The organism is Lactobacillus sp. A27, from assembly GCF_016742815.1.
Taxonomy (GTDB): Bacteria; Bacillota; Bacilli; order Lactobacillales; family Lactobacillaceae; genus Lactobacillus; species Lactobacillus gallinarum.
The window spans coordinates 1-53,853 of the sequence record NZ_JAEHNT010000035.1 but is presented as its reverse complement, the minus strand read 5'-3'; the positions used below and the strand labels follow the sequence as shown (position 1 = coordinate 53,853).

Here is a 53,853-nt window from a genome sequence, read left to right as displayed (position 1 = left end):
GAAAAAAACGATCAAAACCTCAAATTTGAGAATTTTGATCGTTCTTTTTATGGCCTAGGATTTAGTTTTTTCCCAGACACTTTTAGTTAATCTAAATTTTCTAAATACTTTTCTATTGCATCTGGACTATTCTCTAATCTGCTTGAAACTACTAATTCTCTAATTTGATTAAGAGTATGTCCTAATTGAGCACCAGGACGCATCCCATGCTTAATCAAAAAGCGTCCATCTATTGCAAGCTCAGCTGGCTTTTTAATCGGCAAAGCCATATAACGATCAACCAACGCTTCCGAAGCAACAGGCTGTCCCAAAATATGAGCCACATCGATAGTATTAATTATTGTCCTTTCACCTGCTTGGAATAATTCATAATCATTCGGAGTATAATCAGAAATAAGGTCAAAGAATTTAATAATACGTCCTACCTGTTCAGTCATAGCATTAGAATTTTTCCAATCTCGCATAAATCGACTGATTTCTTCATTAGGAAGCTTAAGTAGAATAATAATCAATGACCACAAACTTGTTTCAAGAGTTGGACTAAACTGCAAACGTGGATAAATTTGCAGTAATTCTTTTTTTCCTGCAAAGTCAGGAACATCTTCACTTAATTGCGTATCAAGGAAAATCTGAAAAGCTTGTCTTGAATGAGGACCCAATCCCATCTTTACAAATTCATCCCGAATTCGTTCTACCGAAATTTTCTTTAAAAGTTCATGATTATCCTTAATTGCTTGTCCAGTCTTTTCTTCCAAATTAAATTTTAATTGACTGGTAAAACGAACTGCCCGCATCATTCTTAATGCATCTTCATGAAATCTCTTTTCAGGATCACCAACCGCACGAATAATATGATTTTTTAAATCTTCTATACCATTAAACAGGTCAACAATTTGCCCATGAAGATCCATTGCTAGTGCGTTAATTGTAAAATCTCTGCGCTTTAAATCTTCATCAAGGTTTTGTACAAATGTAACATGATCTGGTCTTCTAAAATCTTGATAACCAGATTCAGTTCTAAAAGTGGTAATTTCATAGCTTTCACCGCCATACAAAACGGTTACCGTACCATGCCTAATTCCTGTATCAATCGACTTTTCAAAAAGCTCTTTAACTTCTTCAGGATAGGCACTAGTAGTAATATCTACATCATGAACATGTCTATCAAGTAAAAGGTCTCTCACTGAACCACCGACAAAATATGCTTCAAAGCCGGCATCTTCTAAAATCTGTAAAACCGGCATTGCTTTAATAAATACTTCTGGTAATTTATCTACTTTAATCATTAGCAAAATCTCAATTCTTAATTTCTTTATTTATAACTTTTCACTTTTAGTTTGTTAGAATGAAGGGAAAGATATAAAGGAGGTAATCATTATGCTTAAAATCAATAAATCTACCGCAATTGATATCTTTATGATTGCATTAGGATGTGCCATCTATGGACTAAGCTTGGAAATCATTTCAGTTCCCAATGAATTAGCCGACGGTGGAATAAGTGGTATTTCACTTATCTTACGCCATTTTTGGAATATTAATATGGGACTTTCCACCCTAGTACTTAATATTCCATTAATCATATTAGGTTATCGTTTTATGGGCAAACGCTTATTAACCTATACAATCTGGGGAACGCTCTGCCTTTCCTTTTTTCTTTGGTTTTGGCGTTCAGTACCTATTATAAAACAATTAGATTTAGAACACGACCTCTTCCTTTCTGCAATTTCAGCAGGTGTACTCTCAGGTATAGGTTTAGGGCTGGTTTTCAGATATAACGGTACCTCTGGCGGGACTGATATAATTGCTCGAATTTGTCAAATCAAATTTGGCATTTCATCTGGCAAAATGCTGCTATTCTGTGATGCTGTAGTTTTATTTGCATCCTTGTCCTATCTAGATCTCAAGCATATGATGTATACTTTGCTTGCTTCTTTTGTCTTATCACGCGTAATGGATACTGTACAACAAGGTGCTTATAGTGCACGTGGTTTATTAATTATTTCTAATAAGTATGAACAAATTGGTAAAATGATTGATTTAAAACTTGATCGTGGTTTTACTTACTTTAAAGCTCTAGGTGGTTATAAACAAGATGATAAACGAGTAATCTACGTAGTCGTGTCTCCTAGAGAAATAGCGACTATTAAACAACTAATTAGGCAGGAAGATCCTAATGCATTTGTGTCAATTATTGAAGTTCACGAAGCGTTAGGTGAAGGATTTACATATAAGCAAAAACGGCATCACTTATTAATCCGTAAATAAAAAGCGTCCGAGAAAAGCAATTTTCTCAGACGTTTATTTTTTACAAATTATTGTACAAATCTTGCATTTCCATATCTTCGGGTACTAATTCAAGATATTTTTGCAATAACTGTTTAGTAATATCAGGATTGTTTTGAACACTAAAGAACATAATCATTTGATGCAAGAAATCTGGATTCTCTTTAAAATCCGGATAAGCCAATAAAAATTCACTTTGTGCTTTTTCTGTATCATCTAGACGTTCATATGACAAAGCCATATTCCAGTGAGCTTGAGCATCAATGTTCTCATTATCAAAGTCTTTGAATAAGGCAATATTTTGCTTATTCTGGTGTCGATGCAAATATAGGTTAGATAGTTGCATCCGTAATTCACTGTTGTCAGGCGCCTGTTTAAGCCCCTTCTCGAGCAAATCTGCCGCAGTGTCCAACTGATTCAAATTTGCGGCTGCACGCGCTCCCATTGAATAAAGAGTTTCATCTAATTCATTATAGGCTAATCCTGCTTGTACGCTGCGCAATACTTGCTCGTTATCATGCTTATGTTCATAAGCTTGAGCAAGTAAAGGATAAGCATTGACATAATCAGGACTTTGATCTATTACTTCGTCTAATAGCTTAATAGCCTGATCATCATCACCAACAGCTAGCATTACTAGCCCAGCTTCATACTTGCTATCAATATCTAGCAGGCTACTGCTGTGCTCTCTAATAATTTTTGCGGCTGCTTCGTAATTGCCTAATTTTGCGTTAGTAGCAATTAATCTTTGATTTAGGTTAACTTCACCAAAAGTTTTCTGGCGCTGAATTAAATCTTGGTATAAAGATAAGGCTTGTTCATAGTTTCCACTTAAATAGTCAAGTTCAGCTAATCCAAATTTAATTGCATCCTCTTCTGGAGCAAGTTTAAGAGCTTGAAGCAATTTATCTTTAGCTGTCTCAATTAAGCCGCTTGTTTGGTAGTAATCTGCTTGTACAAGTAAACTATCCAGATAGGCTGAAGACTCTTTAGAAACGCCATACAGAAGCGAGAGGCCATCATCTTCATCTCCATCATTAAGCATAATTTCTGCCAAATAGACTTTAAATAAGTCTTCCTGAGGAAATTTTGCAATTAAAGCGCGATAAACTTCTTTAGCTAAATCTGTAAATCCTAAATCGGTCAGATTTTCCGCTAAAGAAGATAAAATTTCAGGGTCATCTTTATCTAATGCTTCTTTTAAAAGATGTTTGCTTTGCGAAAAATCATGGTTTTGAATTGAATCAAGTAATTGTTCTGAATAACTCATTATTTTGCCTCCAGTCAGACTTTAATTGTACTAAAAAAAGACGCTGGAACAAAGTCCAACGTCTTTTTAAACTAAGGTTAAGTATCTTACTTAACAGCTTCTTTAAGAGCCTTACCTGGCTTAAATGCAGGTACTTCACTAGCTGGGATTTCGATTTCATCACCAGTTTGTGGGTTACGACCCTTACGTGCTGCACGGTGACGTACTTCAAAAGTACCAAAACCGATTAATTGTACCTTTTCACCCTTAGCAAGGTTGTCTTGAATTGAGCCAAAGATAGCATCAACAGCAGCAGCAACTTCCTTCTTGGTTAACTTAGTCTTTGAAGCAACTTCAGAAACTAATTCAGCTTTATTTGCCATAAATATTTCACCTCCTGAATTTGAACCCGAAGTTCAAAGTTTTTTCTTTGTTTTGAAAAAACAAGGAATAATGATCTAGATCTAGACTAATCATTGTTTCCTAGAAACCAAAATATCACAAAACCCCTGTTACAACAAGAATTTTTACAAAATATTGGTGTTTTTTTCATTATTTTCTCTTACGTGGAAGAATTTTGATCGGAGTTCCAGCAAAATCAAAGTTTTGTCGCAATTGATTAATCAAAAATCGTTCGTAAGAAAAGTGCATTAATTCTGGATCATTGACAAAAACAACAAAAGTTGGTGGATTGGTACTTACCTGTGTCATATAGTAAACGCGCAATCTCTTTCCCTTAACCATTGGTGTTGGAACTAACTTACTTGCTTCAAGCAATAAATCATTCAACACGCTTGATTGAATACGTTGATTTTGATTGTCATAAACTTCTTTAACCATTGATGGAATTTGATCAAGACGTTGACCAGTTTTAGCTGAAACAAACAAAATTGGAGCATAATCCAAATATTGAAATTCAGCTCTAATCTCGCGTTCAAATTCTTTAGCACTAGTACTATTTTTCTTTGGTAAATCCCACTTGTTTACAACAATGATAATTCCGCGCCCTGCTTCATGGGCATATCCGGCCACGTGCTTGTCTTGTTCTCTAATGCCTGTACTTGCATCAAGAACAAGTAAAACCACGTCTGAGCGTTCAATAGCAGCCATAGCTCGCAAGACAGAGTACTTCTCGGTTTTTTCGTAGACTTTTCCACGTCTTCTAATACCAGCAGTATCTACAACTTTAAATTTAATTCCGTCTTTAGTAAATGGCGTATCAACTGCATCACGAGTAGTACCTTCTTCATTTGCAACAATTACTCGATCTTCACCCAATAATTTATTAACAATTGAAGATTTACCTACATTTGGTCGTCCAATTACGCTAAATGAAATGACGTCATCAGCTTCGCTATCTTTTTCTGCTGGAAAATCATTAACTATTTCATCTAGCAAATCACCGATTCCCGTACCATGACTACTAGAGACAGGAATTGGATCACCTAATCCTAAACTATAAAAATCATAAATATCATTTCTTTGCTCAGGATTATCTGCCTTATTAACCGCTAAAATTACCGGTTTTTTAGTGCGATAAAGAAGATGTGCAATTCTTTCATCAAGATCAGTCACATGATTTACTACATTAGTTAACATCACGATGACATCTGCTTCTTCAATTGCAATCTCAGCCTGTGCACGGATCTCTTCTTCGATTTTTCCGCCTTTCCAGGTAATACCACCTGTATCGATCAAATCAAATTTATGGCCCATCCATTCAGCTTGAGCATAATTACGATCACGAGTAACACCGGGTTTATCTTCTACGATTGCTAAGCGTTGATTGATTATTCTATTAAAAAGTGTAGATTTACCTACATTTGGTTGTCCAACGATTGCAACAACTGGTAAAGCCATATGCCCCTCCTTTAAAAATATAAAAATAAAAAAGCCGACACAGAGTCGGCTTTTTTAACAGAAATGACTACTTACGGTCCTTTAATTGGTCACCAATGATGTCACCTAATGCAAAGCCGTTATCGTTGTCACCCATGTACTTCTTGTTAACTGAGTTTTCGTTACGTGAACGATGTGGACGAGAACTGTGGTTATCTGATGAAGAAGCGTTTGAGTCAGCAGCCTTGATTGAAAGTGAAATTCTTCTGTCACTTGGGTCAATGTTCAAAACCTTAACCTTAACAGTTTGACCAACCTTCAAAACATCGCTTGGCTTGTCAACGTGCTTGTTTGAAATTTCTGAAACGTGTACTAAACCTTGAATACCGTCAGTAACTTCAACAAATGCACCAAAGTTAGTTAATGACTTAACTTCGCCTTCAAAAATATCGCCTTCGTTTAAGTCAGCTGTAGCTTGTTCAAATGGTGAAGGTTCAGTTTGCTTAATAGACAGGGAAATACGATGTCTGTCATTGTCAATACCAATGACCTTAACCTTAACATCTTGACCAGCCTTCAAAACATCACTTGGCTTATCAACATGCTTGTAAGAAATTTCTGAAATGTGAACTAAACCGTCAACACCACCGACATCGATAAATGCACCGAAGTTAGTTAAGCGTGAAACCTTACCTTCGATAACGTCACCAACAACTAATTGTGATGCAACCTTATCAAATGCTTCTTCACGTTCTTCTTCAACTAAATCCTTGTGTGAAAGAATCAAACGGTTCTTGTTAGGATCAATTTCAGTAATCTTAAGCTTCATAGTCTTACCAATGTATGGCTTAAGATCTGAAACGTAACGGTTTGAAATTAATGAAGCTGGCAAGAAACCACGTGTACCAACATCTACAAGTAAACCACCACGAACTGATGAAGTTACAGTACCTTCGATAGCATTTCCTTCTTCGAAGTCCTTTTGTAACTTGTCGTAAGCTTCTCTTTCCTTCAAGCGGGTAACTGAGAAGAAGAATTCACCATTTTCCTTATCGCCACCGGCTCTTCTTAATACCAAGGCCTTGAACTTGTCGCCAGGCTTAACTAAATCATGTAAGTCTGCGTTACGATCTGAAGTGTATTCACGACGAGTAATAACGCCTTCAACACCAGCGTTTACAACGCCAACATCGATTTGGCCGTCTTCAACGTCTAATACTTCGACATCGACAATATCTCCGACCTCAACTCCTTGCATTTGCTTTAATGCGTCTAAAAATTGATTACTGTTTTCTGACATATGTACCTCCCAATATCATGTCCCATTTTAAAGGAAAGTTTGATATTTTTCTACTATTTTGTGCTGTTTTTTTAAAAATTTTTTTGACTTTTTTCGATTTCGGCTAAAATTGCGTCTACAACCTGCTCAATTGACATATTTGTAGTATCAATTTCAATTGCATCATCTGCCTTTTTTAATGGTGAAATCTTGCGGTGTGAGTCTTTATAGTCCCTTGCTGCAATATCTTGTTCGATTTCATCCACTGTCTGATTAGATTCAATGCCGCGCTCTTTAAAATCTAAAAGTCGACGCTCAGCACGAGATCTAGCAGAAGCCACTAAGAAGATCTTTACTTCCGCATCTGGTAAAACGGTCGTACCAATATCACGACCATCCATGATTACATCAGTTTTACCTGCCATTTGACGTTGTAAACTAACCATTTTTTCTCGTACTTTAGGCAAGGCAGAAACTTGTGACACATTAGCAGAAATTTCTGGTGTTCTAATTTCTTTAGAAACATCTTTTCCTGCTACATACACCTTTTGCTCACCATGTTCAGATTTCAATTCAATTCCATCTTCATCAATAGCTTGCAAAATTCCTGCTTCATCCCCGTAATCTAGCTTATGATTACGAGCAATAACTGTACATGCACGATACATTGCACCAGTGTCTATATAAACGTAAGACAGCTTTTTAGCAATGATTTTAGCAACCGTGCTTTTACCTGCTGATGCAGGTCCATCTACTGCTACTTGCATTTTAATAAAAAAGAGATCTTACTGCTCGACCTCTTTTACCCTTTCTGAAAGATTATCTCAATTTAAGTGTTTGGCCAACATTGACGTTTGAAGAATCTTTAAGATTATTTAATCTGGCTAATTGATCAACAGTCATGCCATATTTTTCTGCAATATTAGTTAAAGTATCACCATCTTTAACTAAATAAGTCTTAGGTTCAGTCTTTTGAGATGAACTTGAACTAGTCTCAACAGAATTCTTCTTAGCTGAAGATGAAGTCTTTTTAGCTTTACTTGATGATTTAATTGCCTTAGATGACTTTTTAGAAGAAACCTTCTTAACTGTTTGAACTTCTTCAGCTTTTTCAGAATGGCCTGATGACAAACGATGAACAACTGGGATTAATGCAATTAATATAACAATTAAAATCACAATAACTGCAATCCATCTAGCAGATCCACTGGGCTGCTTATCCTGTGAACTTCGCTTTTCAGTTGGCCGTTCATAGTGTTGATATGGCCCTGTTGATTTTTTATCCATCTGTAAATTCCTCCATTCACTTAACGGATTAATTCTAGCATACTTTAATAGTCTTTGAATATGAAAAATCCCATCAACTTAAAAAGTTAATGGGATTTTACTTTAATTCAAATTAAATCTTTTTCGTACAAATGGCTTAATCGTCTTAATAGTTGCCTCAAAAAGCAAATATACAACGACACTGTTAATTACACCTTTTAATAAATTAAATGGCACTATAATCGTAAAAATATAAGCTTGCATAGATGGTAAATGTAATAACTGACCTAGATATACCTTTTCAGTGAAGTGATACAAAGCACCATAACTATTAATCGCAGGTAAATTAGGAACCGCAGTTACTGCATATACTGGAGTCAAAATAAATGCGTTAGTTAAAGACATCACACAGGTCATTGCCAGAATACCAATAATTAATCCACACATTGGTTTAACTATTCCCATCTTAGTTTTTCTATTCTCAACCGTTACATTCTTACTAAAGAAATAAAATGGCAAAGAGAAAGACATCGAAGCAAGAAAAGCTGCAATTTCACCTACTACACTTGGTAAAGCAAAACCAGCAAAAATCAAGCTTAACACCATTCTAATTAATGCAATAATTACACCTGGAACAGCTCCAAAAATAAACATTCCAACTGTAATAATTACATCTGAAAAATCAAACTTTAAAAAGCCTACGCCAGGGATAATTGGAAACTCAAATTTCATTACCACAAAGGCAATACACCCAATTAACGCATACGCAATAATATTAGCTAATCCTGTAGCATTTGCTCTAGATTTACTCATGACTTACTTTCCTTCCTACAAAAAAGGTCTATTGCTCCAGCAACAGACCTTTATAAAGTAAAGTAAGATTTACTTTATTGATCTGTCTTCTTCCATCTAGACTTTAACTATCGGTATCAAAAGATTCAGCCACTTGCGTGGGTCGCGGACTCTAACCGCCGGTCGGGATTTTCACCCTGCCCTGAAGACAATAACCTATATATTTAATTTCTAAGTATAAGTTAATCTAATCTCATTAATTTGTCAACTTCGCGCTTTGACAATTCGCGATATTGTCCAGAAGTAAGAGAATCTAAGGTTAAAAATGCATATTTTTCACGGGATAATTTTTCAACTAAATGTCCTACAGCCTTAAACATACGCTTAACTTGATGATAATGTCCCTCGTGGATAGTCAATTGAACAATTTGAGTATCTTTACGCTTATCTGTTTTAAGAATCTTTACCTTTGCTGGAGCAGCCTTAAAACGATCCAATTTAACCCCTGTAGTTAATGTTTTAATCTCATCAGGAGTTAAAATCCCCTTGATTTTAGCAACATAAACTTTAGATACTTCATTTCTAGGGTGCATTAATAAATTAGCTAACTTACCATCGTTAGTCATTAAAAGCAAACCTGAAGTATCATAATCAAGACGGCCAACTGGATATAAACGATATGGCACATCTTCAAAATAATCAACAACCGTTTTTCTACCCTTATCATCATCTGCAGTAGAAACAACACCACGTGGCTTATAGAAAAGATATGTATGCAAGCTTTCTCTTTCAATTGGTTCATCATCAACCGTAATATTACTGAAAGTTTCAACCTTGGTTCCTAGCTTAGTAACTACCTTACCATCCACTTTCACGCGGCCAGCTACAATCATTTTTTCTGCTTTTCTTCTGGAAGCAATTCCTGCTTCTGCTATTACTTTTTGCAGTCTCTCTACCATTATCTTTCCTCTTTCTGCATTTGCTTATCTGCGGTTCCTTTTGCCTCAAACAAATCTATTTCACCATTACTATCATTATCCGCAAAATCTTCTATTAAAGGCAAATCTGCTAAACTATGATAATTAAAATACTGTAAGAAATAATCCGTAGTTACATACAATTTAGGATGTCCAGGAGCATCTTTTTTGCCATCGGCTTTAATCAAACCGCGCCAAACTAATGTCTGCAATGCTCCAGATGAATTAACCCCACGAATATCATCAATTTCTACCCTAGTAATAGGCTGACGATATGCAACAATTGCCAAAATTTCTAGAGCTGATTGACTTAAGTTTTTTGTTAAATCTTTTTGAAAATATTTTTCAATAATCTTGGCTGTTTGCGGACTAGTAGTCAACTTGTATGTATGAGCAATATGAATTAATTGCAAGCCAGAATCTGAATTCTTCGTTAGCTTTCGTTGCAAATTCTCGGCAACCTTATCTAAAGTTTCACCATCAATCTCTAGCATTTCAATTAAATTTTGCTCTTCTAATCCATTATCACCAGCCGCATATAAAAGTGCTTCTAAATTTGCCTCTTTACTTGCCATTTACATCAATTCTTTCTAAATTTAAATCACCAAATTCTCTTGCTTGTAAAATTCGAATTTCGTGTTTTTTGCTCAATTCAAGCATTGCTAAAAACAAACCAATCACATCAGAAATACTATGCATTTGATCAGTACAACTAAAAAAGCTGACTTGTCGTTTTTTTGCCAAACGCTGATGCAAATAATCAATCATTTCGTTAATTGGAGTCTCAGCCACTTTAATTGAAGCAGTATCCGGTTGACGCATCTTTAATCTGCGGAGAACCATGGAAAAAGTTGTTGCCAGTTCATTTGAAGTAATTTGTCCTTTAGGCAATGGTTGAACCTTAACAGAAGTTGAAACACTTGCTTCCTTTGACACAACAATTGGTACTTCTTCATTTCTTTCTTTAAAATATGCAGAAATCTTTTTAAAAATTGAATATTGTACTAATTGCTGTACTAATTCATCCCGAGGATCATCTTCAGCTTCCACTTCATCTACAAAATCATTTTGTGGCAATAAATATTGTGACTTTATTCTAAGCAAAGTTGAAGACATCACAAAATATTCCCCAGCAATTTGTAAATTCAGACTTTGCATTTGCCTCAAGTACTCTAAATATTGACTAGTAATTTGAGCAATGGGAATATCATAAATATCTATTTTTTGCGATTGAATTAAATGGAGCAATAAATCTAATGGCCCCTCAAAATTAGGTAACTCTAACGTTAAATTACTTTTATTCATTATCTTCTTCGACAGTTTTTAATAAATTGGTATATTCAGGTACAGCGGTAACTCTTTTATCAGGGTATTCATTTTTTAACTCACTGACAATTTCTTTTTCATAACTAATTTCACGAAAACCGGGAGCTAAAGAAAGATATCTGATCACAACAAACTGCTTAGTTACTTGTGTACCCAACACTCCTACAATATTATTCTGTTTATTACGGTACAAATAAAGCAGAAAATCATTATCTTCTTGATTAAGTCCTACTTCTTCTTTTAGATTTTCAATATTTTTAAAATCAGGCAAATATGAGAGTAATCCCATTGCCGTTTTTTCATAGTCTTTTTTATATTGTATTAGCATTATTAATCACCTAAAGACGAGGATGTGTCTTTTGATATACTTGTAAAATATGTTTTTGAGATAGATTAGTGTAAATTTGGGTAGTACTAATATCTGAGTGTCCCAAAATCTCTTGCACTACCCGTAAATCTGCCCCATTTTCAAGTAAGTGCGTTGCAAACGTATGGCGCAATGTATGGGGAGTAACATCTTTAGTAATTCCAGCAGATTGACAATATTTTTTTATCATTTGCCAAATTGCCTGCCGTGTAAGTTGCTTGCCTCGACTATTCAAGAAAATATGCTCATCATTTTGACCAGCTTTTAAAATTAATGGATCTCGCACATCTTGTTGATATTGCTTTATCCAATGCAAAGCAACTGAACTAATCGGTATCAAGCGCTCCTTAGAGCCTTTACCCAATACTCTAACTAAACCCAAATCTTCATGTAAGTCTTGTAATTCCAAATTAATCAATTCACTTACACGCATACCAGTCGCATATAAAGTTTCCAATATTGCTCGATCTCTTAAACCCAATTTTCTTTTAATATCAGGTTGTGCAAGCAAATCATTAATTTCTTTCTGATTTAGAGCTACAGGAAGACGTCGCTCTTTTTTAGGTAAATCAATTTCAAGCATTGGATTTAACTTCTGAATGTTTTGACGCGCAAGCCATTGATAAAATTTACGCATACTAGAAATGAGCCGACTAATTGAACTAGTAGCTTTATTTAAATCGTATTGTCTTGCTAAAAAGGCATCTACATCGCTAGCCTCTGTTGGCCAAGAATTCATACCCTCTTTTTTTACAAAAGCCAGGTACTCTTCCAAATCTTGACGGTAAGCAGTAATCGTATTATTGCTTAGGCCACGTTCAATTTGACTATAGCGTAAATAATCATCAATCTGGTCTTGTAGTTTATTCTTCTCCATCAGTATTCTCTTCTGGATCTTTAATTAAAGTGATAGCACCGGCAGTTTTATCTTCTTCGATTAAGCCTGCTTTGAGCAAATGACCTAATGCGCGCTTAAATGCGGATTTAGAAATACCGAAGTAACGCTTTATATCTTGCGCATCAGATTTATCGTAAAATGGTAAAGTTTTAGTCTCTCTTCGGCGCAAACTCATCAAAATCATCTGAGCATCATCGTCAATTTCTTCAAAAGCACGTGGCAAAGTACTTAAATTTAATCGACCATATTGACTGATACCAATAACTCTGCCCTTAAACTGTTCACCTAAGCGCATTGGACGAGGCATTTGTGATTCGTGTACAAAACCTAAATAATAATCATTAGTTAAAATAAAGGCACCAATTTCACGACTAGCATAAACAGTTCCGAAAACATTTTCATTATTCATTCCATTCGGAAAGTTTGCTGCTAACTGATCAAAAATATTTTCATCTGCTAACTTAGCCCAAATTCGATCCTTATAGTCGGTTTCTAATCGCACCAAAAGACGATCATCACGACGAGGCCATCTTTCCTTTTCTCGTGGTAAGTCATCCATAGATACTACCACATCTTTATCGGGTAATCCGACATCAACAAATACACCTAAACCCGGTCGAACTTCTGTTACCTTGCCCCAGCCATATTGATCAGGCTGAGCAAAAGGTAAAAACTGGGTCATTTCTCGATCATGAGACTTATTATCATAAATAAAGCCTTCTATTTCATCACCGATCTTAGGAATTTCGTCTTGGGTAAGCTCTTGCTTTTTTAGTTCATAAGTAGTGCCATCAATTTGTACATAATAGGCATTATCATTTTCATCAATTATTTTTCCTTTTGCAACAGTTCCAAGCATGTTTATAATCTCCTACTTTACATATTCTTTCATATACAAGTATAAAAGATATTTGCGCAAAATAAAATAGCCAGCTCGAAAGCTGACTATTTTTTTGATTAGCTAATCTATTTTTATTTTATCTTTTAATTAAAGGTTTGAGATTTCGCCTTGGTAGATAGCACCACGACGAGCATCAACAGTAATAGTTGAACCATCAGAAATCTTTTCAGTAGCGTTAGTTGCACCAACAACAACTGGGATACCTAATGATAAACCGATAACTGCTGCGTGTGAAGTCAAACCTGAAGCTTCAACAACTAAACCTGAAGCCTTCTTGATAGCTGGGTTGTAGTCTGGGTTAGTAGTCTTAGCAACTAAGATGTCGCCTTCCTTAACCTTGCTGTTAGCTTCTTCAGCTGAGTTTGCTACAACAGTCTTGCCGATAACTGAACCGTTACCAACACCTAAACCTTGAACAAGCTTGTTACCGATGATTTGTAACTTCATCAAGTTAGTTGTACCTGAGTCACCAACTGGAACACCAGCAACGATGATTACAAGGTCGCCATCCTTAACAAAGCCCTTTTCCTTAGCTACCTTAGCAGCTACTTCAAACATATCATCAGTTGACTTAGGCTTTTCAGTCAATAATGGTTGTACACCCCAAACGATACCCAATGAGTGTTGGATCTTTTCATCGAAAGTCAAAGCAATGATGTCTGCGTTTGGACGGTACTTAGAAATCATACGTGCAGTGTAACCTGAGTTAGTTGCAGTAATGATAGTCTTAACACCTAATTCTTGAGCAGTACGTACAACTGATTCACCGATAGCTTCAGTTACATTTGAACCCTTGTAAGCTTCGAATCTTTGAAGTGCTAAAGTGTTACGCTTAAGCATTTGCTTTTCAGTACGTTCGTCAATTTCAGCCATTGCCTTAACAGCCTTAACTGGGTAAAGACCGTTTGCTGATTCACCTGAAAGCATAGTTGCGTCAGTACCATCAAGAACAGCGTTAGCAACGTCAGAAACTTCGGCACGAGTTGGACGTGGGTTTTCTTGCATTGAGTCAAGCATTTGAGTAGCAGTAATAACTGGCTTACCAAGTGCGTTAGCCTTGCGGATTAAGCTCTTTTGTACAAATGGAACTTCCATGAATGGAATTTCAACACCCATGTCACCACGAGCAACCATCAAACCATCTGAAACTTGTAAGATTTCGTCAGCGTTGTCAATACCTTCTTGTGATTCAATCTTAGGGAAGATCTTAACGTAATCTGCACCAGCTTCTTCACAAAGCTTACGGATGTCTAAGATGTCTTGAGCCTTACGTGCAAATGAAGCAGTAATGAAGTTAATACCGTATTGTAAACCGAACTTAATGTCGTCAGTATCCTTTTCAGTGATACCTGGAAGGCGAATTTCAACACCAGGAGCGTTAACACCCTTCTTTGAGCCGATAACACCAGTGTTTTGAGCTTCACAGACTAATTCTCTCTTTGAGTCGTCCTTTTCCTTGATCAAAAGGTCAACCAAACCATCATCGATTAATACGTGACCACCAACGTGAGTATCATCGTACAAACCTTCGTAGGTAACGTGGATCATGTCCTTGTTACCCTTCTTAGTGTCGTCCATTGATACACGGATCATGTCACCGGTATTAATAGTAAACTTACCACCTTCTTGTTCAGTGGTTCTGATTTCAGCACCCTTAGTGTCAAGGTCGATACCAAGAAGCAAACCAGTATCCTTTTCCACTTGACGAACCATCTTCATACGAGCAAGGTGTTCTGGGTGGTCACCGTGTGAGAAGTTGAAACGGAATACGTTTGCACCAGCTTTAGCTAAAGCAGTAATAGTTTCAATATCGTTTGAAGCTGGTCCTAAAGTACTAACAATCTTAGTTTTCTTCATTATTAAAAAAATCCTCTCCAAAAATCAACTAAATTAATATTTAGTCATTTCTTCATTTACATCCAACAACGCATAATCGCCATGGTGCTTTCCGTCAAACAGATCAAGAATGTCGTGGGTACCAAGTTGACCATTCTCCATGCCGACAGCTAAACCGCCCTTCCCATCGAGAAGCAACTTAACAGCATAGTTACCCATCTTAGTAGCATTTACTCTATCTGTGACAGTTGGTGAGCCACCACGTTGCATATGCGCAAGGACATTAGCACGAGCATCAAAATCGCCGTATTTAAGTAATTCATCCTTAAACTTATCAGCGGTCATGACACCTTCTGCTAAAACAATGATACCATGATCTTTGCCATCTGCAAAACCACGAGTGATAGTTTCTGCAATTTCTTTTACGTCGTATGGACGTTCAGGAATAACAATTGCATCTGCACCACTAGCTACACCAACACGCATAGCGATGTCACCACATTCACGTCCCATTACGTTAACAACGAAGACGCGGTGGTGACTACTTGCTGTGTCGCGAATCTTATCGATTGCGTCCATAGCAGTACGACAAGCAGAATCAAAGCCAATCGTGTAGTCAGTATAAGGAATATCATTATCGATAGTTCCTGGTAAACCAACTGAGTTTACGCCGTGGCGAGTCAAGGCTAAAGCACCATGGTATGATCCATCACCGCCAATAACGATAACTGCATCAATACCATGCTTCTTTAATTGCTCAACACCCTTTTGTTGCACTTCTTCTTGTGCAAATTCAGGGAAGCGGGCACTGTACAAGAATGTACCGCCTTCACTTATCTTGTGGTCAACATTTTCCGTAGTAAGCGGAACAAAGTCACCTGCAACCAAACCAGCGAAACCATAACGAATTCCAAAGACTTCAAGTCCATGATGGATAGCAGTCTTGGTGACAGCTCTAATTGCTGCATTCATACCAGGGGCGTCTCCACCACTAGTTAAAATACCAATCCGTTTCATGAATTCACCTCATCATGATTATTTTGTGTAATTTCTCACATCAAATAAATATTAACATTTTTTCACCCAAAAATCTCACAAAAATTGGGCTAAATTACGGTTTATTTTTATTTAAAAAATGTTAGCACTTACATGTATGGCAAGAAATAAATTCCTCTTGTCTAAAATTATTCTTTAAAATTTACTTTTCGCAAATTGGTAAGTAAATATTGCTTTTTATTTTGATCAAAACGGTCTCCTTGTACACGTAATCCCAATAAATAAATATCTCCTACCTTTAACTCTGTGCCAAATTTTTCATAAATGCGGGGAAAAATCACAACCTCTTGCTCTCCAGAAGTATCAGCAAAGCTAGCAAAAGCCATATTCTTACCGTTTTTAGTTCTAATTTGTTTAAATCGGATCAATTTACCAACTCCAACTCCCGATTCATTTAATTGGAATTGATTGAGCGGCCTACTATTGAATTTTTGAGCAAATTTTTGAACAGCAATTAATGGTGACGTAGTTGTGGCAAAACCTAAAACTTTTTCTTCCATTTCAACTTTTTCTGCACTCGTTGGCTCTTCTGCTGGCTTAAGCGGAGCATCCCCCAATATCTCAGATAAAGAAATATTTTGGCCTGTCAATTGCACATTAGCAATTATTTCATCGCAATTAATCAGCAATTCGTTACGATTCCTTTCAAGCTGATCAAAGGCTCCGGCCATGATCAAGGCTTTAATAGCATCAACCTGCAAAAACTTAGGATCTATTCGGCGAAGAAAATCATTTAATGATTTATACGGCGTGGTGTTATCGGCAATCTCTTTAGCAAAATCAACCCGCAAGCCTTTAATAGCCTTTAACCCTACTAAAATCTTTTTGTCTTTCAAGGTATATTCAAGGCTGCTGTAATTAATGTCAGGGGGCAGAATTTTAATATTAGCTTCCTGTGCCTGCATAATATAATCCTGAGCTTTAGCTCCAGCTGCTGAATTTAGCATTGCCGTATAAAACGCAGCAGGATAATGGACTTTTAAGTAAGCTAGCCAGTAAGCAATCTTAGTATAAGCAACAGCATGTGAACGATTAAAACCATAATTGGCAAATTGCTCTATATATTGATATACCCGTTCAGCTACGGCCTTGGTATGACCTTGTTTAATTGTTCCAGCAATAAACTTACCTTTTTCCTGTTCAATTACATCTTGCTTTTTCTTAGACATGGCCCGCCGCAAAATATCAGCCTCGCCTAAAGAAAAGCCAGCTAAAATTTGCGCTGTTTGCATTACCTGTTCTTGATAAACCAAGATGCCATATGTTGGCTGCAATATTTTTTTTAAACTAGGATCAGGATATCTAACTGCTTCTTGCCCATTTTTTCTTCTGACAAAGGCATCAATATTTTGCATAGGACCCGGACGATATAAAGCATTCACCGCTACTAAGTCTTCAAAATTATCGGGATGCAATTTGCGCAAAACCTGGCGAATTCCTCCAGATTCAAATTGAAAGACTGCATCCGTTTTTCCTTGTTGAAATAGCTGCAAAGTTTGCGCATCATTTAAAGGAATTTGATTAGGATCGATCTTTATTCCTTGCTGGCGAATCAAATTCAAAATATTGCCTAGCACAGTTAGATTACGCAACCCTAAGAAATCGATCTTAAGGAGACCCAAAGATTCAACGTATTTTTTAGTCTGTTGCGTAACCGGTATCCCTAACGGACCCGCTTGCAATCCTGAAATTCCTGCGATTGAATTATCGCTAATCACTAATCCTGCAGCATGAATAGAGTAATGGCGCGGCAATCCTTCTAGACCTAAAGCTGTTTTAAAGAGCAATTTGTTTTCGGGTGTAGCATCGACTAATAAACGCAACTCCCTTGACTGTTGATATGCATCTTTTAACGTAATCTTGCCCTTTGAATATGGAATCGCATCTGCCCATTTCTTAATTTCGACCATTGTTAAGCCAAATGCTCGGCCTACATCACGCAATGCTTGCTTTGCTGCTAGCGTACCAAATGTCAAAATCTGTGCCGCATGATCCATGCCATATTTTTGATACATATACTTAATTACAGTATCTCTTTGAACATCAGGAATATCCAAATCAATATCCGGCATTTCATGACGAGCTGGATTCAAAAAACGTTCAAACAGCAAGTTGTATTCAATTGGATCAACTTCGGTAATTCGTAATGAATAAGAAACTAACGAACCACATGCTGAACCCCGTCCTGGTCCAGTCGTAATTTGAACACGATGACAATAATTAATCACGTCCCATACAATCAAAAAGTAGTCATCAAACCCCATTTGATTAATGACGCGCAGTTCATAATTCAACCGTTTTTGATATTCTGCTGGAATTTTATTTTGACCAAAGCGTTGCTGTAAGCCAGTTTGAGCCAAGTAATGCAAATATTCTTCTGAAGTTGCAAACCTTTTTTGGTGATATTTGGGTAAAACAGGCTTCTGAAAAACAACTTCTGCATTGCATTTTTCAGCAACTTGCCATGTATTATTCACTGCATCATCCAGATCAAATTCATGGTATCGCTGAAGCAATTGCTCTGCTTCAACTAAGTAATGTGATCCTTCTTGCTTAGCTAAAGGCAGCACATCCTGAATTTTATTTCCTGTAGCAATAGCATGCAAAGTTTTTTGTAAAAATTGATCATGTGGATTTAAGTATTCGCTATCTTCAGTTGCAAGTAAGGGTAAATCAAATTGCTTGCTTAAACTGCGCACATAATCAATATAATTCTGCATACTTTGATTAGCATACACGCCTAAATAAAGATCAGGCGTTAATTCTTTCAAATCTCGAATTAAATCACTACCTAATTGCTTATTTGTCTCAAATAAGTACAATAATTCGCTTTTAGTATTTGCAGGCACAACGAGCAATAAATCAGTCAAATACTTGCTTAAATCTCTTAGAGTTAAGACATTATTATTTTGTCCATTTTCAGTTAGTAGATTAATCGCACTCGATAAACGCAATAAGTTATGGTACCCCGCATTTGTTTTAGCAAACGCAAGCAAGTCATATTTCTGCGTACTATCAACTAAACCATTTAAACGCAGCTGCATCCCTAAAAGTGGCTTAATTCCCGCTTTTTTAGCCAATTCATAAAAATTGACCAAGCCATATGTTACGTTTACATCAGCTAATCCTACTGCCTGATAGCCTCGTTTCTTGGCCATTTCGATTAAATCTGGAACTTTTGTAGGACTATCTAGCAAAGTAAACGAACTTAGGTTTTGAAGTGTTGCTACTTGCATAAAATAACCACCTTTCACTGCAGAAATTTATCAAATTAAGTATAACAAATTGCATTAATCTCGTTTGAAATTGCGCCTTATTTTTGATAAAATTCTATCCGAAAGAAGGAATCAATATGGGTCGATATCTAGTCACAATTGTATGGAGCATAATCTACATGTTTGTTGTAGGCTTTATTGCTGGTCCTTTAACTCAAAGTGCCTCATTCAACGCTAACGATGTCAAAACTTGCTTGGTCGTTGGCCTTATCTTCGGCATTCTTTTCTCAGCAATTATTGCAACTATTACTGCTCATTCACACAAAGACAACAGTAAATACAGTAAGTTAAAATAATTATTTTAAAATTAAAACACGTGAGAATTTCAAAGTTCTCACGTGTTTTTTGTCTTCTTAATAGAATTTATAGTTTTTCTTGGTGTCTACTTGTACATCGCCATGAGTTAAGTATTCGCTAAACATTTGAACATAATCTTTATCAAGTGTCATTTCGATTTTGTCCATACTGTATTCAGGATAGAATCCACCACCCATTGCACGATAATTATTGACAGCTAAATGATAAATCTTATCGTCTTCAATTGGCTTGTCATGCAAAGTAAGCTTAGTCAGACGTTCACCCTCTGGCTTAGATAAATCAGCTTCATATTCAACTGGATAAAAGACATCAAAATGATAAAGCATTGGCTTAGGTTTAATCCAGCGATCGATGAAGCCAATCTTGCCATCTTTGTCTTTCTTCAAAAAGCCAGCGCTATGTTCAATAATATGACGCAATTCTTTACCAGTCAGTTTAACGCGACAAAGTTGGTTAGCATATGGATAGTTTAACAAAACATCACGCATAGTAACTGTCTCATTAAAACCTTTAGCATTTTCACTCATAACAGCAGTGGCAGAGACATCGGCTTTTGTAAACCATAATTGCATTTGTTGAATCAAGTTGATGAATGGTGCCCCCTCAATGCGGCCTTTCATGGCATTTTCAATCCGTGCAGGCTTATTTAAGTGAGCTATAGGCTTGTCTAACCATTCTTGAGTTCTCTTGTCTAAATCGGCACTTTTCTCGACTACAGCAGGATCTGGATCATAGTCCTTAGTATCAATCAACTTAGTAGTCATATTGGTAATTTTCTTAGTGTTATCATCAACATCTACAATTACTTCCGCAACTGCTTCTCCGCGATAACCTGGTTGAACAATTGCAGTATTTTTAGTAACTACATTCAAACGACGGTGTTGGTGACCAGTTAAAAAGACATCTACTTCAGGAATTTCAGTTAAAATCTTATAGCCTTCATTTTCACCACGATGTGGCTCAGTAGCTTCGCCAGTTTCTGGATCACTTTCAAATCCACCGTGGTACATTACAGCTAAAATATCTACTTGTGGCCGTAAAATTTTGGCATAATGCTTAATCTTTTCATATGCGGATGCAAATTCTAGACCAGCCACATTTTCTTTAGGTTCCCAATGAGGAATATATTGAGTGGTAATACCTAAAATACCAATCTTTAAGCCGTTTCTCTTAATGATGATATATTCACGACCAAAAAACGGCACCTTAGTTTCAGCATCTAAAACATTGTCATTAATAATTGGAGCCTTATTATTATCAACGTAATAGCTTAAATAATCTAATCCAAAATTAAAATCATGATTACCCAAACAACGTGCATCATACCCTACTGCATTATATGCTTCAGTAAATTTGCGTAAATCACTATAATCACCAGTAGAATGAGCATATGAAGCAAGTGGAGAACCTTGAAGGCAATCACCAGCATCAGTGACAACAACATTATTATCACCATACTTTTTCTTTTCAGCTTTAATCACTGAACTAACTCTGCTTAAACTAAAAGGTGCATTATAATCAGTTTTATTTTGATAATCTGTTGGCAGTAAAAAGCCATGAGTATCACTAGAGTGTAAAAATACTAATTTCATCTTTCTGTTTCCTTTTCTTAGGCATAAAAAAAGACACCATCATTCCAGGTGCCTTTTAATTAGTTATTGCCGTTATCGTTGTTATTTACAACTTGACGACCCTTGTAATAACCCTTTGGTGAAACACGGTGGCTTAAGCGGTATTCACCAGTAGTTGCATCATAGTGCATTGCTGGAACACTCAACTTAATATGACCACGACGTGAACGTTTCTTTTGTTTAGAAGTATGTCTTGCAGGAACTGCCATTTAATTGATCTCCTTTATTGTAGTCTTAAGCTTCAGGATTAATTAACCCTGAATTACTCACGTGATTCAATCATACTATTCAATTAAGAATAAATCAAGATCTATTCTTGGTTCTTCTTGTTTTTATTTAAAATTGAACCGAAATATTGCTTATCTTTCTCTTTTTTATCACGGCCGAAAAACCAAGCAATAATCATCCCAATAATTACCATCACTACCAAAATAACGATTAATGGCAATCTAACTTTAAAAAAGCCAAAATTAATTGCTACTGGTGCGGTATTTAGAACGACGAAAATTACCGCAATTAAAGCGATAATTGAGCCTATAATTAGATTCTTCTCTTTTTCCATTTCCAATTACTTTCTAGAAGCAAATTTTAAAGAAAGCTTATCACCAAGTGCTGGGAATAAGTTGTAAAGTTTTGCCAATACAGCCAAGCTTAATGGCAAATTAAGTTCACGCTTATCGCTGCCAAAGAAATGGACAACTTGCCAAGCTACATCATCTGGATCAAGCATAAACTCTTGTACATTTTCCACATAGTTGCCTGTCTTATCAGCAATGTTAAAGAAGTTAGTGTAAACAGGACCTGGGTTAACTGTCATCACTTTAACACCGAATGGCTTAAGTTCTAGACGCAGTACATTTGAGAATTGAATAACTGCAGCCTTAGAAGCGCTGTAAGCAGCTGACTTAGTAGTTGGAACTTTACCAGTAATTGAACCGAAGTTAATGATTTGACCGGTCTCTTGTTCCATCATGACGCGACCGACCAATCTAGTGAAGTACATCAAACCTAAAACATTTACTTGGAATATGTTGGTTACATCTTGCATCTTTTGTTCCATAAATTCTTCGAACTTACCAAAGCCTGCACAGTTAACTAAGAAATCAATATGCTTAACTTGCTTGGTGATTTCATCAAAAGCCTTTTCAATATCATCAGGCTTGCCCATATCTGTCGGGAAAACGTAAGCTTCTGCACCAGATAATTCTCTAGCTTCTGCCGCAATTTCGTCCAGACGTTCTTTTCTTCTAGCAATCAAAATGACGGTAGCACCGCGGCCAGCACTTTCAAGAACAATTGAACGACCAATACCGCTTGAAGCACCAGTAACAATAACAACTTTATTTCTTAATGAATCTTTCATTCTTCTGAACCTTTCATTGGAATATTAACTTGATCAAAATCATTAACTAATATTGTATTCGGGAAAACCTTCTTAGCTTGACTCTCAAGTTTTTTGGCCTTGCTACCCATATAACGAGCAGAAATATGACTCAAGCATAGCTTCTTAACATTTTCCTCTTTAGCAATTTTAGCTGCTTGAACAGAAGTTGAATGGTAATAACTATGAGCCAGCTTAGCTTCATTCCCGGCAAAAGTTGACTCATGAATTAAAACATCAGCATCCTTTGCCAAACGAGCAATACTTGGTGTAGACCGAGTATCGTAAATAATGGTGACAATTCTACCTGGCTTTTCAGCACCTAAAAAGTCCTTGCCATTTAGCACCGTTCCATCAGCTAAAGTAACTTGCTCACCTCGTTTTAATTTACCCAGAAGTGGGCCGTTAGGAATATTATACTTTGCTAGTTTATCAATTAAAAGTTCACCAGGGTGAGAATCTTCCACTACTCTAAATCCAAAACTAGGTATTCTGTGATCTAATCGATCAGTATAAACACGAAATCCCTTATCCTGACAAATTAAACCTGGTTTAGATAATTCCACAAATTTAATTGGATACGATACTTTAGTTCTTGATACTTTCAATGAAATTTTAACAAATTGTTCAATACCAGCAGGACCATAAATAGTTAATGGACCTACATCCCCTTGAAACGATCGAGTTGAAAGAAGTCCTGGTAAGCCAAAAATATGATCACCATGATTATGCGAAATAAAAATTTTCGTAACTTTTCTTAATCTAATATTTGTTCTCAAAATTTGATGTTGAGTAGCCTCTCCAACATCAAATAGCCAAATTTCATTTAATTCATCTAATAACTTAAGCGCGACACTTGAAACATTACGCTGTTTAGACGGCTGTCCTGCTCCAGTGCCCAAAAATTGTAATTCCATGAAAATCCTATTCTAAACTTAAAACTTTGAATGCTTAATAATTGTCTTAGTGATAAAGGTACTGTAATATTTAGAACCCTTAATATTCGGATGAGTATGGTCATCATAAAACCATTTAGGATGATTCTTTGAATATGAATACCAGTCAATGACTATAAGATTATGATATCGTTTTGCACCTTGCTTTAGCAAATCATTTACTGGTCTTTGCCAATCACGAGTTGGTACATGAACATTGATCCAAAATACTTTTCGTTTAGGTCCAACTTCTTGCATAATCCTATTTAAATCATCCATTGAAAATGGGCCATTCGTACCTAAGCCAATCAGCACGTTGTCGGCTAAGACACCCTGTCTCTTATAACTATCTAACAAACCAAAGGCCACATTTAATTGACGAGATACTGCGGCGTCAATCAAAGCTTTAGGCATTAGCTGCTTAAGATCATTGCTTGATCCTGCCATGACGGAATCCCCGATCGCAGTTACCTGAATTTTTTGTGCTAATTCCAAATCAAGTTGAGAAATACCATATTTAACATATGATTGATTAACTGGATTACTTTTTGCTTTCTCAGCCGCTTCTTTTATAATTTTTGATTCATTTTCTTTTTGTTTTTTCTGCTTTTTCTGCTTTTTTAACTTTTCAATTAATTTAGCATTATCTGACTTTTGTTTTTTAGCGTTACGATTTATTCTTTGCGCTAACTGACTTTTATTAAAATCTTCTGCTTTAACATGAAGAGAAATCGCAATAGCAATGCTGCCAAATATTATCACAAATGCGGCTAATACGGCTTGACCTTTCTTCACATAATTTCTAGCTTGCATATCGAAAACATGAGCAAAATATTGTTTGGTCTTCTTCCAAGTAATCTTACTCATTGGCCGCTCGATTAAACGGTATGTTATTTCACTAATAGTTAAAATTAAAATCAATTCAATGATTCGATACATGACGGGATGATCGCCCAGGTTATTAATTTTAGATTCAAAGAAAATCATTACTGGGAATTGATAAAGATAAATGCCATAACTTCTTGAACCGATCCAATCAAAAAGCTTATTAGTCATAATTTGATTCCAATGACTGCTTGGATGTGCAATTACTCCAGCAAAAATGCACACAATCAATGAAAATAGCAGCATCCCACCACAATATGCAAATGCTTGTTGTGGATTCATCGCCTTAGCAAAATACATTACCAAAAGCAAAATAAAGGAAACAAGACCTACTAAGTCTAATATGATTCTATCTTGCTTTGGCACTTCTGGATTTAACACCTCTACCGGCCAAATAACAGCTAAAGCGGCTCCCAATCCTAATGAGAAAAATCGAGTATCTGTTCCGTAATAAATTCGATTAATGTCAGTTTTAGTTAAATATAATATTGCCATTTCTAATGCTGACAAAAAAGATAGCGCTAATAAGAAGTAAAAAATTCGTTTCTTCTTTTTAACTAATTTGACTAACAAAAAGATGACTAACGGCCATATTATATAAAATTGTCCTTCGATGGACATCGTCCACAAGTTCGTAAACGGCGATTCATTATTGGCAAAACGTTCAAAATAGCTTTGACCATTATTTATTTGCCAAAAATTAAAGACATTTAGCAAATTAGCAAAAACAATTTGATTTAGTTTAGCTAATAAATTCCTTTGAAAAAGAAAAATATATGTTGCGCTTATCCATAATACTGCAATTAATTGCGGATAAAGTCTCTTAATTCTATTCAAATAAAAATGGCGATTGTTATAAGAACCAGTTTGATCATATGAATTAAGCATATGATCGGTCACTAAATAGCCTGACAAAACGAAAAAAATCGGCACTCCTAGATACCCGCCGATAAAAGAATTAGGATCAAAGTGATAAAGTATTACTCCTATAACTGCTAATGTTCTAAGTCCAGAATATCCTGTAATAAACCGATTTCTTCTCATATTCATTTCTACCCTTATTGTACGAATTCAAAGACAAATTTGCCGATGGCGACATCGTCACCATTAACTGCTCCCTTTTCACGCAATGCATCATCAACGCCTAATCTCTTAAGACGTCTTGCTAAGCGCATAATTCCGTCTTGGTGATCCAAGTTAGTCATTTGAACTAATCTTTCTAACTGTTCGCCCTTAACAACAAATTCGTGTTCTCCAACTTTTTCAATAGTAAATTCATTCTTTTGTGGTGCCTGATACTTGTATTCCTTGGTCTTTTGTACAACCTTAGGCTCTTCTTCTGCACGCTCTTTTTCTACTTCTTCAACAAGCGTTGCAGTATCATTCATAAGCTTATTGACACCTTTATGAGTTACACTGGAAATTTCATAAACAGGTTCATTGTTTTCCTCTTCTTTTAACGCCTTCTTAAATGCGGCAAGCTTTTCTTCCGCACCAGGAATATCCATTTGAGAGGCAACAATTAGTTCTCGTTTTTTGGATAAATCTGTTTCGTAATTTTTCAGCTCGTTTTTGATGGTGTGATAGTCTTCAATTGCTTCACGACCATTATTAGGGTCCATTGACACTAAGTGCAAAATTACCTTAGTTCTTTCAACGTGACGCAAAAATTGAATACCAAGTCCTACGCCTTGGCTAGCTCCTTCAATTAAACCTGGCAAATCGGCCATTGAAAAGTCACGACCATCTGGTAGAATTACCATTCCCAAGTTAGGAGTTAAAGTAGTAAATTGGTAGGCTGCAATCTTTGGCTTAGCCTTAGTGGTTACTGACAATAAAGTAGATTTACCCACTGATGGGAATCCTACTAAACCAACATCAGCCAAGAGCTTTAACTCAAGACGTAAAACTCTGTCTTCACCAGGTTCACCATTTTCTGCAATTTCAGGAGCGGTATTTACACTCGTAGCAAAGTGAATATTACCACGGCCACCGCGGCCGCCTTTTGCTACTACTAACTCTTGGCCCTTTTCAACTAGGTCGCCAATTAATTCACCAGTATTAAAATCATAAACGGTTGTCCCCACAGGTACCTTCAAGTAGAGGTCCTTAGCTGCACGACCATATTGGGATTTTATTCGACCATTTTCACCACTATCGGCTTTAAACTTGCGTCGGTAACGGAAATCCATTAAAGTACGCAAACCACTATCTGCAACAAAAATAATGCTGCCGCCGCGGCCGCCATCACCGCCTGCTGGTCCGCCATTTGGAACATATTTTTCATGGCGGAAAGCCACCATGCCATCGCCGCCTTTTCCGGCTTGGACTTCAATTTTAGTCTGATCAACAAATGTAGGCATGTTTATCTCTTCCTTCCGTCTCAATCTAACTTTTATACTATACCACACAAATACGCTCAACAGCGCGAATTCTGGGTTTTACAACATTAATTTTACAGTTTGTGCTTGGGGTAATGTCAACCCTGCTGCACGCAAATCATCCACTGATGCTTCTTTAATTTTCTTCAAGGAACCAAACTTGCGCAATAACTTATTCCGGCTCTTGGGTCCAATTCCCTTAATTGAATCTAACCGGCTAGATAAAGCATTTTTAGCATGTCTTCTACGGTGAAAAGTGATGGCAAAACGGTGAACTTCATCCTGAATTCGAGTCATTAAATAAAAGCCTTCAGATTTTGGATTCAACGGTATTAGTTTTAATGGCACGCCGTTAATCGGATCACCAAACAGCAAATGGTTAGTCCGATGTTTGTCATCCTTTACCATACCCGCTACCGGAATATTTAAATTAAGCTCATTACGCAAAACATCCTCACAAGCATCAACCTGAATTTGACCACCGTCCATCAAAATCAAATCTGGCATCTTCTTATGTTCGCGCAATAAACGACCATATCGACGGCGAACAACTTCACGGGTATTGCGAACTTCATCGCCTCCGTTTTGATGTTCAACTTCGCCTTTTAACTTATATTTACGGTAAGCCGTTTTATCAGGTTCTCCATCTTTGAATACTACTAAAGCAGAAACTGGATCTGCTCCTTGAATGTGCGAGTGGTCAAAACTTTCAATAATGTGGCCATATGGCAAGCCTAGTGCATCGAAGATTTCTTTTTGGGCACCTTTGGTCTTACGGTTGCCTAGTTCTAATAATCTAAACTTATCGTCTAACTTCAACTTAGCATTGTCTTTAGCCATATCAAGCAAGGACTTCTTTTGACCACGCTGAGGAGTTCTAACCGGTACTGTTAAAACCTCTGCTAAAGTAGCATTATCAAATCCTGCTGGAATCAATACTTCTTTAGGAAGAACACGGTTTTTTTGACCATAAAATTGCACAATAAAAGAAGTAAAGGCGTCTTCTGGATCAGTGGTGTCAGTCAATGGAAACATGCGCGTCTCACGCCGCAATAATTTGGCCTGACGCAAGAAGAAAATCTGAATAGAAATCCATGATTTATCAACATAATAGTTAAAAATATCACGTTGAGTATTATCATTAGAAATAATTTTCTGCTTTTCAACAGTTTCTTCAATATATTTTAACTGATCACGTATCTCCGCAGCTCTTTCAAATTCAAGCTGTTCAGAAGCCTGCTCCATTTTTTGAGTTAAATCTTGCTTAACTGCACCGATATCTCCATTCAAAAAACGTTTGATCTTTTTAATCTGCTCATCGTACTCCTTTTGAGGAACCTTTTTAAAGCAAGCACCTAAGCATTGCCCCATATGATAATAAAGACATGGGCGTCCTTGATAACCATGACAGCGTCTTAATGGAAAAACTTTTTGAATAAACTTCAAGGTAGCCTGTGCAGCATAGACATTGGGATAAGGCCCAAAATAGTAGCCACCATCTTTACGTACAATACTTGTTAAACGTGTCTGAGGATCATGTTCCCGTGTAATTTCAATATACGGATAGCCTGTCCCTTGCTTTAATTGCACATTGTAATATGGTTGGTATTTCTTGATTAAAGTAATTTCTAATAAAAAGGCTTCTTTGTCTGTAGAAACAGTAATGATGTCATAATCTCTAATTTCACGAACAAGTTCTGCCCTTCGTCCTACTTGTTTGCTTTTAAAATAAGAACGTACTCTATTTTTTAGATTTTTAGATTTGCCAACATAAATAACCGTACCATTAATATCTTTCATCAAATAACAGCCCGGTTTCTCTGGCAAAAGTTTTAATTTATTTTCAATTAATTGTGTTGCCATTATTCTCATCCTAACAAAAATTCGTATGTAATAGTGTACCACAGCTTTTTTAAGAAGATATTAACTTTGCTCACAAGCCATAGCTATTTATATCAAAATTTGCTAAATTAAATGTACATTGATATAGAAATATAGAGGATACATGATGACTAATTTTGTTTTTGACTTAATCAACCAATTTGGCTACATGGCCATCAGTTTTCTAATTGCTATCGAAAACGTTTTTCCGCCAATTCCTTCCGAAGTAATTCTTTCTTTCGCTGGCTTTGCTACACACCACTCACAAATGACAGTTGTGGGAACAATTATTGCCTCTACTATTGGTGCAGTACTTGGAGCCTTAATTTTATACGGTGTTGGTTGGTTCCTAAATGAAGAACGTTTAGAACGCATCATAGATCACAAAGCGTTCAAAATGCTTGGCTTTAAAAGAGGAGATGTACAAAAGGCCATTAATTGGTTTGATAAGTATGGCACAGGCGCTATTTTCTACGGACGCTGCATCCCTGTCGTACGAAGCTTAATCTCTATTCCAGCAGGAACCGCAAAAGTAAAAATGTCTAAGTTCTTAATTTACACTACCTTAGGAAGCCTAGTCTGGAATACAATTTTAGTAGCTTTAGGTTCATACATGGGAGAAAAATGGCAAGTTATTGTTACTATCTTTGAAGAATACTCTTTAATCATTGCCGGCTTAAGTGTGGTCACAATGATCTGCTTTTCATTCAAGTGGTACAAACAAAAAATTAAGAATTAACACAAAAAGTCCTATTTATTGCAAAATAGGGCTTTTTATTCTTCAAAAAATTAAAAATATAATGTAAAATTAATCTAACTTTATTTTAAGGGATGATGTAATGAGATTTAATATTTTCAGAAAACAAAGCATTCAAAATTATCTAGGTAAAGATATTAAATTTGCCAAGACAATGAATGCAGTAGACTTAATGTCCCTCGGGGTAGGTGCTGTAATTGGTACTGGGATTTTCATCTTACCAGGAACAGTAGCCGCTACCCTAGCCGGGCCAGGTGTAAGTTTATCATTCGTAGTAGCTGCTATAGTTTGTGCGCTTGCAGGGATGTGTTACGCCGAATTTGCTTCAGCTATTCCAGTTGCTGGTAGTGCCTATTCATACGGGAATATTGTGTACGGTGAATTTGCCGGCTGGATTATCGGTTGGGCTTTAATTCTTGAATACATGCTCTCTGTAGCTACAGTAGCCGCTGGTTGGTCCTCTTATTTCAGCTCTTTTATTAGTCCATTCGGCCTCAAAATTCCCCATGCCGTTTCAGGGCCAATGGATCTAAGTCATGGTGTTTATTTTGACCTAGTGTCCGTTTTAATCATTCTCTTGATCAGTATTTTGCTTTCTCGAGGAATGAAAAATTCAATTAAGATCAATATCGTAGCAGTATTTATCAAAATTGCTATTATCTTAATTTTCATCTTTGCCGGCTTACACTTTATTAAACCAGCAAATTATCATCCATTTTTGCCATATCATTTTTCAGGCGTAATCAAGGGAGCAACCACGGTTTTCTTTGCCTTTCTTGGATTCGATGTAGTTTCTTCTTCCGCTGCCGAAGTTAAAAATCCTAAGAAAAACATGCCACTAGGAATTATTGGTACTTTAGCAATTGCGGCTCTGCTATACTTTGGCGTATCAATTGTCTTAACAGGAATGGTTAACTATACCAAATTAAACGTTTCTAACCCTGTTGCTTTTGCTTTACAATACGTTCACCAAAATTGGGTGGCAGAATTGCTGTCATTTGGGGCAATGCTCGGAATGGCTACTATGATGTTGACTATGATTTATTCAAGTTCTCGTTTAATTTATGCCATGGCTAGAGATGGCCTGCTTCCAACTACTTTCAGCAAGTTAGACAAAAAACACAATTCTCCTCAAAACGCATTAGTAGTAGTAACTATTATTATTGCTCTTGGTGCAGCATTCTTCTCAGTAGATCAATTAGCTAACTTGGTTAACTTCGGTACTCTTTTTGCCTTTACGTTAGTATCTTTCGGTATTTTAAAACTAAGAAAAAGAACAGATATTACCAACGATGGCTTCAAAGTTCCAGGTTATCCATACTTACCTATTATTTCTAGTTTAATCTGTATCTTTATGATTTGTCATTTAAGTTCTGAAGTATATCTAATGGCTGTCATTTGGCTAGTAATTGGAACTGTTATTTACTTTGTCTACGGCTACCATCACAGCCAACTCGATCACGACTAACATACCCAAAATTATGTAAAATAAAAACAGCAATTTCAAAATTGCTGTTTTTTTATATTGTCTTTAATTAATTTGATTGATGGCTTTGCCATCCTTAAAGAAGGATAAAACATTATTGGCTGCTTCTTTAGATAAATTAAATCTAGCAACATGAGTAGCTGAACCAACATGTGGAGTCATAATTACATTGTCCATCTCCACTAATTCTTGTCTAGGATGTGGCTCATTTTCAAAGACATCTAATGCTGCACCAGCAATTTCATCATTCTTTAAAGCAGAAATCAAAGCGTCACTATCAACTAAAGAACCGCGAGCTATATTGATTAAAAATGCAGTGTCCTTCATTTGTTTAAACACATCGGCATTAATAATGTGGTAAGTTTCATCGGTTGCAGGAGCATGTAAACTTAAGAAATCAGCATTCTTAATTAATTCATCAAAGTCAACATACTTAGCATCAAGTTCTGCTTCAATTTTTTCATCAAGTTGATGACGATTATGATAGATAACCTTCATCCCCAATGCCTTAGCAAAACGAGCAACTTGCTGACCGATTCTACCCATGCCTAAAATTCCCAAGGTTTTGCCTTCGATTGAATAGCCTTGATTATCATATTCATCAGCATTTAAAAATACGCCTTCACGTAAAGTATGATCATAGTAACGAATTCGACGTGCAGAAGCTAAAATCATTGTTAGAGCTAATTCAGCAGTTGGACGCAGAACACTTTCAGGACAATTTGAAACTACAATTTCGTTTTCCTTTGCATATTCCGTATCTACATGATCAAAGCCAACACCATATGTTGAAATTATTTTTAAATTCTTGGCTGCGTCGATCATTTGCTTATCAAAAATCATCTTAGCAACAATTACACCATCATATTCGGCGATATGATCTAAAACCCATTGGCGATCATCATCTGGACGATGACCTACAAGTCCAATAGTTATATCACATACTTCTTTTAAGTATTCTTTTCTTAAGTCAAGATACTACTAATTTGTTTAAATTAACATCTATTTTGCAAATTTATTAATTGCAAGAACTACGCCATCATGATCACAATCAGCGGTTACTGCATCGGCATGCTCTTTAGTATAATCAACTGCATTGCCCATTGCCACTCCGACACCAGCATATTCTAGCATGGGTGCATCATTTGCCTGATCACCTAAAGCCATAACATTTTGGGGAGCGATTTTCAAATAATCGCACAGTCTTCTTAGTCCAGTCCCCTTATCAACTCCGGCTGCAGTCGCTTCATAATAAAATGGCTCAGTTTTAGAAAAAACTACCCGATCCTTCATCTTTTGAAATAATGGACTCGTAATTTTACTATCTAAGTAATCTGGATCATCAATATACATACATTTAATAATTGGAATGTGGCGCATCTCTTCTTGAGTTCGATAAGACACTTCTAATTTAACTACACGCGAATTATAAATTGTATAATGTCCTAAATCTCGATTAGCTGTGTAAATTCGATCTAGGCTTACGCTGTGAAAATGCAAGTTCAATTTACGTGCAATTGCTTCAAGATCAATATAATCATCATATTTCAAGCCTTGTTTGAAAATAACCTGACCATTGGTTGATTCAACTACTGCCCCATTAAAACTGACCACATACTCATTATCTTGCTTATTTAAGCCTAGTTCATCTAAATACCGCTGTGCACCAGATAGAGGACGACCTGTACAAATAACTATTTGTTTACCTTCATCTCTAGCAGCCAAAACGGTTTTTTTAACTGCTGGCGTTATTTCTTTTTTAGAATTAACTAAGGTCCCATCAATATCGATTGCTATTAATTTTATTTCGTTCATTTTTCTTTCTTAAAATAAATAAGTATCGCTTATCGCGATACTTATTAAACAGCTACATTTTGGTCATTCTCCTTGAGCTTGACCAATTTTTTCATATCCTCATCACTAATTTGAAAATTGATATTCAAATTTTCTTTCATTTCCGCAACATTATCGCTCTTTGGCAATACAATGCATCCAAGCTGTAAATCAAAGGCTAACATTAATTGAGCCGGACTTACATTATATTTCTTTGCATATTTATTTATTTTCGGATCTTTAAGTAATCGTCCATGTGCTAATGGTGAATAAGCTTCAATTTTAATATCCAAATCATTGCAATATTTCATCAAATCCATTGGTACCTTATTAATATGGACCTCAATTTGATTAACTACAGGCTTTATCGTGCCATTATTGACAATGTTTGCCACGTCTTCTTGCAAAAAATTAGATACGCCAATTGATCTAACCTTACCTGCTTTTACAGCTTCCTCCATTGCACGCCAATTTTCTAGATTTCCTTCAAAATAGCGGTCGTTGGTTCGATTTACTTCAATCCAAGGTTTTGCGGTGAATGAATAAGCAATAAATCAATATACTTCAAGCCAAAACGGTCTAAGGCTTCGTCTATCGCTTCCTTAGTACCTTCATAGTCTTTAACCGCAGTTGGCAACTTAGTTGTTAAAAATATATCACTACGTTCAATATCGGAGTTCCAAATACCTTTACCGACTCCCCTTTCATTGCCGTAGTCCTTGGCAGTATCAAAGGCACGGTAGCCAACATCAATTGCCTGGCGTACTGTTTTTCTAACATCATCATTATTGATTAACCAAGTTCCCAATTGAATTTGAGGAATTTCTACTCCGTTATTAAGCGTCAAAGTCTTTCCAAATTTCACACTTTCACACCTCTATACCTTTGTTTTAGATGTCTCTACTTTTCAAAAATCAATACATGAATAGCTTTTTACTTCCATGCTATATTTAGCATACATCAAAGTATAATCAAATCCTATACATATATTTATTTTTTCGTATGGGTTTCAACATCTTTTTCTTCAGCTTAAGCATTGATATAAAGCAACTATTATAGCTTTATTATTTGCTTAGCTAAAGTATATATAATATACAAATATAGTTATAAAAAAAGAAAGGGCTGATTTACGTTTCATCAACTCTTTCTCTTCAGTCTCTTAATTCCCACAACTTATAATACTATTTTTAAATATTAAAACAACCTAGTAAATTAAGATGTTATTTTTGAAATGTTATTTTTACCAGCTAAAAATCAGATATTTAAAGTGTTTACACATAATTTAATGTGTTATTTTACAAAGGCGTTACATTATTCTTCAAAATAATGTGTATATGAATATTATTTGAGTTTATCGGCGATCTTTTTTACTAAACCCTTCGCAATTGCCTGCTTAGACATCAATGGTCATTTATCTATCCTTGTATTGTTTTGCTCTAAAATAACGATTTGATCTTGATCATTACCAAAAACATTCTTCGAAACATCATTGGCTACAATCATATCTGCACCCTTACTCATTAATTTCTTTTGTGCGTTTTTAAGTAAATCATTCGTTTCCGCTGCAAAGCCAACTACTACTTGATTTGCCTCTTTATGACGCGCGACTTCACGCAAAATATCCTTAGTTTTTACTAGAGTTAAAGATAAAGTATTTTGCTCAGGATCTTTCTTTAATTTATGGTCGGCCACCTTTGCCATTCGCCAATCTGCTACCGCTGCAGCCATAACCAAAGCATCTCCCTGCTCAAATTCTCTCTTCACTGCAGTTAACATATCTTCACTACTTGCTGCATGAATCAATTCAATATTGCCTGCCTTAGGTAGTTCAACTGAAACATTGCCATAAATCAACTTTACTTGTGCACCAGCATCTGCTGCTTCTTGGGCTATAGCAATCCCCATTTTTCCACTTGAACGATTGCCAATAAAACGAACTGGATCGATTGCCTCTTGTGTTCCACCAGCTGTTACTATGACTGTTTTATTTTTCAGGATCTTATTTTGATTCAAGATATTCTCTACCCAAGCTGTAATTTCTTCAGGTTCAGGCATTCTGCCTTTAGCAACATAACCTTCAGCAAGCATCCCTGTGGCTGGTTCCATTACATGAACGCCATCTCTTTTTAAAAGTGATACATTGCGCTTGGTTGCAGGATTATTCCACATTTGATCATTCATAGCAGGCACAACTAATTTAGGTGCTTTTGTCGCCAAAATAGTTGTACTAGCTGCATCATCTGCAATTCCATTAGCCATTTTACTGATAAAGTTTGCTGTTGCAGGGACAACCAAAGCTAATTGACTCCAACGCGCTAAGTGCACATGAGGGATGCTAGCCTCATTTTCTTTTTCCCATAAATCATCTAAAACCGGATATTTTGTTAAAGCTGCCAAAGTATTAGTCGTTACAAAATGCTCTGCATTTTTGGTCATCACTACCCAAACATCATGCCCTTGTTTTTCTAAATTACGAACGACTTGAACAGCTTTATAAGCCGCAATTCCGCCTGTTAAATAAACTGTTATTCGTGTCATTTCTTTTGTTCCTCTTCTAAAATCATTCGTTTTCATTTTATCTCATTCCAGAAAATAGTAGAATAATTTATAGGGGTTAGATTTTGGAGGATAAAATAAAAAAGTGAGATTCATAGCAAAGATAATAGTTTCTTGTCTATTATTGATTACCCTTTCATCCTGTAGTTTTAATAAACAAGCAACTTCATATCCCAAAGTTAAAACAATTAAAGTAGTTGACGAACCGATTTTTCTTAAAAAGCCTCAAATTAGCAAAATGATTCCTTATTCACCATTAAGATTAAAAGATTTATCTACCAAAAAAACGATCCATATTAATCCAAACCAAATTTTGGAGCATTCAAAGAAATGACTAGGTTCATTTCTTTTTTAATTTGCATATAAAAAGGTTGTCATATATAAATTGGTCCTATAAAATTTAAGTAATACAGAAAGGAACTTCATATATGCCAAATTTATCTAATGATTTAAATTCAATTATTAACAAAAGACTTAATAATTTATCTGCTTCAAAAATTCGGGCATTTGATCAAAAGGTTTCAGGTATCCCTAGTATTATCAAATTAACTATCGGTGAGCCTGACCTTGCTACGCCTGAACATGTTAAGCAAGCGGCCATCGCTGATATTCAAGCTGATGATTCGCACTATGCTCCTCAAGCCGGAAAGCCGGAACTTCTTGACGCCATCAGCAACTATCTTGACCGTTCAATCGGTGTTCATTATGATCCAAAAAGCGAAATTTGCGTTACTGTCGGAGCTACTGGTGCTTTAAACGATGTATTTATGACCTTGTTAAATCCTGGTGATAAGATTTTAGTACCTACTCCTGTATGGGCATTATATTTCCAATTAATTAAGATGACTGGTGCAATCCCTGTTCAGATTGATACTAAGAAAGATGGCTTTATTTTAACCCCCGAACATTTGCGTCATGTTTTAGAGGGTCGTGGTAAAGGCGCAAAAGCAATCATCTTAACTGATCCATCTAATCCAACCGGCCGTGTTTACCCAGCAGAGACATTGAAGGCTTTAGCTGAAGTTATTAAAGAATATAAGATCTTCTCTGTCACTGATGAAATCTACGCTGAATTAGTTTACGGCAATGCAGAACACCATTCACTTTCAGAATATATTCCTGAGCACAACATCCTTATTTCAGGTTTATCTAAGGCATATGCAATGACTGGTTGGCGTTTAGGTTATATTGCTGGTCCAAAGCAAATCATGCAAAGCATTCGCAAAATCAATGCCTTTTTAGTAACCTCAGTAACAGACAATGTTCAAATGGCTGCTGTAGAAGCTTTAAATAATGGCCAAGATAATCCAATTCAATCACGCAAGATTTATGAAAGTCGCTTGCAATTTATGCAAACTGGTTTGGAGAAGTTAGGCTTTGAAATGGCCACTCCACAGGGTGCATTTTACATCTTTGCCAAGATTCCTGAAAAATATGGTACTGATGATGAAACCTTTGCATATGAATTAGCTCAAAAAGCAAAAGTTGGTGTTACCCCTGGCCGTTACTTTGGTAAAGGTGGCGAGGGATACGTTCGACTTTCCTACGCTTCATCAACTGAGCAATTACAAGAAAGTCTTCGTCGAATTACTGACTTTGTTAATAACTTATAAATCCATACTAAAAAAGAGCGATCCAACGATCGCTCTTTTTTATTTGTCTTTTATTCTACTTATTCCAAGTTGAGTTTTCTTTAGCATCTTCAGCGGCTAAATCTTCAAGACGCTTTTCAGCTGCCTTGACACTATCTTCATACTTAGCTTCAACTTCAATACCCAAGTCATTCAATTGTTGATCTGCAACTGGAGCTGGAGCGTGCATCATAGGTTCTGAAGCACTAGCGTTCTTAGGGAATGCCAATACGTCACGGATGTTGTCCTTATCAGCAAGCATCATAGCGAATCTGTCAAGACCGATTGCCAAACCTGCGTGAGGTGGGAAGCCCATGTCTAAGGCGTCAAGCAAGTAACCGAATTGTTCATAAGCACGCTTTTCAGTAAAGCCTAATGCCTTGAACATGTTTTCTTGGATTGAACGCTTGTGGATACGGATTGATCCACCACCCATTTCGTCACCGTTCATTACGATATCGTAACTACGAGCATGTGCCTTGTGTGGTTCAGTAGTCAAAAGTTCTACACCCTTGTCGTCTGGCATAGTGAATGGGTGGTGAGCTGCTACCCAACGGCCAAGACCTTCATCGTATTCGAATAATGGCCAGTCAACAACCCAAACAAAGTCGTAAACGCCCTTTGGAATAATGCCAGTTTCCTTAGCAAATTCACGACGAAGGTGGTTCAAACTGTCACAGCAGACCTTCCACTTATCAGCGATGAATACAACTAATTCTCCGCCTTCAAGATCGAATTCTTTCTTCAAAGCTTCCTTGTTTTCGTCAGTTAAGAAACGAGCAACAGGACCTGAGAATTCGCCATCTTCAAACTTAACCCAAGCTAAGCCCTTTGCATGGAAACGCTTGATGAATTCTGCCTTTTGGTCGATCTTCTTACGTGAGTATTCCTTAGCACCATTCTTAACAGCGATACCCTTAACAAAACCGCCATCAGCGATTGCACCTGAGAAGACTTTGAAGTCGCTGTCCTTAAAGATTGGGCTTAAGTCATGAATAAGCATACCGTAACGAGTATCAGGCTTATCACAACCGTACTTGTTCATTGAATCGGTCCATGAAATACGCTTAATTGGAGTCTTAAGGTCGATGCCCTTAACGTCCTTCATAATCTTCTTCAAAAGACCCTCAGTGTAGCCTTGAATAGTTTCTTCGTCTGCAAATGACATTTCCATATCGATTTGAGTAAATTCTGGTTGACGGTCACCACGAAGGTCTTCGTCACGGAAACAACGAGCCAATTGGTAGTACTTGTCAAAGCCAGCACCCATGAGCAATTGCTTGAACAATTGTGGTGATTGTGGAAGTGCGTAGAAGCTACCTGGGTAAATTCTTGATGGAACTAAGTAGTCACGCGCACCTTCTGGAGATGACTTACCTAAAATTGGAGTTTCAATATCGATAAAGCCATTTTCATCAAAGAATTCGTGAGTAGCACGCAAAATCTTTGAACGTAAGATAATAGCTTGTTGAACTTCTGGACGACGAAGGTCAAGGTAACGATACTTCAATCTAGTTTGTTCCGAAATTTCAACGCCATTCTTAATTTCAAATGGAGGGTTCTTAGCCTTGTTCAAAACAATAATATCAGTTGCATCAACTTCAACTTGACCAGTCTTCATGTCAGGGTTTACTTCTGAACGCTTAACTACCTTACCCTTAACTTGAAGTACGTATTCATTACCAAGTGAGTCGGCAATGTCCATTAACTTCTTACCAGAGTCCTTGTTAACAACGATTTGTACGATACCTGCACGGTCACGTAAATCGATAAATACCAAGTTACCAAGGTTACGTACACGTTGTACCCAACCATAAAGGTTTACATTTTCACCAATATATTTTTCAGTAATATTGCCACAATAATCTGTTCTTTTTTCGATTTTTTCCATTATTACTAGTCCTTTAATTCTTTCATTACTTTATTCATATCATTAATATCTTCAAGGCTAAGATCAATGGTCTTACTGTCAGCTAAACGCTTAACATTCAAGATGCCATTTTCAAGTTCTTTTTCACCTAAAGTGATTACATACTTGGCACCTTCACGGTCAGCCTTCTTGAATTGGCCCTTAAGCTTCTTCTGGTTAACATCAAAGTCAGCTTCAAAGCCTTGCTTACGCAAGCTTCTAGCAATTTCGATAGCCTTTTGAGCAGTGCCATCACCGATATTAGTAATGAAGAAATCAATGCCTTTATTTTCAAACAAAGCTGGATTTTGCTTTTCAAGAACAAGCATTAATCTTTCTTCACCAATACCAAAACCTACAGCTGGAGTTTGTGGACCATTGAATTCTTCAACCAAATGATCGTAACGACCACCACCCAAAATGGTAGTTGCTGATTCCCAAAGACTCTTATCTTCAACCATGAACTCGAAAATAACGCCAGTGTAATAATCAAGACCACGAACCAAATCATCATCAATCACATAATCAATACCTAATTGATCAAGCATCTTCAAGATTGATTCAAAGTTAGCCTTAGAATTATCATCCAAGAAATCACGAATCTTAGGTGCATCTGGTAAGAACTTCTTATCACGATCATCCTTAGAATCCAAGATACGAAGAGGATTATCACGTAATCTTCTTTGAGAATCTTCTGATAATTCGTCCTTAACTGGAGTGAAGTAATTTACTAATGCATCGTGATAATCTTTACGAACTTGCTCATTTCCCAAAGTATTAATATGCAATTGGTAGTTCTTAACGCCAAGTTCAGCCAATAAATCGTGACCCATCATGATAGTTTGAACATCAGCTAATGGGTTGCTTGAACCAAAGCTTTCCACACCAATTTGGTGGAATTCACGTTGACGACCAGCTTGAGGCCTTTCATATCTGAAAGTTGATTCCATGTAGAAAACGTTAAATGGCTTAACAACTTCAGGTGCATACATCTTATCTTCAACGTACGCACGTACTACACCAGCAGTTCCTTCAGGGCGAAGTGCAATATGACGACCACCTTTATCGTTAAAATCGTACATTTGCTTTTCTACGATTTCTGAACTATCACCACTTGAACGAGAAAAAATCTCATAGTTTTCAAAACTTGGTGTACGAATCTCGCGATAATTTGCACGATTGAAAAAGTTTCTAGCAGTTTCTTCGACTTTTTGCCATGAACCAGATTGTTCAGGCAAGATGTCCACTGTACCTTTAGGTTTTTGAACTCTCATTTAATCATCCTTTGTATATTTTGATATCCTGTTAAAAAATAAAAAAGCACCCTTGAAATAAATCAAGGGCGCTTAGATTAGCACGGTACCACCTTTTTGGTTGCTGCGATTAACGCTCGCCAGACGATCCATTATCTGTTAAAGGTGTCACAGACCGCAATCTATCTGCTCTCTCACCACAATGAGCAGTCTCTTTAAATAGATCTTTGCTAATCTTCATTCTTTGTCATCGATAATTCTTTTTTAGCTTATATTTTTATTGTATTAAAGTCAACCTTTGAAAGCGATTTTCTCTAAAGATCTAACACAATTGTGAATGGACCATCGTTTTCTAAGCTAACTTGCATGTCAGCACCAAACTCACCGGTCTCAACATGGAAGCCATCTTGCTCAAGTTCTTTATTGAAATCTTCCCAAAGTTCTTTTGACTTTGGTGGACGCATTGCTTCAACAAAACTAGGACGATTGCCTTTCTTAGTATTAGCCAATAAAGTAAATTGACTAACACTCAAAATTTCACCGCCAACATCTTTCAAAGATAAATTAGTCTTACCATTTTCATCTTCAAAAATACGCATCTTGGCAATCTTGTCAGCTGCTTTTTTCACAACTGGAAGTTCATCCCCATTTTTGATGCCGACTAATAACATAAAACCCTTGCCAATTTTACCAACGGTTTTACCGTCGATATTTACTTGAGCATGGTTAACTCTCTGAATTACAACTCGCATTAATTATCTGACCTCTTAGTTTCATAAACATCTGGAATATCACGCAACTTGCTTAAAATCTCATCAAGCTGCTGTGAATTCTTAACTGCAACTGTCACATACATATGAGCAATGTTGTCTTCATTAACCTTACCTGAAATATTATTAATATTCTTAGTAAGTGAATTCAACTTATTAATTACATCACTGAGCAAGTTAGAACGATTGTAGCCAAAGACTTCGATATTCGCATTAAATGATTGAACGCTGTTTTCTTCAACATTCTCCCATTCAACATCAATTAAACGGCCTTGCTCTTCTGCTTCCTTAGTAATATTTCTACAATCGGTTCTATGGATAGTCACTCCGCGGCCTTTAGTAACATAACCGATGATCTTGTCACCAGGAACAGGGTTACAACATTTAGCTAAATGAAGCATCAAATCACTAACGCCTTGAATCATGACGCCATTCTTATGCTTGACCTTCATTGTAGAACTAGAGTTTTTCTTTGGTTGCTCATCTTGAATAGACTGCTGACCAGAATTAAGGATCTTTTCTTCTAATTCTTTTTGCTTTTGCTTTTCGTCTTCACGACGTAAGTCAACGGTCAAACGGTTAACAACGGCTTGAGCTGATAAATCACCAAAACCAACTGCAGCATACAATTCTTCCTCAGTATGGTAGTTAAAGTGATCCAACAATTTTTCAACGTGCTCTTTATCCATGAAGTCTTTAGGAGCAAGTCCTTCTTCACGAATCATATTAGCTACCATTTGTTCACCGTGAGTGGTGCTTTCTTCACGGTCTTGGCCTCTGAAGTAACGACGGATCTTGTTACGTGCTCTTGAGGTCTTAACCATATCGGCCCAGTCACGGGAAGGAGTGGCATTAGTTTGCGTCATAATTTCAATGACGTCACCGTTTCTCAACTTGTAGTCAAGTGGAACCAACTTGTTATTTACTTTGGCACCAACCGCATGGCTACCTACTTGGGTGTGAATTGCGTATGCGAAGTCCAAAGTTACAGAACCCTTTGGCAATTCGTAAACTTCACCCTTTGGTGTGAAGACGTAAACACGGTCAGAGAAGATATCACTCTTAACTGACTTCATGAATTCGCCGGCATCTTTAGTTTCATCCTTCAATTCAAGAATTTCACGAACCATGTCTAGCTTTTCACCAGATGAAGTAGCTTCAACACCATTGAAGTTACCACGCTTGTATGCCCAGTGTGCGGCAACACCGTATTCAGCAACTTGGTGCATAGCTTCAGTTCTGATCTGAATTTCAAGTGGACGTCCACCAGGTCCGATGATCGTGGTGTGAAGTGATTGATAACCGTTTACCTTAGGCATAGCAATGTAGTCCTTGAAACGTCCTGGCATTGGCTTCCATTCTGTATGCACGGCACCTAAAACAGCATAACAATCACGGACATTTTTCACAATTACTCGGACAGCAAGCAAATCGTAGATTTCATCAAAATCCTTATGCTTATTAACCATCTTTTTATAAATGGAGTAAATATGCTTAGGACGACCATAGATTTCATACTTAATACCTAATTCATCCAAGGTCTTTCTCAGAGTCTTAATGGTATCAGCGATATACTTTTCTCTTTGACTTCTTTTAACATCCATTAAGTTAACGATGCGGTAGTAAGCCTCAGGATTTAAGTAGTGGAAACTCATATCTTCCAATTCCCACTTGATAGTACCAATACCTAATCTATCAGCTAGTGGTGCATAGATATCCATTGTTTCTGAAGCGATCCGGCGTTGCTTATCAGGACGCAAATGTTGCAAAGTATGCATATTATGCAAACGATCGGCCAACTTAACCATGATTACTCTCAAATCTTTAGCCATCGCAATTAACATTTTACGGTGATTTTCTGCTAAAAATTCTTGGTGAGACTTGTACTCATATTTGTTTAATTTGGTTACACCATCAACAATAAAAGCAACGTCTTCGCCAAATTTTTCCTTTAATTCATCATTGGTAACCGGTGTATCCTCAACAGTATCATGCAAAAAACCTGCAGCAATTGTATCCGGATCTAGGCCAAGCGTAGCCAAAGTTCCTGCAACTTGCGTTGGGTGAATAATATAAGGTTGTCCGGATGCCCGTTTTTGGCCAGCATGTGCTTTATTTGCAAATTCATATGCCTTCTCTACAAAAGCAACCTGATCATCATTCATATACTTTTTACAAGTATCAATCACTTGATCATGCGTCATTTCAATGTATTTAGACATTCTGGTCATCCCTTCTAACGGTAAATATTTTTATTCATTAAGCCAAAGGCTTCAATTATTAGATAAATCAAGCCAAACATTAAATTATATAAAGCAAATTTAGGCAGAATTGCTAAGCAAAAAATGATCGGCAACAATAAAAGCCACCATTTTTTAAGCTTTAATTTCAAGATTAAATTACCAACATGATAAGCGATCAAACTATTAATTATCATAAATAATATTCCCTCACGCCAAACAATTGACACGTGAAGAAGACTTGAAATGTAAGGCAAGATTGCCACTAAAATACTCCACCAGATAAGCGGCATCCATTGATAGGTGTTTAATTTTTTGATTATCGGAATGTTCTTAATTTTATCCCCTATTTTTCTCATTAAAAATTCGTGCCTCTCATCAAAGTTTAATTTAATTGATAATATTTTACCACGATTATTTTTCTTTTCTAGTGATAGCAAGTCCAACCCAACGACCTTGCTTCATGGTAAGATCAATCTTAAAACCATTTTCATCTAATGCTTTTTCAATCTTAGGCAATTGTAAGTAATCAATTCCTGAGAAGATAACCTGTCCACCTTCATTTAAGTGAGCATCCATTTGCGGAATAAGTTCAAGTAAAATTTCAGCTAAAATATTAGCCACGATAATATCAAATTTTCCATTTACATCTGCTAATAAGCTAGTTTTTTGAACACGAATATTTTTAATATCATTTAAAGCTGAGTTTTGTTCTGTGGCAGTCATTGATTCATCAGAAATATCAGTAGCTAAAATGTCTGTTGCACCAAGTTTTGAAGCAGCGATTGCCAGGATACCTGAACCAGTACCTACATCAACTACGCTAATTGGCTTCTTAACGATTGCGCGTTCAAGCCCCATCATTGCTAATTGAGTAGTCTTGTGATTACCGGTACCAAAGGCCAAACCTGGATCAAGCTTAATTAATTGTTGATCCTTAAAGGCAGGCTTATAGTCTTCCCATTTAGGCACAATAGCCAAGTGACGAGAGAAGTTGATCACATGGTAGTACTTTTGCCAAGCCGTGTTCCAATCTTGGTCTTCAATATAAGAGCTAGTAATTTTGGCATCCCCAATATTAAGACCATAGCCCTTAAGTTCTTGCATCTTTTCTTGGAACTTTTTAACCAATTCATCTTTATCTGCTTCTTCATCAAAGTATGCGTAGAAATAAGTATCTTTAGGCAAATCCTTGATATCGTCCATATCAACAACAGTTGAATCATGTAGCCAGCCAGCTTGTTCAAAATCGCTGCGGTTTCTAGATTCAACGCCTAAGGCATTCAAATTATCCATAGCATAAATGCTTAAAGCATCTTCTACTTCTTGACTAGTATCGATTTTAATAATTAATAATTTCATTATAGTAATCTCCTTTTGGGATTTTCTTTGTACAATGCTATCATGATAAAGGTGATAAATATGTCAAAGAAAAAGAATAAAAAAAACAAACTTGAAAAAACTTTAGTTGAAAAGATCTTAGATCAAAATAAGATCAAATATCGTCAAGCTTCATTTGCAGTCACCAAAGATAAAGGTGGCGTTGCACAGATGGACACTTCTATTCTAGAAGACAAAGAGCATTTAGTCTACAAAACGTTAGTCTGTGAAGGAAATAAAACTGGTCCATTAGTTGGTGTTGTTCCAATTACAGAGCACTTAAGCATGAAAAAATTAGCCAAAGTTTCTGGCAACAAAAAGTGTGAAATGCTTCCTTTGAAGAAATTAGCTAAAACTACTGGCTATATTCATGGAGCTAATACGCCAATTGGCATTTACTTCAAAGAAAAACTACCTATTTATCTAGATGATTCTATGAAAGGCAACGAAGAAATTGCCGTTTCAAGTGGTGAATTAGGTAGAAGCGTTTTCTTAAATCCTGAAGACTTGGCAAGATTCTGTCATGCACCTTTTGTCGATTTAAAAGAATAAAAGCGTTTTCAAATAATTGAGTCATCATCTTCTTTTTATGTTAAACTATTCATGTACCACATATAGAAACATGACAGATATAGAAGAAGATGACTGAATTGAATATATTATTAGGAATTGTTGGTTTTACAGTTGCTATGCTTGCTGCATTTGTTGTTACAGCAGTGGCGATTTCGAATTAACCAAAAATAAAATTGATAACATATTACTGATATAAAAAGAGCAGCTTGATGTTGCTCTTTTTATTTGCCCTCTGTTATTAAATTAAAGTAATTTTTCTAATATTATTTTCTTATGGTTAGTCGACTCGCTTTTTACAGATTATTAGTTTTACAAAAGAATTACAATTATTGAGTATCATTGTTATTTTTTGTGCTAAGTTAAAAGTGTTAAAGCTGATAATAAACGTTATATAACTTTTAATATCTAATCTTTCAAATTTCTAAAATACAAGGAGTTTAAGGAATGAAACATAAAAATAATTTAAGCTTCAACGCTAAACTTAACGGTAAGCAAAAATTTGGTTTTAGAAAATTATCTGTTGGTTTAGCTGCTGTTGCTCTCGGCACTACCTTTTTCTTAAGTAATGGTCAACTTGTTCATGCTGATGTTGAAAATAATACTCAAACTTCAGAGGCAAAAACTGAAGAAGTTGATAGTCAATCTCAATCAACTCCAAATCAAGATGAACATGTAGAAAAAGTTGATCAACCTAGTCAGTCTCAACAAGTAAAGGAAGAAAATAATTCTACTGCAGCTAATGAACAAACTGCTACAAGTAAAAATGATGAAGCAACTGCTACTTTAAAGATTAAAAAACAGCCTTCATTAACTGATCCTAAATTATTAGCAGAAAATAAAACTCAAAGGAATTTAGATAATTCTACTAAGGTAGAGACTATTTATGATACTTCAACTGAAGACCAACAAAAGCACTCTGTCATCGGTGGTCAAGGTTAGGTCAAAGTTGAAGTTACTAGTCCTGAATTTCAAGATGTTAAAAAAGGGGGATAAATATTCCGTACAATTTGGATCAGTTCAAAACTTTAACTATGATCAAACACCGCTTGCTGATGATTCATCATCTAAATTTGAAATATCAAATAAAGGAAAAGGTCTTTTCGAATTAACTGCAAAAAATAATTATGATCATGGCAAGTTTGACATAACTGCATCTGTTATGCCTAAAGAAATAGTTACAGAAAAACAGAAAAACAAGCACAAACTGCTACTGTAAATGAAGTAATCAAAGGCTACTACGAAATTGGTCCTAAAGCTCAAAACTTTACAGGCATCAGTGATCCTAATGCGGTAGTTCCAGCAAATGCTGAAACAGCATCCCCTAACTACACAGCTTCAGTTTCATATACCAGAACAAGAACCATTGATTTAGTTGAGGATCCTAACGGCACTTCTACTAAATGGTCAGATTGGTCAGTCCAAGACAATCAATCCTTCCCTGCTATCTCATATGATAACGGTATTATTAAGAATCAAATTTCTGATAACTATTACCTGAACAAGAATGGTGTAGTACATATTATTGGTACTGAGGATGGATTTAAAGTTACTGCTGATTCTAATGGTATTTCAGCAATTACCCCATCTTCTGATTTCTTAAGCAGTTTAGTTGCTAAAAACAATAATCAAGGTTCTGCTCAAATCAACGTTTGGATACCTTATACTCTTCATGAAAACATCACTGTTCATTATATTGATGAAGACACTAATGCTGAAATCACCCATAATTCTAATAATAAAGTCGATGCTTCTAAATTGGCTGATCCTCAAAATTATCAAAACGGCATCCCTAATACAACTGTTACAAATCGAACTCAATCAGTTATCGGATACTTAAAAGGATTAGGGTATCAATTTGATAAAGAGGCTACTGAGGGGCAACAATCTAATCATGTAAAATCATTAGGCAATGAGTTCACTTTTAACCTCAGCGAGAAAAACTTTAAAGGTAACAACGGTGTGAATGCATGGAATAGCAAAGATTTGTCCTTTGACAACACAGAGAATCCAAACGATCAGAATTATTACGTTTACCTTTACCATGCAGTTCGCACTGATCACCAATATAAGTCAGTCAAAGAACGCGTATCTTACTACTACGAAAATGGTCCAAAGCAAGGTCAACCTGTTCCAGATCGTTTCCAACCTAAAGACTATGATCTTTACTTTGTTCGAACCCAAGATGTTGATCTGGTTACCGGTGCCAAAAAGGATTGGACTAATTGGTCACTTGATGCTAAGAAGACTAGCACTAATAACAATGGTCTTTCGTTCAAAGCAATTCCATTTAAAGATCTTTACCAAGAATTAGATGATGGTTATACCATTGATCCTAATGGTAAATTTATCATTACTGATAACACTGGTAAGCATGAAAGTGAACAAGCTCTAATTGTCAAAGGCGAAAATGGTAAAATCAAAGTAATTCCATTTACTAATGATGAAATCACCAACTTACCAGAAAATGGCGTAATTGGTATTCAAGTTCCATATGCTGTAGTTATCCCTACTCCAGGATCAGAACCTAAACCAGAGCCCAAGTCACAACCTAAGAAGCTCGAACCTAAACCAACTCCTAAGCCAACTCCAGAACCAGATAAGCCTGTAACTCCTACTCCAACTAAAACGCCTAAACACAAGAAACGTACTCCAAAGAAGAATCACTCATGGAGTTCTAACCATAATCCAAATGGTGAAAATTTAGACCACAACAAGAAGAGAGACTACAGCTTTAACTACGTTCCAAAGGGCGAAGACTACAACCACAATATTGGACCAAAGAGTCAGAATATCCCTACTAACCAAAGTTTGACCTCTTCAAAAGCAGACCATAACTCTGCTTCCACCAACACTCTTCCAGAAACTGGTGAAAAGAAGTCTAACTTAGGCGTAATTGGATTAAGCTTAGCAGCTGTAGCTGGTTTAATGGGACTTGCTATTAAAAAGCGCAAGGATTAAATAAAAGCATAAAATAAGACTCCTGAAATATCAGGGGTCTTATTTTTATTTAGCACGACTTGGAATTTCAATAGTTGTCTTAGCAATAATGTGATCTTTCACTTTGGCTAAAAATTCATTTAGATAATAACCATCTTTTAATTCCAATTCATCATCCAAGGCATAGACTGTTAATGAATAATTATGCGTCTTATCTGGTGGCATAGGACCTGTGTAGCCCAATACCGGTCCTGAATCTTTGGGCAAAAACTTACTAATATTGCTGTTATAACCTTGAACAAAATCAATATTTTGATGATGTTGACTAATATCAGCGGGAATATCTTTGACTGGCAAGTTTGCAGCTAACCAATGAATCCAAGTAAAACCACAAACTGGAACTGAATCATAATCATAAAAACAAACTGCTAAGTTTTTTGCATCTTTAGGCACGTCAGAAACAAAAATGGGAAAAGAGCGGCTAGGCTTACCTTCAATTTTTTGATCTGCAGGTGCGAATTTGCTATAACGATCAAATAAGTAACCGTTCATTGTTGGTACTTCAATTTTCATATTATCACCTCATGTTCATTATATTAGTCCTTAACTCAAAAAGGTTATCAAAAGCAAATTAAAAGAGCCAGAAAAATCTGACTCTTTTTTGCTATTCAACTTTATTAATCCGCATGTCTCCACTTCTTGTCTGTTAAGATACGTGCGGCAAGCAGCCCAAAAGGAAGTGCAATGACAATCATCAATGCTTCAGTAATCCAGTAAGCACCGATGTTAATGTTAGTAATACCGAAGTTGAACACTGCGCGGTACATATATAGTCCTGGCACCATAATTACGATTGAAGGAACAGTAATCGCAATTCGTGGGAAACCAACTTTTTGTCTAACAATACTTGCCAAAAGCCCGGAAACAAGAGCTCCAATAAAGGCTGCTAAAGCCGGTGCCATATGAGCGTAATCAACTAGACTCAGTCGTAAAGTATTAGCCATCGCACCCATAATTGCGGCAGTTGCGGCCATATTCGGACGACTATTAAACATAATTGAGAAGCCAAATACCCCGCAGAAGCTGGCAATTAAGCGCAAGAATGTTAGCATCCCCGGATTAATGCTCAACTTAAGCATGGAACCCGGATGCAAATTCAAAATCGTAGCCACTGCCCACCCTGACATGGTGGCAATCGTAATGATCAAAAGCGCATAGGTCATTCTCTCAAGCCCAGATCTCATATCTAGCTTAGACATGTCCAGTCCTGAAGTAATGAATGGAAATCCCGGAATCACGAACAGCATTGCACCAATATAGCCGTAAGCATGATGATAATCCAAATGGAAAATCATCTTGCCAATGTGAAATGTCAAGAAGTAAACTGCACAAGCAACTGCTACAGCAACCGCGATTTTAGCTACAAGGGTCATTTTCCGCTTGCCCATGAGTGCTCGAACATAATTTCCTGCCCCTGCACCTAAGAAGGCACAGATAACTTCAGGCCAGCCGCCACCTAGTAAAAAGATAAAGCCTGCACAAGCTAAACCGGAACTTAGACCCGCAATTACTGCAGAATATGCTGATTTTTGATTTTCGATCTCACGCAAGCGCTTGTGAATCTGTCCAATATTCCAATTACCATGACCTGCTTCAAACTGACGAACGAATTTTTCTAGTTCATTCAATTTAGTCATATTAACATCAGTCGCTGGCAAAGATAGCGTCTGTGAATATGACTCATTATCTACGTCAAAACAGGTATACTCGATTGAAACCAACCCAATATCCGTCGAACAGGTAATTCCTAAAGTTCTTGCAATCGTGTCCATCGAATCACGTACACGCCAGGCACCTGTCCCACAACTTAACAGCATAATCCCTACTCGGCCAACAATTGAGGCCTTTTCTACTAGAGTAGCATCCTGTGCCATCGTCTTATTATCACTCTTGAAAAATTCCTCCCATAGAATCTTCATGTGATGTTTTTGCGACAAATGATATTCTCGTTCCTTTTCCTTCATTAGATTAATTACTTTCCCTCATTTTTAAAATTAATTAAAATACGCTTTTCTATTTTAACACAGTAATATTTACGGAAAGCATTTTATATTTTTCAAAAAATAAGCGTTCCATTTTACTATTTTAAATCTATAATGAATATATGAATCATATAATAAAGGACGGTTTATAGTGGCACAATTAACCGATGAACAACTTGCTAGCATTGCACATGACTTTTATCTCAGCAAGTTAAATATCGCAGAAATATCACAAAAATATAACCTATCGCGCTATTTAATCACTAAGGCGTTAGACGATGCAGAAATGCGCGGAATCGTTAAAATCAAAATTACTCAAGGAATTAAACGCAATCAGGTTTTAGAACGAAAATTCCAAAAGCTCTTTGGCTTAAAAGAAGCTTTTATTCTCAAAAGTTCTGAAAATGATGCTAACGACGATGAATCTGTTGTCAACTTCGCTACTAAGCAAATTCAAACTTATTTGCAAAATACCCATATCGCCGGAGTCACATGGGGCAGTACAATGCGCGGTGTAATTAACAACTTTAATGAAGAAAACTTTAATAAGCTCTACTTCATTCAGCTCCTAGGGCACGCCATTAATGCAAATCGCCGCAAAAATCCTTTGGTTCAAGACGCTGCAGAAAAATTCCACGCTAAAAGCTTAGGATTGCCTACGCCACTTTACATCTTAAATCCTAAAATTATTCCAGCTTTAAAGAAAGAACCCTACTTTAAAATAGTTGAAAATTGTTATCACAACTTAGACCTTCTTTTTACCGGACTAGGAACTCTTGATTCATTCAAGGCTAATCCATTCTTAGATAAAAATTACGGTCCGCAACTATTTAAGAACATTCCAGAAGAACAAGTGGCCGGATTAATTATGGGACGTCCCTATAATATCAACGGAGAATTTTTCACTGATTTCGAAAAACACATCTGTGGTATATCAATGAATGACATTATGCAAACACCTACACGCTTCTGCGTTGTTAATAATCGCTTTAAGTCTAAAGCACTATTAGGCGCTCTGCGTAGCGGCATCATCACCCACTTGGTTATTAATGATGATTTGGCCCACCGCGTTTTGCGAGAAGCAGAATAATTATTAGAGGGGATAATTATGAAAAAATCAAAATATGATCTATGGATCGGAGCAATCAATTTAATCAACTGTTGTCTATTTATCTGTTCCTGGTTTGCAATCTTTGGTGCAGATTTCACAGCTAAAATTGCCTTCTTTTTCTATCTTTTTGCCTGGATTGGCGTGATTCTTAATGCAATCGCCGTCGTTCAATCACACAACTTAAGCATTTCATTAATAGGACCGATCTTAGGCGTAATCGGCAATGCCTTATATGGTTTTACCGCTGTGTTAGCCTTACCGGCAGTGATTATCAATATCATTTCTGCATTCTTTATTTTCATGCAGCATAACAATAAGAAAAAAGTATGATCAGATTAACTTTTCGATAAATTCGATCTACAATGACGATAGAGGTGATAATTATGGAGTTTAGAGTAGATGACTGTATTCCAGATGTTGAAACAATTATGGCCTTAGCCGAGGACATCGCTGATTTTAATTTAAACGGTAAAAAACCAGAAGATGTTCATGTAGGAAGGATTAGCAATGTTTAAAGTTGCCCGAAAAAGTTTGTATCAAAAAATGCATCCCTGATTAAACAGATCAAGGGATGCATTTTTTAGCCTAAATATGAAATGGCAACTTGCAATTGTGCCAGCTTCATTGCTGCCTGAGCTACATTCTTGCGGTCAACATCAACATAAATTTCACAGTGGTCTTCGTCAAACTGATAACCTGAACCAAGAGCAATATCTGCCGCAGTCTCATATAATTCCATATCTTCTTGATTAGGATCAAGTTTAAACAAAATTCGACCGCCATCACTTACGCGGCAATGATCTTCATCTTCCTTTACCCATACATAAACGGTATCGCCATAAGAATCAATCATCATTGTCGCAATTTGCATGGTTTGATCATCAACCCAAATAATTTTGGTCTGATCGGCCGCATATTGGCCAATTTCATTATCTAATTTTTTAAGTTCATCTTGTCTCATTTTTACCTCTAACTACTACTTCACTATTATCATAATTTTAATTGTAACATATCCACCCTTTTCTGCTACATCCCCTTGACGGTAACCGCTTTCCAATTATACGGTGTTATTATCACAAATCGGAGAAAAATTATGAAAAAACAAGGTTTATCTGTTAAAAATGTTGTCGCTATAGGGATCGGTTCTGCCATCTACGTTATTCTGGCGCGCTTCACCTCAATTCCGACTCCTATTCCTAATACCAACATCGAGCTAGTCTTTCCTTTCCTAGCTCTTTTCGCAGCCATTTATGGTGCTAAAGTCGGTTTTGCGGTCGGTTTCATCGGCCATACCCTATCTGATTTTATTATGTATGGTCAAACCTGGTGGAGTTGGGTTTTGGCTACTGGTGTACTTGGTTTGATTATTGGCCTTGCCTGCAAAAAGCTTGATTTGAAAAATGGTATTTTCGGTATTAAGCAAATTTTGCTATTTAATATCACTCAAATTATTGCCAATATCATAGCCTGGATAATCGTTGCCCCTATCGGAGACATTATCATCTATAGCGAACCTGTTAACAAGGTATTTGTTCAAGGAATCAGTGCCACCCTCTCAAATGGTATCACCATCTTGATAGTTGGTACGCTTTTATTAAAAGCTTATGCAGGTACCAAAATTAAAAAAGGCAGTTTACGTAAAGAAGATTAGAAAGACTTAGGCATGACTGAACCTATTATTACTTTTAAAAACTTTTCATTTAAATATGACAGCCAGGCATTCCCGACGCTACAAGACATTAATTTAACTATTAATCGCGGTGAAAAAATATTGATTGCGGGACCATCTGGTAGTGGCAAGTCAACTATTGGCCGCTGCATCAATGGCTTGATTCCTAATATTGATACAGGAACGATTACAGGCGAATGCTTGATTAATGGCAAAAATATCAAGGAGACCGACCTCTTTGACCTCTCATTTACTACATCGACTATCTTGCAGGATACTGACAGTCAATTCATTGGTTTAACTGTCGGTGAAGATATCGCCTTTGCACTAGAAAATGATTGTCGTCCGCAAAACAAGATTAGACAAACTGTTCACCGCTGGGCTGACAAGCTAGAGATCAGCGATTTATTAAAGCAAGCACCGCAAAGCCTGTCTGGCGGACAAAAACAAACCGTGGCCCTTGCTGGCGTCTTGATTGATGAATCACCTATTATGCTATTTGACGAGCCCTTAGCCAACTTAGATCCCGCTTCAGGGATGAAAACGATGGCGTTAATCGATCAAATTCAAAAGGAATTAAACGCCACAGTAATTATTATTGAACACCGTTTAGAAGAAGTGCTCAGCCAACCGATCGACCGCGTCGTTTTAGTCAATGATGGCAAAATTATCGCCGATAAATCACCTAACGACCTGCTTCATCAAAACAAGTTAGAAGACATCGGTGTAAGAAGTCCACTTTATCTAACTGCTTTAACCAAAGCAGGCGTTGACTTGGATGCCATTCCTGATCTCACCTCAATAAAAGCTCTACCTGATGACGAAAAAATTGGACAAAAATTACAAAAATGGGCAGATGATGCTTCTTTCTACTCTAAGTCAAGTGTTATCAACGATTTTAAGCAATTTTATTTTGAAATACAGGCCTAATCGGGAAATGGCTCCCGGAG

General features: G+C 36.6%; 48 protein-coding genes, 4 pseudogenes and 1 riboswitch. Of the genes and pseudogenes, 14 read left to right on the top strand and 38 right to left on the bottom strand.

The features are described from left to right. Positions 1-86: 86 nt before the first annotated feature. A complete protein-coding gene (locus tag JEM49_RS05810; RefSeq protein WP_201874073.1) occupies positions 87-1,286 on the bottom strand; it encodes a CCA tRNA nucleotidyltransferase in 1,200 nt (399 codons plus the stop codon). A gap of 91 nt (positions 1,287-1,377) precedes the next feature. Between JEM49_RS05810 and JEM49_RS05805 the strand changes: the two genes are divergently transcribed. Beyond that, positions 1,378-2,265, top strand: coding sequence for a YitT family protein (locus tag JEM49_RS05805; protein ID WP_087176180.1), 888 nt, complete (start codon positions 1,378-1,380; stop codon positions 2,263-2,265). Between the two features lie 40 nt (positions 2,266-2,305). Here JEM49_RS05805 and JEM49_RS05800 read toward each other — a convergent pair whose 3' ends face one another. The 16 genes from JEM49_RS05800 to JEM49_RS05725 form a co-directional block, all read right to left on the bottom strand. Further along, positions 2,306-3,553: a tetratricopeptide repeat protein gene (locus tag JEM49_RS05800; RefSeq protein WP_025005747.1), complete on the bottom strand. Its 1,248-nt coding sequence runs from the start codon at positions 3,551-3,553 to the stop codon at positions 2,306-2,308. Positions 3,554-3,639: 86 nt separating this feature from the next. Next, complete coding sequence (locus JEM49_RS05795) at positions 3,640-3,915, bottom strand: HU family DNA-binding protein (RefSeq protein WP_003547110.1); 276 nt, start codon at positions 3,913-3,915, stop codon at positions 3,640-3,642. Between the two features lie 169 nt (positions 3,916-4,084). Then, a complete protein-coding gene (gene der, locus JEM49_RS05790) occupies positions 4,085-5,392 on the bottom strand; it encodes a ribosome biogenesis GTPase Der (RefSeq protein WP_201874071.1) in 1,308 nt (435 codons plus the stop codon). A 67-nt stretch (positions 5,393-5,459) separates the two neighbouring features. Continuing rightward, positions 5,460-6,671, bottom strand: a complete 1,212-nt coding sequence (rpsA, locus tag JEM49_RS05785; RefSeq protein WP_098036275.1) for a 30S ribosomal protein S1 — start codon at positions 6,669-6,671, stop codon at positions 5,460-5,462. Between the two features lie 71 nt (positions 6,672-6,742). After that, positions 6,743-7,417, bottom strand: a complete 675-nt coding sequence (gene cmk / locus JEM49_RS05780) for a (d)CMP kinase (RefSeq protein ID WP_025005745.1) — start codon at positions 7,415-7,417, stop codon at positions 6,743-6,745. Positions 7,418-7,469: 52 nt separating this feature from the next. Next, complete coding sequence (locus JEM49_RS05775) at positions 7,470-7,937, bottom strand: SAG1386/EF1546 family surface-associated protein (protein WP_201874069.1); 468 nt, start codon at positions 7,935-7,937, stop codon at positions 7,470-7,472. A gap of 102 nt (positions 7,938-8,039) precedes the next feature. Next, complete coding sequence (locus tag JEM49_RS05770; RefSeq protein WP_025005743.1) at positions 8,040-8,729, bottom strand: ECF transporter S component; 690 nt, start codon at positions 8,727-8,729, stop codon at positions 8,040-8,042. Between the two features lie 80 nt (positions 8,730-8,809). Beyond that, a riboswitch (FMN riboswitch) is annotated at positions 8,810-8,922 on the bottom strand. Positions 8,923-8,950: 28 nt separating this feature from the next. Continuing rightward, positions 8,951-9,667, bottom strand: a complete 717-nt coding sequence (locus JEM49_RS05765) for a pseudouridine synthase (protein ID WP_025005742.1) — start codon at positions 9,665-9,667, stop codon at positions 8,951-8,953. Next, positions 9,667-10,260 carry an SMC-Scp complex subunit ScpB gene (gene scpB, locus JEM49_RS05760; protein ID WP_025005741.1) on the bottom strand — a complete coding sequence of 198 codons (594 nt, stop codon included), beginning with the start codon at positions 10,258-10,260 and terminating at the stop codon, positions 9,667-9,669. The genes JEM49_RS05765 and scpB overlap by 1 nt, the downstream gene beginning before the upstream one ends. After that, positions 10,250-10,990, bottom strand: a complete 741-nt coding sequence (locus tag JEM49_RS05755; protein WP_098036271.1) for a segregation and condensation protein A — start codon at positions 10,988-10,990, stop codon at positions 10,250-10,252. The genes scpB and JEM49_RS05755 overlap by 11 nt, the downstream gene beginning before the upstream one ends. After that, a complete protein-coding gene (locus tag JEM49_RS05750) occupies positions 10,983-11,339 on the bottom strand; it encodes a reductase (RefSeq protein ID WP_025005739.1) in 357 nt (118 codons plus the stop codon). Before JEM49_RS05750 ends, JEM49_RS05755 begins: the two co-directional genes overlap by 8 nt. 10 nt (positions 11,340-11,349) lie before the next feature. After that, complete coding sequence (gene xerD / locus JEM49_RS05745) at positions 11,350-12,255, bottom strand: site-specific tyrosine recombinase XerD (protein ID WP_025005738.1); 906 nt, start codon at positions 12,253-12,255, stop codon at positions 11,350-11,352. After that, positions 12,242-13,135: a CvfB family protein gene (locus tag JEM49_RS05740; protein ID WP_201874066.1), complete on the bottom strand. Its 894-nt coding sequence runs from the start codon at positions 13,133-13,135 to the stop codon at positions 12,242-12,244. Before JEM49_RS05740 ends, xerD begins: the two co-directional genes overlap by 14 nt. A 129-nt stretch (positions 13,136-13,264) precedes the next feature. Continuing rightward, positions 13,265-15,034: a pyruvate kinase gene (pyk, locus tag JEM49_RS05735; protein ID WP_025005736.1), complete on the bottom strand. Its 1,770-nt coding sequence runs from the start codon at positions 15,032-15,034 to the stop codon at positions 13,265-13,267. Positions 15,035-15,067: 33 nt separating this feature from the next. Continuing rightward, positions 15,068-16,030, bottom strand: coding sequence for a 6-phosphofructokinase (gene pfkA / locus JEM49_RS05730; protein WP_025005735.1), 963 nt, complete (start codon positions 16,028-16,030; stop codon positions 15,068-15,070). Positions 16,031-16,197: 167 nt separating this feature from the next. Beyond that, a complete protein-coding gene (locus tag JEM49_RS05725; RefSeq protein WP_201874064.1) occupies positions 16,198-19,305 on the bottom strand; it encodes a DNA polymerase III subunit alpha in 3,108 nt (1,035 codons plus the stop codon). Positions 19,306-19,421: 116 nt separating this feature from the next. On the opposite strand from JEM49_RS05725, the gene JEM49_RS05720 reads away from it, so the two are divergent. Continuing rightward, positions 19,422-19,640: a YjzD family protein gene (locus JEM49_RS05720; RefSeq protein WP_201874062.1), complete on the top strand. Its 219-nt coding sequence runs from the start codon at positions 19,422-19,424 to the stop codon at positions 19,638-19,640. A gap of 57 nt (positions 19,641-19,697) precedes the next feature. On the opposite strand, the gene JEM49_RS05715 is transcribed toward JEM49_RS05720, so the two are convergent. The 8 genes from JEM49_RS05715 to uvrC form a co-directional block, all read right to left on the bottom strand. Continuing rightward, positions 19,698-21,254 carry a bifunctional metallophosphatase/5'-nucleotidase gene (locus tag JEM49_RS05715; protein ID WP_201874058.1) on the bottom strand — a complete coding sequence of 519 codons (1,557 nt, stop codon included), beginning with the start codon at positions 21,252-21,254 and terminating at the stop codon, positions 19,698-19,700. A 59-nt stretch (positions 21,255-21,313) separates the two neighbouring features. Next, the gene (gene rpmF / locus JEM49_RS05710; RefSeq protein WP_003547064.1) at positions 21,314-21,502 is read right to left on the bottom strand and encodes a 50S ribosomal protein L32; all 189 of its coding nucleotides are present in this window, start codon (positions 21,500-21,502) and stop codon (positions 21,314-21,316) included. A gap of 101 nt (positions 21,503-21,603) precedes the next feature. Then, entirely contained in the window at positions 21,604-21,855 is a 252-nt protein-coding gene (locus JEM49_RS05705; protein WP_025005826.1) for a lipopolysaccharide assembly protein LapA domain-containing protein, read from the bottom strand. A gap of 6 nt (positions 21,856-21,861) precedes the next feature. Next, positions 21,862-22,656 (bottom strand): SDR family NAD(P)-dependent oxidoreductase, encoded by a 795-nt coding sequence (locus JEM49_RS05700; RefSeq protein WP_025005825.1) that lies wholly within the window; start codon positions 22,654-22,656, stop codon positions 21,862-21,864. After that, positions 22,653-23,591: a ribonuclease Z gene (rnz, locus tag JEM49_RS05695; protein WP_201874050.1), complete on the bottom strand. Its 939-nt coding sequence runs from the start codon at positions 23,589-23,591 to the stop codon at positions 22,653-22,655. Before rnz ends, JEM49_RS05700 begins: the two co-directional genes overlap by 4 nt. Positions 23,592-23,609: 18 nt before the next feature. Further along, complete coding sequence (locus JEM49_RS05690) at positions 23,610-25,538, bottom strand: acyltransferase family protein (protein ID WP_025005823.1); 1,929 nt, start codon at positions 25,536-25,538, stop codon at positions 23,610-23,612. A gap of 14 nt (positions 25,539-25,552) precedes the next feature. Beyond that, positions 25,553-26,857 carry a GTPase ObgE gene (gene obgE / locus JEM49_RS05685; RefSeq protein ID WP_025005822.1) on the bottom strand — a complete coding sequence of 435 codons (1,305 nt, stop codon included), beginning with the start codon at positions 26,855-26,857 and terminating at the stop codon, positions 25,553-25,555. Positions 26,858-26,935: 78 nt separating this feature from the next. Continuing rightward, entirely contained in the window at positions 26,936-28,738 is a 1,803-nt protein-coding gene (gene uvrC, locus JEM49_RS05680; RefSeq protein WP_025005821.1) for an excinuclease ABC subunit UvrC, read from the bottom strand. Between the two features lie 145 nt (positions 28,739-28,883). Here uvrC and JEM49_RS05675 point away from each other — a divergent pair, with 145 nt between their 5' ends. Together JEM49_RS05675 and JEM49_RS05670 are read left to right on the top strand one after the other, a co-directional pair. Then, entirely contained in the window at positions 28,884-29,495 is a 612-nt protein-coding gene (locus JEM49_RS05675; protein WP_025005820.1) for a DedA family protein, read from the top strand. Between the two features lie 100 nt (positions 29,496-29,595). Next, positions 29,596-30,981: an APC family permease gene (locus JEM49_RS05670; protein WP_056945430.1), complete on the top strand. Its 1,386-nt coding sequence runs from the start codon at positions 29,596-29,598 to the stop codon at positions 30,979-30,981. Between the two features lie 63 nt (positions 30,982-31,044). Here the strand turns inward: JEM49_RS05670 and JEM49_RS05665 are convergent. The 4 genes and pseudogenes from JEM49_RS05665 to coaBC form a co-directional block, all read right to left on the bottom strand. After that, positions 31,045-31,935, bottom strand: a pseudogene (locus JEM49_RS05665) (NAD(P)-dependent oxidoreductase); the annotation flags it as partial. A 66-nt stretch (positions 31,936-32,001) separates the two neighbouring features. After that, positions 32,002-32,814 (bottom strand): sugar-phosphatase, encoded by an 813-nt coding sequence (gene yidA / locus JEM49_RS05660; protein WP_201874048.1) that lies wholly within the window; start codon positions 32,812-32,814, stop codon positions 32,002-32,004. Between the two features lie 44 nt (positions 32,815-32,858). Next, positions 32,859-33,697 (bottom strand): annotated as a pseudogene (locus JEM49_RS05655) (aldo/keto reductase). 476 nt (positions 33,698-34,173) lie between these two features. Continuing rightward, a pseudogene (coaBC, locus tag JEM49_RS05650) lies at positions 34,174-35,370 on the bottom strand (bifunctional phosphopantothenoylcysteine decarboxylase/phosphopantothenate--cysteine ligase CoaBC). Between the two features lie 446 nt (positions 35,371-35,816). Here coaBC and JEM49_RS05645 point away from each other — a divergent pair. Continuing rightward, a complete protein-coding gene (locus JEM49_RS05645; RefSeq protein WP_025005817.1) occupies positions 35,817-37,001 on the top strand; it encodes an aminotransferase class I/II-fold pyridoxal phosphate-dependent enzyme in 1,185 nt (394 codons plus the stop codon). Between the two features lie 55 nt (positions 37,002-37,056). On the opposite strand, the gene aspS is transcribed toward JEM49_RS05645, so the two are convergent. The 6 genes from aspS to prmA form a co-directional block, all read right to left on the bottom strand. Then, on the bottom strand, positions 37,057-38,910 hold the full coding sequence (gene aspS, locus JEM49_RS05640; protein ID WP_087176191.1) for an aspartate--tRNA ligase: 1,854 nt from the start codon (positions 38,908-38,910) through the stop codon (positions 37,057-37,059). A 5-nt stretch (positions 38,911-38,915) separates the two neighbouring features. Further along, positions 38,916-40,202, bottom strand: a complete 1,287-nt coding sequence (gene hisS / locus JEM49_RS05635) for a histidine--tRNA ligase (protein WP_201874045.1) — start codon at positions 40,200-40,202, stop codon at positions 38,916-38,918. A 293-nt stretch (positions 40,203-40,495) separates the two neighbouring features. Continuing rightward, the gene (gene dtd, locus JEM49_RS05630) at positions 40,496-40,933 is read right to left on the bottom strand and encodes a D-aminoacyl-tRNA deacylase (RefSeq protein ID WP_087176193.1); all 438 of its coding nucleotides are present in this window, start codon (positions 40,931-40,933) and stop codon (positions 40,496-40,498) included. Beyond that, entirely contained in the window at positions 40,933-43,173 is a 2,241-nt protein-coding gene (locus JEM49_RS05625) for a RelA/SpoT family protein (protein WP_201874044.1), read from the bottom strand. Before JEM49_RS05625 ends, dtd begins: the two co-directional genes overlap by 1 nt. A 14-nt stretch (positions 43,174-43,187) precedes the next feature. Further along, complete coding sequence (locus JEM49_RS05620) at positions 43,188-43,550, bottom strand: hypothetical protein (RefSeq protein ID WP_025005813.1); 363 nt, start codon at positions 43,548-43,550, stop codon at positions 43,188-43,190. Between the two features lie 55 nt (positions 43,551-43,605). Continuing rightward, positions 43,606-44,553 carry a 50S ribosomal protein L11 methyltransferase gene (gene prmA / locus JEM49_RS05615; protein ID WP_025005812.1) on the bottom strand — a complete coding sequence of 316 codons (948 nt, stop codon included), beginning with the start codon at positions 44,551-44,553 and terminating at the stop codon, positions 43,606-43,608. A 60-nt stretch (positions 44,554-44,613) separates the two neighbouring features. Here prmA and JEM49_RS05610 point away from each other — a divergent pair, with 60 nt between their 5' ends. The 4 genes from JEM49_RS05610 to JEM49_RS05595 all read left to right on the top strand — a co-directional run bounded on the left by JEM49_RS05610 (position 44,614) and on the right by JEM49_RS05595 (position 48,102). Beyond that, positions 44,614-45,123 (top strand): aminoacyl-tRNA deacylase, encoded by a 510-nt coding sequence (locus JEM49_RS05610; RefSeq protein WP_025005811.1) that lies wholly within the window; start codon positions 44,614-44,616, stop codon positions 45,121-45,123. 465 nt (positions 45,124-45,588) lie between these two features. Then, the gene (locus tag JEM49_RS10520) at positions 45,589-46,083 is read left to right on the top strand and encodes a YSIRK-type signal peptide-containing protein (protein WP_025005810.1); all 495 of its coding nucleotides are present in this window, start codon (positions 45,589-45,591) and stop codon (positions 46,081-46,083) included. A gap of 34 nt (positions 46,084-46,117) precedes the next feature. Further along, a complete protein-coding gene (locus JEM49_RS05600; protein WP_143468918.1) occupies positions 46,118-46,360 on the top strand; it encodes a hypothetical protein in 243 nt (80 codons plus the stop codon). A gap of 539 nt (positions 46,361-46,899) precedes the next feature. Continuing rightward, positions 46,900-48,102, top strand: a complete 1,203-nt coding sequence (locus JEM49_RS05595; RefSeq protein WP_201874043.1) for an LPXTG cell wall anchor domain-containing protein — start codon at positions 46,900-46,902, stop codon at positions 48,100-48,102. Positions 48,103-48,147: 45 nt separating this feature from the next. Here the strand turns inward: JEM49_RS05595 and JEM49_RS05590 are convergent, their stop codons facing one another. Together JEM49_RS05590 and JEM49_RS05585 are read right to left on the bottom strand one after the other, a co-directional pair. Further along, positions 48,148-48,654: a YbhB/YbcL family Raf kinase inhibitor-like protein gene (locus JEM49_RS05590; protein WP_025005805.1), complete on the bottom strand. Its 507-nt coding sequence runs from the start codon at positions 48,652-48,654 to the stop codon at positions 48,148-48,150. A 104-nt stretch (positions 48,655-48,758) separates the two neighbouring features. Further along, positions 48,759-50,105 (bottom strand): threonine/serine ThrE exporter family protein, encoded by a 1,347-nt coding sequence (locus JEM49_RS05585; protein ID WP_025005804.1) that lies wholly within the window; start codon positions 50,103-50,105, stop codon positions 48,759-48,761. Positions 50,106-50,274: 169 nt separating this feature from the next. Between JEM49_RS05585 and JEM49_RS05580 the strand changes: the two genes are divergently transcribed. Genes JEM49_RS05580 through JEM49_RS10665 form a run of 3 tightly spaced genes read left to right on the top strand, consistent with a single transcriptional unit; the run spans position 50,275 to position 51,749 of the window. Further along, positions 50,275-51,213, top strand: a complete 939-nt coding sequence (locus JEM49_RS05580) for a sugar-binding transcriptional regulator (protein ID WP_025005803.1) — start codon at positions 50,275-50,277, stop codon at positions 51,211-51,213. A gap of 18 nt (positions 51,214-51,231) precedes the next feature. Further along, a complete protein-coding gene (locus tag JEM49_RS05575; protein WP_087235593.1) occupies positions 51,232-51,564 on the top strand; it encodes a transporter in 333 nt (110 codons plus the stop codon). Between the two features lie 53 nt (positions 51,565-51,617). Then, a complete protein-coding gene (locus JEM49_RS10665) occupies positions 51,618-51,749 on the top strand; it encodes a hypothetical protein (RefSeq protein ID WP_255404978.1) in 132 nt (43 codons plus the stop codon). A gap of 65 nt (positions 51,750-51,814) precedes the next feature. Here JEM49_RS10665 and JEM49_RS05570 read toward each other — a convergent pair whose 3' ends face one another. After that, positions 51,815-52,195 (bottom strand): DUF1828 domain-containing protein, encoded by a 381-nt coding sequence (locus JEM49_RS05570; RefSeq protein WP_025005801.1) that lies wholly within the window; start codon positions 52,193-52,195, stop codon positions 51,815-51,817. 132 nt (positions 52,196-52,327) lie between these two features. Between JEM49_RS05570 and JEM49_RS05565 the strand changes: the two genes are divergently transcribed. Then, complete coding sequence (locus JEM49_RS05565) at positions 52,328-52,885, top strand: ECF-type riboflavin transporter substrate-binding protein (protein WP_087235594.1); 558 nt, start codon at positions 52,328-52,330, stop codon at positions 52,883-52,885. 12 nt (positions 52,886-52,897) lie between these two features. After that, positions 52,898-53,767, top strand: a pseudogene (locus JEM49_RS05560) (DUF3744 domain-containing protein); the annotation flags it as partial. Between the last annotated feature and the right edge of the window lie 86 nt (positions 53,768-53,853).

Excerpts from the sequence above, each read along its gene's own strand:
- JEM49_RS05810 (WP_201874073.1), bottom strand. The coding sequence starts at position 1,286 with ATGATTAAAGTAGATAAATTACCAGAAGTATTTATTAAAGCAATGCCG.
- JEM49_RS05805 (WP_087176180.1), top strand. The coding sequence starts at position 1,378 with ATGCTTAAAATCAATAAATCTACCGCAATTGATATCTTTATGATTGCA.
- JEM49_RS05800 (WP_025005747.1), bottom strand. The coding sequence starts at position 3,553 with ATGAGTTATTCAGAACAATTACTTGATTCAATTCAAAACCATGATTTT.
- JEM49_RS05795 (WP_003547110.1), bottom strand. The coding sequence starts at position 3,915 with ATGGCAAATAAAGCTGAATTAGTTTCTGAAGTTGCTTCAAAGACTAAG.
- der (WP_201874071.1), bottom strand. The coding sequence starts at position 5,392 with ATGGCTTTACCAGTTGTTGCAATCGTTGGACAACCAAATGTAGGTAAA.
- rpsA (WP_098036275.1), bottom strand. The coding sequence starts at position 6,671 with ATGTCAGAAAACAGTAATCAATTTTTAGACGCATTAAAGCAAATGCAA.
- cmk (WP_025005745.1), bottom strand. The coding sequence starts at position 7,417 with ATGCAAGTAGCAGTAGATGGACCTGCATCAGCAGGTAAAAGCACGGTT.
- JEM49_RS05775 (WP_201874069.1), bottom strand. The coding sequence starts at position 7,937 with ATGGATAAAAAATCAACAGGGCCATATCAACACTATGAACGGCCAACT.
- JEM49_RS05770 (WP_025005743.1), bottom strand. The coding sequence starts at position 8,729 with ATGAGTAAATCTAGAGCAAATGCTACAGGATTAGCTAATATTATTGCG.
- JEM49_RS05765 (WP_025005742.1), bottom strand. The coding sequence starts at position 9,667 with ATGGTAGAGAGACTGCAAAAAGTAATAGCAGAAGCAGGAATTGCTTCC.
- scpB (WP_025005741.1), bottom strand. The coding sequence starts at position 10,260 with ATGGCAAGTAAAGAGGCAAATTTAGAAGCACTTTTATATGCGGCTGGT.
- JEM49_RS05755 (WP_098036271.1), bottom strand. The coding sequence starts at position 10,990 with ATGAATAAAAGTAATTTAACGTTAGAGTTACCTAATTTTGAGGGGCCA.
- JEM49_RS05750 (WP_025005739.1), bottom strand. The coding sequence starts at position 11,339 with ATGCTAATACAATATAAAAAAGACTATGAAAAAACGGCAATGGGATTA.
- xerD (WP_025005738.1), bottom strand. The coding sequence starts at position 12,255 with ATGGAGAAGAATAAACTACAAGACCAGATTGATGATTATTTACGCTAT.
- JEM49_RS05740 (WP_201874066.1), bottom strand. The coding sequence starts at position 13,135 with ATGCTTGGAACTGTTGCAAAAGGAAAAATAATTGATGAAAATGATAAT.
- pyk (WP_025005736.1), bottom strand. The coding sequence starts at position 15,034 with ATGAAGAAAACTAAGATTGTTAGTACTTTAGGACCAGCTTCAAACGAT.
- pfkA (WP_025005735.1), bottom strand. The coding sequence starts at position 16,030 with ATGAAACGGATTGGTATTTTAACTAGTGGTGGAGACGCCCCTGGTATG.
- JEM49_RS05725 (WP_201874064.1), bottom strand. The coding sequence starts at position 19,305 with ATGCAAGTAGCAACACTTCAAAACCTAAGTTCGTTTACTTTGCTAGAT.
- JEM49_RS05720 (WP_201874062.1), top strand. The coding sequence starts at position 19,422 with ATGGGTCGATATCTAGTCACAATTGTATGGAGCATAATCTACATGTTT.
- JEM49_RS05715 (WP_201874058.1), bottom strand. The coding sequence starts at position 21,254 with ATGAAATTAGTATTTTTACACTCTAGTGATACTCATGGCTTTTTACTG.
- rpmF (WP_003547064.1), bottom strand. The coding sequence starts at position 21,502 with ATGGCAGTTCCTGCAAGACATACTTCTAAACAAAAGAAACGTTCACGT.
- JEM49_RS05705 (WP_025005826.1), bottom strand. The coding sequence starts at position 21,855 with ATGGAAAAAGAGAAGAATCTAATTATAGGCTCAATTATCGCTTTAATT.
- JEM49_RS05700 (WP_025005825.1), bottom strand. The coding sequence starts at position 22,656 with ATGAAAGATTCATTAAGAAATAAAGTTGTTATTGTTACTGGTGCTTCA.
- rnz (WP_201874050.1), bottom strand. The coding sequence starts at position 23,591 with ATGGAATTACAATTTTTGGGCACTGGAGCAGGACAGCCGTCTAAACAG.
- JEM49_RS05690 (WP_025005823.1), bottom strand. The coding sequence starts at position 25,538 with ATGAGAAGAAATCGGTTTATTACAGGATATTCTGGACTTAGAACATTA.
- obgE (WP_025005822.1), bottom strand. The coding sequence starts at position 26,857 with ATGCCTACATTTGTTGATCAGACTAAAATTGAAGTCCAAGCCGGAAAA.
- uvrC (WP_025005821.1), bottom strand. The coding sequence starts at position 28,738 with ATGGCAACACAATTAATTGAAAATAAATTAAAACTTTTGCCAGAGAAA.
- JEM49_RS05675 (WP_025005820.1), top strand. The coding sequence starts at position 28,884 with ATGACTAATTTTGTTTTTGACTTAATCAACCAATTTGGCTACATGGCC.
- JEM49_RS05670 (WP_056945430.1), top strand. The coding sequence starts at position 29,596 with ATGAGATTTAATATTTTCAGAAAACAAAGCATTCAAAATTATCTAGGT.
- yidA (WP_201874048.1), bottom strand. The coding sequence starts at position 32,814 with ATGAACGAAATAAAATTAATAGCAATCGATATTGATGGGACCTTAGTT.
- JEM49_RS05645 (WP_025005817.1), top strand. The coding sequence starts at position 35,817 with ATGCCAAATTTATCTAATGATTTAAATTCAATTATTAACAAAAGACTT.
- aspS (WP_087176191.1), bottom strand. The coding sequence starts at position 38,910 with ATGGAAAAAATCGAAAAAAGAACAGATTATTGTGGCAATATTACTGAA.
- hisS (WP_201874045.1), bottom strand. The coding sequence starts at position 40,202 with ATGAGAGTTCAAAAACCTAAAGGTACAGTGGACATCTTGCCTGAACAA.
- dtd (WP_087176193.1), bottom strand. The coding sequence starts at position 40,933 with ATGCGAGTTGTAATTCAGAGAGTTAACCATGCTCAAGTAAATATCGAC.
- JEM49_RS05625 (WP_201874044.1), bottom strand. The coding sequence starts at position 43,173 with ATGTCTAAATACATTGAAATGACGCATGATCAAGTGATTGATACTTGT.
- JEM49_RS05620 (WP_025005813.1), bottom strand. The coding sequence starts at position 43,550 with ATGAGAAAAATAGGGGATAAAATTAAGAACATTCCGATAATCAAAAAA.
- prmA (WP_025005812.1), bottom strand. The coding sequence starts at position 44,553 with ATGAAATTATTAATTATTAAAATCGATACTAGTCAAGAAGTAGAAGAT.
- JEM49_RS05610 (WP_025005811.1), top strand. The coding sequence starts at position 44,614 with ATGTCAAAGAAAAAGAATAAAAAAAACAAACTTGAAAAAACTTTAGTT.
- JEM49_RS10520 (WP_025005810.1), top strand. The coding sequence starts at position 45,589 with ATGAAACATAAAAATAATTTAAGCTTCAACGCTAAACTTAACGGTAAG.
- JEM49_RS05600 (WP_143468918.1), top strand. The coding sequence starts at position 46,118 with ATGTTAAAAAAGGGGGATAAATATTCCGTACAATTTGGATCAGTTCAA.
- JEM49_RS05590 (WP_025005805.1), bottom strand. The coding sequence starts at position 48,654 with ATGAAAATTGAAGTACCAACAATGAACGGTTACTTATTTGATCGTTAT.
- JEM49_RS05585 (WP_025005804.1), bottom strand. The coding sequence starts at position 50,105 with ATGAAGGAAAAGGAACGAGAATATCATTTGTCGCAAAAACATCACATG.
- JEM49_RS05575 (WP_087235593.1), top strand. The coding sequence starts at position 51,232 with ATGAAAAAATCAAAATATGATCTATGGATCGGAGCAATCAATTTAATC.
- JEM49_RS10665 (WP_255404978.1), top strand. The coding sequence starts at position 51,618 with ATGGAGTTTAGAGTAGATGACTGTATTCCAGATGTTGAAACAATTATG.
- JEM49_RS05570 (WP_025005801.1), bottom strand. The coding sequence starts at position 52,195 with ATGAGACAAGATGAACTTAAAAAATTAGATAATGAAATTGGCCAATAT.
- JEM49_RS05565 (WP_087235594.1), top strand. The coding sequence starts at position 52,328 with ATGAAAAAACAAGGTTTATCTGTTAAAAATGTTGTCGCTATAGGGATC.